The organism is Pedobacter sp. GW821-FHT01D05, assembly GCF_059422505.1.
The window spans coordinates 320,785-378,455 of sequence record NZ_JBWKXA010000002.1 but is presented as its reverse complement, the minus strand read 5'-3'; the positions used below and the strand labels follow the sequence as shown (position 1 = coordinate 378,455).

The following is a 57,671-nucleotide window of genomic DNA, read 5'->3' as shown; positions in this document are numbered from 1 at the left end:
AAAAATCCCCTATCAAATACTTGCCGAGTGCAAAGGAAGTGAGTTGGTTGGAATTAGATATGAACAACTATTAACTTATGCATTGCCATACCAAAATCCTGAAAATGCATTTAGAGTAATCTCTGGAGATTTCGTAACTACAGAAGATGGTACCGGTATTGTTCATACTGCCCCTACTTTTGGTGCGGATGATGCTAAAGTAGCTAAAGAAGCCATTCCGGAAGTACCACCAATGTTGGTATTAGACGAGAATGATACCCCCGTTCCATTAGTAGATTTACAGGGAAAATTCACCAAACATGTTGGCCCTTTTGCAGGCAAATATGTAAAGAACGAATATTACAATGCTGGCGAAGCACCTGAAAAATCGGTTGATGTAGAAATTGCTATTTTATTAAAAGAAGAGAACAAAGCTTTTAAAGTAGAAAAATATGTTCACAGTTACCCACACAGCTGGAGAACTGATGAGCCACTTTTATATTATCCTCTAGATTCATGGTTTATTAAAGTTACAGATGTTAAAGACAGAATGTTCGACCTTAATGAAACCATTAACTGGAAACCAAAATCGACTGGCGAGGGTCGTTTTGGAAACTGGCTAAAAAACGCTAACGACTGGAATTTGTCACGCTCGAGATATTGGGGAATTCCTTTGCCCATCTGGAGAACTGAAGATAAAAAAGAAGAAGTATTAATTGGCTCTGTTGAAGAACTTTACAATGCCATCGAAAAATCGATAGCGGCCGGGTTACAGAAAGAAAATCCTTTTAAGGGATTCGAAATCGGAAACATGTCTGAAGAGAACTATGATTTGATCGACTTACATAAAAATGTGGTCGACAAAATTATTTTGGTATCTCCATCAGGCAAACCAATGAGCCGCGAAAGTGATTTAATTGATGTTTGGTTCGACTCTGGTGCTATGCCTTATGCGCAGTGGCACTACCCTTTTGAAAACAAAGAAACAATTGATGGAAATGAAGATTTCCCTGCAGATTTTATTGCCGAAGGTGTAGACCAAACGCGTGGCTGGTTTTATACACTACATGCGATCTCTACGTTGGTTTTCGATAAAGTAGCGTACAAGAATGTGGTTTCCAATGGACTTGTACTAGACAAAAACGGACAAAAAATGTCTAAACGTTTGGGCAATGCCGCTGATCCATTCCAAACCATTAACGAGTATGGTGCTGATGCAACGCGTTGGTACATGATTTCTAATGCAAATCCTTGGGATAACCTAAAATTTGACATTGACGGAATTGCTGAAGTGCGCCGTAAATTCTTCGGAACGCTTTACAATACCTATGCTTTTTTTGCCCTGTATGCCAATATCGATAAATTCGAGATCGACAAAAACAACCTGAGCAAAGTTGAAGACAGAACGGAATTAGACCGTTGGATTTTATCGTTATTGCAAACCTTAATTAACGAAGTTGATGAAAGTTACAACACTTACGAACCAACGAAAGCTACCCGCGCTATTCAGGCTTTTGTTGATGAACATTTGAGTAACTGGTACATCAGATTAAGTCGCCGCCGTTTCTGGAAAGGCGAAATGACCGATGATAAACGTGCGGCTTACGAAACATTATATACCTGTTTAGAAACCTTGGCACAGTTGATGAGTCCTGTTGCGCCTTTCTTTGCCGATTGGTTATACAGAAACTTAACTGTAACTGATGCCCATGCAGAGCAGTCGGTACATTTAACTTTATGGAAAGAAGCTGATCAAAGTTTGATTGATACCGATTTGAACGAGCGTATGGTTTATGCCCAGGATATTTCATCGATGGTTTTATCATTGCGTAAAAAATCGGGCATTAATGTGCGTCAACCACTTGAGAAAATCTTAATTCCATCTTTAAGTGGCGATTTCGAACAAAAAATATCAAAGGTTGCAGATTATATCCTTTCTGAAACGAATGTAAAACATATCGAATTCATTACCGATACACATGGTATCGTGAAGAAAAAGCTGAAACCGAACTTCAAATCGTTAGGTAAAAAAGTTGGAAAAGATATGAGCCTGGTTAAAGAGGCTTTAGAAAATTCGAATCAAGATGATATCCAACGTTTAGAAAACGATGGTTTCATTATCGTAGTTGGAAGCAACGGAGAAGAATTTACCATCAATTTAAATGATGATGTGGAAGTTTTTGCAGAAGATATTCCGGGATGGCAGGTAACCAACCTGGGCAGTTTAACTGTGGCTTTGGACGTTACCATCTCAGAAGAGCTGAAACAAGAAGGTATTTCGCGCGAGCTGGTTAACCGTATCCAGAATTTGCGAAAAGAATTAAACTTTGAAGTAACAGATAGGATTAAAGTTTCGTTACAAAATGATAACTTGGTAGCCAGCGCAGTTGCTAAAAACAAGGATTACATTTGCGCAGAAATATTGGCCGATGAATTTGAATTAACAGGTACTGTAAATAATGCAAACAAAATCGTTATCGACGATGTTGAGTTAAGCATTTCAGTAACTAAAATATAAATCCATATATTAGAAAATTAGAAAAAGAACATGGAAAACAGCAACAAAACACGCTACTCAGACAGTGAATTACAAGAATTTAAAGAATTAATTCAAGATAAATTACGCATGGCGAAAGAGGAACTTAACTCTTTAACCACTTCTTTGAGTAATCCAAACGCAAACGGAACAGAAGATACTTCAGGTGCATACAAAACATTAGAAGACGGTTCTGCAACAATGGAAAAAGAGCAGATCAATCAATTGGCTGCCCGTCAGAAAAAATTTATAGACAACCTGGAGAATGCATTAGTGCGTATCGAGAACAAAACTTATGGTATTTGCCGTGAAACCGGAAAATTAATCCAAAAAGAACGTTTACGCGCCGTTCCTCATGCAACTTTAAGCATGGAAGCTAAATTAAAGCAGAGTTAATGAAAGGCTATACAAAACCTTTAATTGTTATCTTTTTAGTTTTACTGGCCGATCAGCTGGTGAAAACGTGGGTTAAAACACACATGTACCTTGGCCAGGAATTCCATATTATTGGCAAATGGTTTATCATCCATTTTACCGAAAATAATGGGATGGCCTTTGGGATGGAGTTTGGCGGTGAATTTGGCAAATTAGCCTTATCACTTTTCCGTATTGCCGCTGTTGCTGGAATTGGTTATGGCTTACATTACCTAATTAAACATAAATATCACCGCGGTTTAATTCTAAATGTTGCGCTGATTTTTTCAGGTGCACTGGGAAACATTATTGATTCTGTATTTTACGGAAAGATTTATGGCTACGAAAGCTGGTTTCACGGTCGCGTGGTAGATATGTTCTACTTCCCGATTGCAGAAGGCCACTTCCCTAGCTGGGTACCAATTTGGGGAGGCGAAGAGTTTGTTTTCTTTAGACCTGTTTTTAACCTTGCTGACGCTGCCATTTCAGTTGGCGTGATACTGATCCTCATCTTCCAGAAAAACTACTTTAAAGAAGATGTAAAGGACGATGTGAGCATTAACAGTGAGATTGTAGAAGATTAAATTTTGCGTCTCGTCATGCTGAACTTGATTCAGCATCTTAAACGTTTGAAATATACAAGCCCATTTCTTAATTGAAATGGGCTTTTTTTATAGAATCTTCATTGCGAGGAGGCTTTTTCAGCCGACGAAGCAATCTTTATTGCAGGACTCACAAATGCCAACAGCAATAAGGTTTTGGAAAGCAGGTACAGAAGCAGATATTTAAATTCGTTCCCGCTATCCTTTCTGCCAATGCAGCTTGTGCTTTGCTTCAGTTTCTTCATAAAAAATGAGGGCAGAATTATAACACATTGGCATTCATGCTATCGGGTTTAGTAACTTTGGGCACTTCAAGAAACAAAGGTTAAAACTTATAGCCCACAACAAGTGATCAACTTCCTCAATATATCTTATCTCCAATCTGGCAATGAAAAACAAGTAAAAGCTTATCATACTTTAACAGATAATCGAGTCCTAGAAAAGCTTACCCCTTACCATCCAATACTTGTTGGTACCATCCCAATCAATATCGATATCGAAAACAGCGATTTGGATATTATCTGCGAAGTTGCTGATAAAAATGAATTTATCGACAAATTAAATGCACTGTTTGGATCTGAAAAAGACTTCGCAATTCATGAAAACCCTACATTCGAAGCGATTAAAGCTAATTTTATCATCGATGGTTTCGAAATAGAAATATTCGGCCAAAATACGCCTACCACACAACAAAATGCATATCGGCATATGCTGATTGAACACAGATTACTCTTAGCCAGGGGCGAAAAATTTAGGCAAGACATTATTGATCTCAAAAAACAAGGTTATAAAACTGAACCTGCCTTCGCAAAATTATTAAAACTTAAAGGAGATGCTTACCAAGAATTATTGAAATTGCAATCATAGAACAACGCGAAGGACATTAATAGAAAAGTCGTCATCTCGACTGAAGCACAGCGAAATGGAGAGATCTATAGTTCCCATTTAAGAAAGATCCTTCATTTCATTTAGGATGACAACCATCACTACAGTATTCCAATTTTTTAAAATATATTTGGTATACAAAAACCAAATATATCATGAAACTTTACTATGCCATTTTACTACTAGTTATTATCAGCAGTTCAACATTTGCGCAAAAAAGCCTCTTTAACGGAAAAAGTCTAAACGGTTGGCATGTAGATGTACCCGCCATGGACAAAAAGCCAGATACTGTTAATCCATTTATTGTACGCAACGGAATGCTGGTAAGTTTAGGTACACCGGGCGGGCATTTAATAACCGATAAAATTTATAAAAATTACCAGTTAACCGTACAATACCGCTTTGCCGGTAAGCCAGGCAATTGTGGCGTTTTAGTTCACGCATCAACACCAAGGGCACTGTATGGTATGTTTCCGAAGTCGCTGGAAGTGCAGATGCAACATAAAGATGCTGGCGATTTCTGGTGTATTGAAGAAGATATAACAGTGCCTGATATGGTTACCAGACGTGGCCCTCAAGAAAACTGGGGTGTAAATGGAAATAAACTCCGCCGGATTAAAAATTTAACAGACGGCAGTGAAAAACCGCTTGGCGAATGGAATACCATGGTGATTCAATGTTTGAATAACGAAGTTAAAGTTTGGGTAAATGGCACACTGATAAATTATGGCACAAATTGCACAGCAAGTAGCGGGCAGATTGCCTTGCAGGCAGAAGGGAGTGAAGTAGAATTTAAACAATTGGATTTAAAACCAATTAAAGCGCTTTCAAAATAAGAAAAGTACTTTAGCTCAATCCTTAAAGTACAAACAGATCAAATAGCCTACAAAATAAGCGAGCAGATCGTAAACACTAAAAGAAGTGCCCAATACAGTACTCATTAATTTGTTGTTTTCCCAACCAAACCAGGTAATATAATTTGCCTTTTGGAGGAACTCGATTACGAAAGAAAAAATTAAGACACCTAATGCTAACTGCTTATTATTGGTTTTAAGGAAAATCCTAAAGAATGCGTAAATCAGGATAATAACCAATACATCTCCACCAAAAGGCCTGATAAAAGCATCATGAAGGTATTTGCCAATTAAGATTTCTACGATGAGAATCGCGAGAAAAATAAAGAGAAATTTTAAGCTGAACGTTAATTTCATTTTTCAGGCATAAAAAAGAAGTCAAGTTTTTATAGCACATTGCCATTAAAACTTGACCTCTTTATCTTGATTTTTTATAAATATTTAAGTCCCTTTAGGGGATTTAGGGCTTAGATACCTAATAATAATCTAGCCGGATCTTCTAACAATTGTTTCACACGAACCAAGAAACCAACCGACTCACGTCCATCAATAATTCTGTGATCGTAAGATAAAGCAACATACATCATCGGACGGATTACCACTTCACCTTTTTCTGCTACCGGACGCTCAACAATGTTGTGCATACCTAAAATAGCCGATTGTGGCGCATTGATAATTGGGGTCGACATCATTGAACCAAATACACCACCGTTAGTAATGGTGAATGTTCCACCAGTCATTTCTTCGATGGTTAATTTGCTATCACGTGCTTTTAAAGCCAATTCTAATACCGATTTTTCAATCTGAGCTAAAGTCATGCTCTCTGCATTACGGATTACCGGAACCACTAAACCTTTTGGTGCAGAAACGGCAATCGAAATATCAGCAAAATCATTGTAAACCAATTCTTCACCTTCAATACGGCCATTAACTGCAGGGAAATCTTTTAAAGCTTCGGTAACAGCTTTAGTAAAAAAGCTCATGAAACCTAAACCAACGCCAAATTTTTCTTTAAACTGATCTTTATATTTTCCGCGTAAATCCATAATTGGCTTCATATTAACCTCGTTAAAAGTGGTTAACATTGCGGTTTCATTTTTAACAGCAACTAAACGTTTTGCAACGGTTCTACGTAGTGGAGACATTTTCTCACGACGTTCGCCACGGCTACCTGCAGGAGCAGCAGCTACAACCGGAGCACTTGCTTTTGGTGCTTCTGCTTTTTTACCCGCCTCAGCTTTAACAGCATCGTCTTTAGTAATACGACCATCTACACCGGTACCTTTTACAGCAGCAGCATCGATTCCTTTTTCTGCAAGAATTTTACCGGCAGCAGGAGAAGGAGTTCCTGTAGCATAACTTTCGCCTGATTTTTCGGCAACTGGAGCCGCAGTTTTATCTTCAGCAACAACAGCCTTTTCTTCAGCTTTCGGTGCATCAGCTTTCGCTGGAGCTGCACCACCATCTTCAATTTTACAAACTACTGCACCAATGGCTAAAGTATCGCCTTCGGCCGCTATGGTTTTTAAAGTTCCAGCTTGTTCTGCAGTTAATTCGAATGTTGCTTTATCCGATTCTAATTCGGCAATAACTTCATCCATTTCAACAACATCGCCATCGTTTTTTATCCAACGTGATAAAACAACTTCGGTTATCGACTCACCAACAGGTGGAACTTTTATCTCTAAACTCATTTTTGTAATGTTATGTTTTCTATTGTTAAAGGTTCAATGTTGTAAAGCTGAAATGTTCAGGCTGCTTAACCTTATACCTCAAACCTTACGCCTTAAACCTCATTTAATCTATCTGAACTAATTTTTTTGTTGCTTTTTTAGCGATATTCTTTACATCATCCGTTACCGAAATCTCTAAAGCTTTTGCTAAAATATAAGCCTGTTGATTAGCATGTTGTTTTGCAAAACCTGTTGCGGTACTGCTGCTTTCTCTTCTCGAAATTACATCAATGCCTTTTAAAGCTGTTTTGTATAACCTGCGGAACAAATATGGCCATGCGCCCATGTTCTCTGGTTCTTCTTGTACCCAGAAAACTTCTTTAGCATTTTTATATTTCTTCTGGATGGCTTCCATCTGATCAACCGGAGTTGGATACAGTTGCTCTACACGAACCAAGGCTACATGTTTCAATTTATCAGCCTGTTGTTTCTCCAATAACTCGTAGTAAATTTTACCGCTACAGAAAACAATACGTGTTACATCTGCAACTTTAACATTTACATCGTCTATTACTTCTTTAAAACCACCTTCGGTAAATTCTTCTAATTTAGAAACACAAGCAGGGTGGCGCAATAAACTTTTAGGTGTAAATACAACTAAAGGTTTACGGAAATCGCGTTTAAACTGACGGCGTAAAACGTGGAAGAAGTTTGCCGGAGTAGTACAGTTGGTTACCTGCATGTTATAGTCGGCACAAAGCTCCATAAAACGCTCTATACGTGCTGATGAGTGCTCTGGTCCCTGACCTTCGTAACCATGGGGCAATAACATTACTAAACCATTTTCGCGTTGCCATTTGGTTTCGGCACTTGCAATATACTGATCGACAACAATTTGTGCACCGTTAAAGAAATCGCCAAATTGTGCTTCCCAAATGGTTAAAGCATTCGGATTTGCCATGGCATAACCATATTCGAAACCTAAAACGCCATATTCTGATAAGTGTGAATTGTAAATATCGAAAGCCGCTTGTTGGTCTGAAATATTCGCCAATGGTACATATTCTTCCTCACTATCTTCAAGCGTTAATACCGCATGACGGTGAGAGAACGTTCCTCTTTCTACATCCTGACCGCTTAAACGAACGCGTTTACCTTCTGACAACAAAGTACCATAAGCCAACTGCTCACCCATTGCCCAGTCGAAAACATTGGTTTCGTTAACCATTTTGCCACGTTCAGCAAATAGTTTTTCGATTTTTTTGAAGAACTTTTTATTAGATGGCAAAGCCGTAATGCGCTTACCAATTTCCAATAAAGTAGATTTTTTAACTGCAGTAACCGGAGAAGATTCGAAATCTTTAGGTGTAGCCATACGCAAATCTGCCCATGCACCACCAAATTTAACTTCGGCATTGCCTGCAACAAATTCTTTAGCTTCGTTTAAGCGTTCCTGCAAAATGCCACGGAAATCTTTTTCCATTTCTTTTGCCAAACCTGCTTCTAACTTACCCTCTTTGGTTAACTGATCAATATAAATTTCCCTTGGATTAGGGTGTTTTTCGATTGTTTTGTACAATAATGGCTGGGTGAATTTAGGCTCATCAGATTCATTGTGTCCAAAACGACGGTAGCAAAGAATATCAATAAAAACATCGTTTTTATATTTTTGACGATATTCCATTGCGAGGTTGATTGCATAAACCAAAGCCTCAGGATCATCACCATTTACATGAAAAACCGGAGATAAAGTTACTTTAGCAATATCGGTACAATAGGTACTGGTACGGGCATCTTTATAATTAGTGGTAAAACCAATCTGGTTATTAATTACCAGGTGAATGGTTCCGCCAGTTTTATAACCTTCAAGGCCTGCCATCTGAATTACTTCGTAAACAATCCCCTGGCCCGCAACTGATGCATCACCATGAATCAAAATTGGTGCTAAACGGCTGTTATCGCCACCATATTTGAAATCGATTTTCGAGCGGCTCATGCCTTCTACCACACCATCAACGGTTTCTAAGTGTGATGGGTTAGGACATAAACTTAAGTGAACACTTTTGCCCGAAACGGTAGCTACATCTGTAGAATAACCTAAGTGGTATTTTACGTCACCGCCAAATGGCGTATCTGGATTGTAGCTTTTACCTTCAAACTCAGCAAAAATATCTTTATATGTTTTTTGCATGATATTGGCCAACACGTTTAAACGACCGCGGTGGGCCATACCAATTACAAATTCTTCAATACCTAATTCAGCACCTTTTTCGATTACTGAATCTAAAGCGGGGATTAAAGCTTCTGCGCCTTCTAACGAGAAACGTTTTTGGCCCAAAAATTTTGTACCCAAGAAATTTTCGAAACTTACCGCTTCGTTTAATTTCCGGAGAATGCGTTTTTTCTCATCGATTGAGAAATTAGGGGTATTACGTGCACTTTCCATTTTTTGCTGAATCCAGTTCAACACTTCAGGTGTACGTAAAAACTTAAATTCGGCTCCGATAGAACCTGCGTATGTTTGTTTTAAAAAAGCTACAATGTCTTTCAATTTTGCCGCACCAATGCCAATCTCAACACCCGAGTTGAAAACGGTTTCTAAATCAGCATCCGATAATCCAAAATTTGCAAGATCTAATGTTGGTAAATGTTTACGCCTTTCGCGAACCGGATTGGTGTGCGTAAATAAGTGACCGCGGCTACGATAGCCATCAATCAGATTTAAAACATTAACCTCTTTTAAAAATTGTTCAGGAGTCTCTGCTGTTACTGCAGGCGCTTCCGATCCTCTTCCAAAATCGAAACCTTCAAAAAATTTCTGCCAACCAAATTCAACAGACTCAGGATCTTGTTGATAGGATTGATATAAAGACTCTATATATTCGGCGTTTGCGCCATTAAGATAAGATAATTTATCCATTATTAACTATTTACTATAAGCATTACAAAATTAGAATTTTACCTTATATAAATGGCAAAAATCTCGATTAAAATGAGAATTATTGAATGAGAAAATTATTGAATGAGCGAATGACAAAAATACCGCCTGTATTAATCGATAAAATTTCAATTCCATCATTCAATACCCAATCATTCAGTCGTTACAACTATGATGCCCAAGTTAAGGAGTAATTGCCTTTTGGGTCGAGGTTTTTGATATTTTTATCAAGATCGAAAACACTTTTTGATTTCTGATCGTTACCTACACCAGCTACATTGGCCCAGTTCCCCCAGTTGCTTGCAGGGTTATAATCAATCAGTTTTTCTTCAAAATAGGCTGCGCCAAAAATCCAGCTTACTTCTAAATTATTGATCAGATATAAGGCAGCGGTTTGTCTGGCGATATTCGAGATGAAACCGGTTTGATTTAACTCCGTCATCACCGCATCTACCACGGCAAAACCTGTTTGTGCATTCTTCCATTTACTAAAATTGTCTTGCTCATTCACAATATCAACCAACCCCTGACTGCCAAATCCATCCGGACTAAAAAAAGTATTGCCATATTTTTTGAACATGAAACGGAAATAATCTCTCCAAAGCAGGCCTAATAAAATATGGTTGAACATGGCTTTTGTATTGGGCACACCCTCCATCTTTTTAATTTCCCAGTATACTTTTCGTGGCGATAAACTACCCATGGCCAGCCATGCCGATAGTTTCGATGCCAGAATTAAATTCTTGGTTGTTGCAGCTTGCTGCATAGCCACAATCACTTTTTGAAGATGAGTTAAACCCTCAGCCTCGCCACCAACAAATTCAAAATCAGAACGTTGGTCTTTTTGCTGTGGCAACAGATTAAGCTCTTCTAATGAAGATAATGTTCCCCAGTCAATCACTTCGGCTACATTGATCCGATCGGGTGCCGAAAAACAGGGCTTGATAATCGAATCGCGTTCAATTTTCTTTTTAAACTGATTAAAAGCGTCGGGAATATCTTTAATGGGAAAAGGCAAATCTTCCTTATTATATAAGGTATGGCCGATAAAATGTTTGAGGTTGATGCGTAATTTCCAAAGTGCATTTTCTACCAAAGTTGAAACATGCGTTTCTTCGCGTGCCACTTCACGGTGATGGTAAACTTCAGTAATCTCATATTCCTGAACGAGTTGAGGAATAATATCTTCAGGGTTGCCTTCGGCGATAAGCAAGTTACCGCCAATCTGTTTTAAAGAATTGCGTAATCCTAAAACACTTTCTAAAATAAATTGCGCTCTAATATTACCTGTTTTTAACGTACCGTATTTTGTTTCGCCAAAAGAACGGCGATCGAGAATGTAAACAGGCAAAATCGAATCAGACTTAGCAATCGCCTCGACCAGCATTTCATTGTCATGCAAGCGAAGATCATTTCTAAACCAGACTAAAATTTTTTTGGACATCTTTTATCGAAAAGGGTGTAAGAACGCGTTTACAAATTTATCTTATTTTTCCTCTTCATCAAACCCCTAAATAATTCTTTACAAATAGGTAACAAAAGAATTAAAACTGAATTAATATCGTTTTAAATGAAGCCATAAAAACCCTTTTGTATCTTTAGTGTTTTAAAAATATGGCAAAAAAGATTCTGATTACCGGAGCGACAGGACTTGTGGGTACTGAGCTGAAAAAACATTTGCTAAGTAAAGGTTACGGGGTGAATACACTTTCGCGAAAGAAAGACAATGATCCGAATAATTTTGTGTGGGATGTTTACAAAGGAACTATTGATGCTGATTGTATGAATGGTGTAGATGCCATTATTCATTTAGCGGGAGAACCCGTGGCCGATAAAAAATGGACCGATGAACGCAAAAAACAGATCATCGATAGCCGCGTAAAATCAACAGAATTACTTTTTAAAACCATTAAATCGAAACCCGACAACCAGCTAAAATCGTTTATTTCTGCATCGGCAGTTGGTTTTTATGGCGATTGTGGTGATGAAATTTTAACAGAAGAAAGCCCAAACGGTTATGGATTTTTAGCTGAATGCTGTAAACTTTGGGAAGATGCCGTAGACCAAGGCAAAAAGCTAAGCCTTAGGATTGTAAAACTCCGTACCGGAATCGTTTTAAGTAACCATGGCGGCGCCTTACCACAACTCGATAAACCAGTTAAGTTGTTTGCCGCAGCAGCATTAGGAACAGGTAAACAATGGACTCCCTGGCTGCATATTGATGATATGGTAGAAATGTACATCGAAGCCATCGAAAATCTTAAAATGGAGAATTGTTATAATGCCTGTGCTCCTTTTCCAGTCACGAATAAAGCGCTAACCAAAGCCATTGCTAAACAGCTGCATCGTCCTGTTTGGCCGATCAAGGTTCCGAAAAAGGCATTAGAATTGTTATTGGGCGAGCGTGTTGAAGCTGTTTTAATGAGCAATAATACCTCGGCACAAAAAATTTTAGATGCAGGATTCAAATTTAAATTCACCCATTTGGAGGATGCTTTGAAGGATCTGTACAAATAGGTTTAACCGATTAACTGGCCCGTCACCCTGAACCGAGCCTTAGCGAGCTCACCGAAGGTAATTTATTTCAGGGTCTTTCCAGGATAGATGCTGAAACAAGTTCAGCATGACGTAATTAATTAATTTCTAATTCCCATCAATGACTTCAATATCAATCATTTGGTTTCGCCGCGATTTACGTTTAACAGATAATGCTGCTTTATACCACGCTTTAAAAAGCGATTACCCCGTGTTGCCACTTTTTATTTTCGACAAAAATATACTGGATAAACTACCAAAGGATGATGCCCGCTTAACTTTTATTTATCAATCCATTGAAGATTTAAAGAAAGAACTTCAGCAATATGGATCAGATTTACTGGTAAAATATGGTAGTCCCGAAAAAATATGGCCTGAAATTTTAAAGGAATATGATGTTAAGAGCGTATATACCAATCATGACTATGAACCTTATGCCCGCGAACGTGATGATAACATGGCCGAATTTTTAACCAGCGAAAAAATAGCCTTCAAAACATATAAGGATCAGGTTATTTTTGAAAAAAACGAAATCCTAAAAGCGGATAAAACACCTTACACAGTTTTTACCCCTTTTTACAAACAATGGCATGCAAAGCTGAACGATTTTTATGTAAAAGCTTATCCCATTAAAAAATACTTCAAAAACTTATTGCAAAGCAAACATCTGCCCTGTCCAGGTTTAAATGATATGGGCTTTGAAAAGAGTAAGCTGGATTTTCCGAAAATCAGTTATAAAAGCAAACTCGACGATTATGCAAAAGAACGCGATTTCCCTGCGCTTGATGGCACCACACATATCGGTCTGCATTTACGTTTCGGAACCTTAAGCATTCGGAAAGCAGTTAAAGATGCTTTGGAAGCAAAATCGGACGTCTGGCTTTCAGAATTGGCCTGGCGAGAATTTTATATGACTATCCTTTGGCATTTCCCCTACTCGGCCTCCGATTCGTTTAAAAAACAATACGATAAAATTAAATGGCGCAACAACGAAGATGAATTTAAAGCCTGGTGCGAAGGCAATACCGGCTATCCTATTGTAGATGCCGGTATGAGACAGCTTAACCAAACTGGCTGGATGCACAACCGCGTGCGCATGGTTGTAGCAAGTTTTTTAACCAAACATTTACTCATCGACTGGCGCTGGGGAGAAACGTATTTTGCCGAAAAATTATTGGATTATGAAATGGCAAGCAATGTGGGCGGCTGGCAATGGGCCGCTGGATCAGGAAATGATGCGGCGCCTTACTTCAGGGTATTTAATCCAGAACTACAGACTAAAAAATTCGACCCTAAACTTGAATACATTAAAAAGTGGGTACCAGAATTTGGGACAAAAAAATATGCCCAACCAATAGTTGAGCATACATTTGCAAGAGAAAGGGTTTTAAAAGTTTTTAAAGAGGCTTTATCTAATTCGTAACCTTTACAATTTCAATATCAAAATCTAAAGGAGATACCCCATTAGCTAAATCAGCAGGAATAATCAAACGAAGCTTTCCGCCAGCTGTTACTTTTCCCGGTAATATTAATTGCCAGCCTTTATATAAATTACTTAAAACATCAGAAAAAGTTCCATCGGTACTCGTTTGCAAAACTGTTCCATCTAAATAGCGAACCGTGTAGTTAGCAACTATTGTAGAGTTCACATTAATTACATCAGTTCCTGTTCCAGGGGTAGTAATACTATAGCGTGCTCTAGAAGGATCTTTAATCAGTGTTAAATTATTGTTGGCAATAAATTTATTGATCTCAAATTCGTCTATTTCATGTCTTTTCGCTCCAGCATATATCCCTAAATCAACAAGGATATTTTCATTTGATCCAATATTTAAAAAACTTACGCCGTTCCTACCAAAAGCCATGCTAGAAGGCATAATTAATGTTGCTTTGCCTCCTCTTTTTAATTTGGTTAACACTTCTCTAATTGGTGTAAATACATATGATACACTATTGATCGTAAATCGGTCTGTATAACCCAAAAAGGTACCTGGAATCATTAAATCAGATGTTTGATTTAGCACCTGCCCAGATAAGGTTTTAAAGATATATGAATAATAAACCGAATCTTGGTTTTTAACAACATCACCAGTACCAGGTGTAGTAACTTTATAATAATAGCCTTTTGTATCCTTATCGAAGCTAAGATTATTCTTTTTAAGATAAGCCTGGATAGCGGCATCATCTACACTTTCAATAGACTCATATTCCTTTTTACATGAGCTGAAGATTGTAGTAGCCAGTAAAAGTGCGAATAGGCTAAGTTTAGTAAATTTGTTCATTTATTATTGTACGTCTGTAAGTGTTATAGTAAAATCGAGTATTGAATTTGCCGGAACCAAAGCTGAAGGTGATTGTGTCCCATAAGCGTAATAAGAAGGTATTATCAATCTGATCTTACCACCTTTTTGTATTTTTTGAATCCCAAATTGCCATCCTACAATAACGTTTCCAAGTAGAAACGAAATTGGGGTTCCTTTGGTACTGTCGAAAATAGTTCCGTTTAGTAACTTTCCTTCATAATCAGAAGTGATTTTTGTAGATGCCGTATACACTATACTTCCTGTTCCAGGTGCTAAGATCTGATAAAATATTCCACTGGCATCTTTCGTGGCCGAGATATTATTAGTCTTAACAAAAGCGCTTATTGCAGCAGTATCGGCCTTAAACTGTGGTGTAGGATCGTAATCATCAACCGGCACATTTTTCTTACAAGCTGCCAGGCACCCTGCAAGGCAGATCATGAGTATAAAATATCTAAACTTAACCATCATCCGCAAAAATAAGCTTTTAATACGGATGCTACAATTTTTAACCTATTTTAACAATTTTAAGGCACTTAAAGATAAAAGCAGAAAGGCTAAAGAAGCATAATCGAAAATTGTAATAACAATCTGCTTTAAATTTATTCCCTCGACTTTAGTCTTTGCTCTTTCAGCTTTACTTGTTACAGTTATTGCGTATTAGACAGCTGTATGGTAAAATCTAATACAGAATTACCAGGGATAGGACCTACCGAACTGCTTCCATAGCCCAAACCCGGGGGAACGATTAACCTGATTTCTCCACCTTTTTGTATTTTGGGGATGCCGATTCTCCAACCTGAAATTAGCTCGGCAAGATTGAAGATCTGCTCTTTGCCATCGCCATTATCAAATACAGTTCCGTCTAACAACCTGCCTTCATATTTAATGGTTATTTTGGTGTTATTTGGATAAGTGAACGAACCCGAGCCAGGTTTAATGATCTGATAGTATAAACCAGAATCGTCTCTAACTGCATTAATATTATTTTGCTTGATGAAATCGGTCATCTGTTTTTCAGGGTCTTCATCCTTTTTACAAGATGAAACTGCAGCCATACATAAAAAGAGTATGGCAAGGAATCTAAATTTAATCATGCGCGAAAATAGGATTTTAATAGCATAAAGCTAATGGGTTATTTTTTTTTCAACTTCTGTCATGCTGAGGTACGAAGTATCTGCAGCCGATGAAAGAGATGCTTCGTGCCTCAGCATGACAGCATATTATGAACTCCTCCTAGAAAAGAATACGTTTTAATTAAGCCTAAAAATTATCAGATTCAATAAAACAAAAAAAGGGTTTAAGGTTAGGTTATGCACCCAATCCTTAAACCCTCCGCCTTTCAGCCTTCTACCTTAAAAAATATATTTATTTGCTTCAATAAGCTGTTGCGCAACTCTTTGACGGGCATCTTTAACATTAAACGGTTCCACTTTTGTAAAACGGCGTAAACCAACCAACATCATACGTTGCTCATCACCTTCAGCAAAAGCCCAAAGTGCTTCTTTACCTGCCTTGGCAATACCATCCACTGCTTCTACCAAATAAATGCGTAGTAAATCCAATTGGCCTGCTGATGCTTCTTCACCACGGGTATTAACCAATTTTTCTGTACGCAATAAAGCCGATTCAAGCACATAAACATAACTGGCCATGTCGGCAATGTTCATTAAAATTTCCTGTTCTTTGCTTAAGGTCATCATCAATTTTTGAACCGCAGCACCAGCCACCATTAAAGTTGCTTTTTTCAAATTCGACAAGACCTTTTTCTCTGCAGCAAATAAAGTGGTGTCCTCTTCGCCAAAATCAGGGATGCTCATCAATTCAGCGGCAACTGCTGTAGCTGGCGTCATTAAATCCAATTCGCCTTTCATGGCGCGTTTTAGCATCATATCAACAGTCAACAAGCGGTTAATTTCGTTTGTACCTTCAAAAATCCGGTTGATACGTGCATCACGGTAAGCCCTATCCATTGGTGCATCGGCACTAAAGCCCATTCCACCATAAATCTGTACACCTTCATCTACGGTATAATCTAGTGCCTCTGAGCCCCATACTTTTAAAATGGCACACTCTACCGCAAATTGCTCAACAGATTTCAGTCTGGCTTTGCCAGATTCCATTCCACCTGCAACCAGTTGATCGTAAGTATCATCAATATTCTGTCCGGCACGATAATTTGCTGAATCAACAGCATAAAGTTTGGCAGCAATTTCTGCAATTTTAAAACGGATTGCACCATATTTAGAAATCGGGCGACCAAACTGGATCCGTTCGTTCGAATAATTAATCGCTGTATTTAAAGTTGCTTTTGAAGCTCCGATAGCTGCAGCCGATAATTTGATACGGCCAATATTTAAAATGTTAACCGCGATTTTGAAACCGTTTTCTCTATCGCTCAACATATTCTCAACCGGTACCGGGCAATCGTTAAAGAAAACCTGACGGGTTGAAGAACCTTTAATACCCATTTTATGCTCTTCGGGATTCATAGTGATGCCACCGAATTCCTTCTCCACAATAAATGCAGTTAAGTTTTTATCATCGTCAATTTTAGCGAAAACAATAAAAATATCGGCAAAACCACCATTGGTAATCCACATTTTCTGCCCGGTAATGATATAATGTTTACCATCGGCACTCAGTGTAGCCTTAGTTTTACCAGAGTTTGCATCCGAACCTGAGTTTGGCTCAGTTAAACAATAAGCGGCTTTCCATTCGCCCGAGCCAAGCTTAGGAATATACTTTGCCTTTTGCGCATCGTTACCATAATATAAAATCGGTAATGTACCAATTCCGGTATGTGCAGAAAGTGCAACAGCGAAAGAGTGTCCTGCACCTACCACATCTGCAACCAGCATAGAAGTGTTAAAGTTTTTACCAAAACCTCCGTATTCTTCCGGTACCGAAACGCCAAGAATCCCCAGTTCGCCTGCCTTGGTTAAAAGTGTTGGCATCAATTCAGGATCTTCCTGTTTATCAATTTTATCTAAATTGGGATAAACCTCAGCCGCCAGAAAATCGCGACAGGTCTGTGCAATCATCTGCTGCTCTTCATCAAATTCTTCAGGGATAAATATTTCCTGATAAGTGGTATCCTTAATTAAGAATTCACCGCCTTTAATTGTCTTTTTTTCAGTTGTTTCCATTTTAATAGTATCTAGTAATGAGTATCTAGTATCAAGACAAAGCTTAACACTAGATATCACTAAATTTTAATATTGGGCAGCTATTATCAGGTATCAAAACTGTGCTTAGAAACTTGATATCGCTTATTATTTTTTTCTATTATTTCTTTTATTCAATCTGGACACTTTATACTCAAACCTTAATGCTTACACTTTGATACTTCTATCCAAAGCATAAACCATTTTTTGAATCTCAGTAATTTTCTCAATCAAATCTGTTGATAATTCATTATCTAGTAATTCAAGTCGGTTTGAAATAATCAATTGTGTTTCTAGCTCAAAAGCTGAACCTTGGCTTATGTTCAAAAAATATTTGAATTGAGCACCACTTCCTCTACCAGAACCCTCAGCTATATTTGAAGGAATTGATACCGAACATCTTTTCATTTGTGAAATCAAGCCAAATCTTTCTTCATTCGGCAAGAGTGATGTCGCTTTATAAATTTCAACTGCGAGTTCTATAGATTTCTGCCAAACCTTTAATTCTTTAAAATTATGCATATGTTTTAGTATTAAATTATGAATACAAATATGTTTGGGATGATTTTATAAACTGGTATACACCTATTATTCAATCTCGATACTTGATACTCATATCTTGATACTATATTCCTACAACATCTCAAATATCCCTGCTGCACCTTGTCCGGTTCCTACGCACATGGTTACCATTCCATATTTCTTGTTTTGTCTTTTTAGTTCATTCATAATCTGTACGGTAAGTTTTGCTCCGGTACAGCCCAGCGGATGCCCTAATGCAATTGCACCACCATTTACGTTAATTACGTCGGGATTTAAATCCAATGTTCTGATTACGGCTAATGATTGTGAGGCAAAAGCTTCGTTCAGTTCGATTAAATCGATACCCTCCTTTTTCAAACCTGCCTGTTTCAACGCTTTTGGAATAGCTTCAATTGGACCAATCCCCATAATGCGCGGCGGAACTCCCGCGATACCGTAGCTTACCAATCTGGCAATCGGTTCCGCATTTAATTCTTTCATTTTCTTTTCAGAAACCACCAAAACAAAAGCTGCTCCATCAGATGTTTGCGATGAATTACCCGCGGTTACACTTCCAACAGCGTCGAATACCGGTTTCAGTTTCGCCAGCTTATCTAAGGTAGTATCTGCACGTGGCCCCTCATCGGTATCAACCACGTAAGAACGGGTTTTCTTTTTAAGGTTGGCATCGAGGTAATTTTCGTTTACTGTGATTGGCAGAATACCGTCTTTTAAATGGCCGTTTTTTATAGCGTGAATGGCTTTTTCATGAGATTTTAACGAAAAAGCATCCTGATCTTCACGGCTCACATTGTATTCTTTAGCTACTGCTTCGGCTGTTAAGCCCATACCCCAATACCAGTCTGGATTGTTTTTTGCAACTTCTGCATTGGGTACAAGCTTCCACCCTCCAAAAGGCATTCCGCTCATCACCTCTACACCACCTGCAATAATACAATCGGCCATGCCGGCTTTAATTTTAGCAACTGCTGTGGCAATGGTATCTAAACCCGATGCACAATAGCGGTTCACCGTAACACCAGGAACTTTATCGGTATCCAGGCCCATCAGCGAAATCATACGACCGATATTTAAGCCTTGCTCTGCCTCTGGTGTAGCATTACCTACTATTACATCATCAATCTGTTCGTTATCTAAATTCGGAACCGATGCCACTAAAGCCCTGATTACTTCTGCGGCTAAATCATCAGCTCTTGTAAAACGGAATACGCCACGGGGTGCTTTGCCCACTGCTGTACGATATCCGGCTATAATATATGCTTCCATTTTTTAGTATCTAGTAGCCAGAATCAAGTATCAAGACTTAATCCTCGCATTATTTTATTTATTAATTAATGTAAGTAAAACTGTATTCGTCATTCGTATCTTGATACTTGATACTTGATACTCATAACTAAATATTTAACTCACTAATTCCTCAACGGTTTCCCCTTAGTAATAATACTCTGAATCCGCTCTAGCGATTTCCTTTCACCTGCAAGTGATAAAAATGCTTCTCTTTCCAGATCCAATAAATATTGCTCGGTTACTTCTGTTGGAGCCGATAAATCACCACCGCACATTACATAACCTAATTTTTCAGATATTTTTTTATCGTGCTCGGAAATGAAATGACCTGCATACATGCTATTGGCACCAGCATAAACAATTCCTAAACCTTGTTTGCCTAAAACTTTGATATCGTTCCGTTGTACGGGTTTAGTATATCCAGCATCAGCCAATTCTATTGCTTTAGCTTTTGCATCGGCCAATAAGCGGTTTCGGTTCATCGAGATCGAAAATTTATCTTTTTGCAGATAACCCAATTCGTAAGCCTCGTAACCCGAAGTAGAAACTTTTGCCATTCCGATAGTTAAGAAACGGTCTTTCAAGGCATTCTGCACAATCTGATCATCTTTATACTCATCAGAAGCACGCAAAGCAAATTCTTTTGTTCCGCCACCCCCAGGGATTACGCCAACACCAAACTCAACCAAACCCATATAAGTTTCGGCTGAAAGCTGGACGTGATCGGCATGTAAACTAAACTCACAACCACCGCCAAGAGTTAGATTATGCGGGGCAACCACAACCGGAATAGAAGAATAACGGATGCGCATCGAAGTATTCTGGAACATTCTGATCGCCATGTTCAATTCATCCCACTCCTGCTCTACCGCCATCATAAAAATCATCCCCACATTTGCACCAGCGGAGAAATTTGCACCATCATTGCCGATTACCAAACCACGGTAATCTTTTTCGGCCATATCAATCGCTTTGTTAATACCTGAAATCACATCACCGCCAATGGTATTCATTTTGGTGCGGAATTCTACATTCAGAATGCCATCGCCCAGATCAATAATCGAAACACCTGAGTTTTTCCAAAGGGTTTTATTTTCGCGAAGGTTATCCAAGATGATGAACTCATCGGTTCCCGGTAAGGCTTTATAACTTTTAGAAGGAATATCGTAATATTTTTTAACGCCGTTTTCTACTTTATAGAACGAAGTATTTCCGGCATCGAGCATTTCATGCACCCAAGCCGCAGCTTTATTGCCATATTGCTCCATTCCTTCGATGGCTTCTTTTACACCAACGGCATCCCAAAGTTCGAAGGGGCCAAGTTCCCAACCGAAACCTGCACGCATGGCATCATCGATACGGTAGAGTTCGTCAGAAATTTCTGGAATCCGATCTGATACATATTCAAATAAACCAAATGAAGAATGGCGGAACAACTCGCCTGCCTTATCTTTTCCTTTGGCAAAAATCTTCATGCGCTCACGAAGATTTTCAACCGGCTTGGTCATTTCTAAGGTAGCCGATTTTACTTTTTGCTGCGGTTTATATTCTAGGTTTTTTAAATCCAATGCAAGGATTTCGGTTTTACCCTCAACAGTTTTTGTCTTTTTATAGAAACCCTGTTGGGTTTTATCGCCAAGCCATTTGTTCTCTTCCATTTTTTGCACATATGCAGGAAGTTTAAACAAATCGTGTGCTTTATCATCCGGACAGTTATCGTAAAGCCCTTTCGCCACTTTGATCATGGTATCTAAACCAACCACATCCGATGTACGGAAAGTAGCCGATTTTGGTCTACCCAATGCTGGTCCGGTAAATTTGTCAACCTCTTCTACAGTCAGATCAAGTTTTTCAACTAAATGCAAAAGTGCCATGATGGAATAAACACCAACACGATTGGCAATAAAAGCTGGCGTATCCTTACATAAAACAGTTGTTTTTCCTAAAAATTTATCGCCATAATGCATCAGAAAATCAACAATTTCAGGTAGCGTGTGTGGCGTAGGAATAACCTCCAATAATTTTAAATAGCGGGGCGGATTAAAGAAGTGTGTGCCGCAGAAATGTGATTTAAAATCATCGCTTCTTCCCTCAGCCATTAAATGGATCGGAATACCTGAAGTATTCGAGGTAATCAATGTACCTGGCTTGCGGAACTGCTCTACCTGTTCGAAAACTTTTTTCTTGATATCAAGATTTTCGACTACAACTTCAATTACCCAATCGTAACCGGCAATTTTCGGCATATCATCGTCGAAATTCCCAGTTTTGATCTTATTTAATGCTTTTTTGCTATAAACTGGAGATGGGTTTGTTTTTACGGCCGTTTGCAAAGCTGTATTAACAATCCGGTTTTTTACAACTGGGTTATCGGGTGTTAACCCTTTTGCCTGTTCTTCTGGATTTAGCTCTTTAGGGGCAATATCTAACAACAAAACCTCTACACCAATGTTGGCGAAGTGGCATGCAATACGCGATCCCATAATACCCGAACCCAAAACTGCAACTTTATTAATGCTTCGTTTCATTATCTATTTGCTTTTCATTAGTCTGATAGGCGCTATTTATGTACAACCTACCAAACAGATTTGATTGTTATATTTGTTAATCAACAGTATAGGCCACTGTGATATCATTTAGTTTTATCAATAGATTAATAAAGGTCTCCTTCTCCTTTTTAGAGAAATGCTCATCGAGATATTCATTAAATTTGCGAACAACACCTTTGGCCAATTGTTTTTTCTCTTTACCGAAATCAGTTAGAAAAACCTTTACTGATCGTTTATCGCCTGCAGATGTTTCACGGTAAATGAGGCTGGCCTCTTCCATATTATTTAACATACGGGATAAACTGGTTGCTTTAACCCCAAGTAAGCCAGCTAAATTTGAAACCGCAGTTCCCTCGGCGTCATCTATATTAATAAGCATGTAACCAATGGCCTGGGTAATCCCAAAACTAGATGCCATTTGATTGTACTTATTAAACATATTTTGCCAGGCAAACTTAACATGGTAATCTATGGTTTGTTGTTGTTTCATTTTTGCTAATTTATTATGCTTGCATAACAAAGCTAATGAATGTATTTTGTTAATGCAATAGAGATTTGGTTTTTTTTTGCGTTTTTATTTGTAGATTAGATTAACACTAATGCACACAAAATGATGACCAGAATAAAAATTGCACTGATAATTTCGGCAATAGCATGTACTATAAATATCACAAAAGCGCAGGTATCTTGTTTCGCACAATCTTACTTGAATGATAATGATTTTCGAAAATTCAAAGGCACTACAACCCTCTTTACTTTAAGATATGACGATTATCAAAATATTGAGAAATATCGCGAGGCGATCGAAAAATCATGGACCATAACTCCATTCTTGATTATAAAACCAAACGAATTAGCTCAATATCAAAACAACTCTGCATATTCTTTTTTTTATTTTGACAGTTACACCGATCAACCAGATTCTCTTAACTCTGTAAATGTAGTGTATGCCCTTAAGCTCGGCGCTGAAAAAAGGACTAGAAAAAATATGTCAATTATAGCAACTGTAAATCTATATCCGGATTTATTTACGCTTAAATATTTAGAAGATATAGGCTATAGCTTTACGTCTGCGTCCGATAAACGTAAGCTTTTTATTAATAATCTTTATAAGCATGCTATATTTTATAACTGGTCGCCGGGTATGTTAACCACCTATTTAAAGTTATTGAATAGTGCATTACTATCAAGAAATGAATTTGATATTGAATTTGAAACCGCTGATAAATTAAATCTCAGCAAACTAAAAAATGAGCCACTTTATATTCCTGATTATGTTAAAGATAGTTTCAACCAGGAGTTCAATCAGAATTCAATCTTAAATGAAGTAGGTGAAAGCAACAACGAGAAATACCAGTATCTAGTTAAGTTTGTTCCTACAAAGCAGCTTGATGAGTTAATACTAAAAAAAGATTCAGATATAAAATATCTTGTTTACACGCAAAATTCCTTTGATAAAATCATTACCATTTATGATAGCAAGAACAATAAGGTTATTTATCAAAAATACACTCCAAAATCTTATGGTTTCAGAAACAGTGATTTAAGCAGTATACAAAAAAATATAAACTAAAAAGTCCCGATTTTCATCGGGACTTTTTAAATGTTATTAAAAACAGACTAGTAAAGGGTAAACTCTACACGACGGTTTTGTTGACGACCTGCCGCTGTTTTGTTTGTAGCAATTGGCTGACCCATGCCATAACCTGTAGCTTCAATACGTGATGCATTTGCACCTTGAGAAACTAAATAAGCTTTTACAGATTCTGCTCTGTCTTTCGATAAACGCAAGTTTAATTCTTTTGAACCTGTATTATCTGTGTGACCAGCTAATTTTAAGCTAAAGTTTTTCTGAATCAACAATGCAGCAACTCTGTTTAAAGAAGTATAAGATTTAGAACGGATAGTTGCTTTACCTAAATCGAACTCTAAGTTTTTAATCGCTTCGTTAACAACTTTACGATCTTCTTCTGTTACGATTACTTTTTCTACAACTTTTTCAGGAGTTTTTAATGGACAACCAGAACCATCAACAACAGTACCTGCTGGTGTATCTGGGCATTTATCTAATTTATCTGCAACACCATCACCATCTGTATCTTTCAAGATGTCGTTCATTTCTGAACGTAGTTTTGCATTTTCAGCTTTTTGAGCATTTAAATCAGATTTCAAACCTTCTGCAGTTTGTTTTGCTTTTAAAGCTTCATCGTACGTTAAAGCTACCGGATTGTGGAAAGCCAATTGTTTTCCAGTACCTAAAGCAAACTCTAAACCAGCATAAGCATAGTTATATTTATCATTTCCGTTTTTGTAGTAACCATCTAAGTTATCGCCATCAACAAAGTTGATAGTCCAACCTAAATCTAAATTAACCGCATCAGAAATTTTAAATTTCGCACCTAATCCTACAGGAATAATTAACTCATTGATGTTATCGCCACCACCGAATTCTGAAGTTCCTGCTGCAGTAGTAATAGTAGGTTTGTAAGCTGCAATACCAGCACCGGCAGAAGCATAAAGCTGTAAGGTATTCTCTTTTTTAAACATATCGATATTGAACATGTTTACCACAGCATTTAAACTTCCCGAATAAGATAACTCGGTATCGAATGCTCTTACCGGAGAGTTATTTACCAAACCGCTTTCATAAGGTTCGGTATTATCGCCCTTTAATTTACCACGAACTCCATCTAAACGAAGAGAGAAATAAGGTGTAAATTGTTTTTTAATATAAAGGCCATAACCTAAACTTGATTTGTTGTTACTGAAATCGTTTTTCCCACCTAATGGTGATAATGGAGTAAGCACACCAGCGTTTACACCGATAGACCATGTTCTGAATGTTGTTGTTGAAGTTGCAGGACTTTCCTGGGCTGAAGCAGCCGAGCCGATAAGTAAACCAGCGAGTGCTACCGGGAGTGTTTTAAATAGTTGTAGTTTCATAAATTTTCTATTAACGTTGAATAAGCGTTGTCCTAGCAATACAATAGCCATACCAAAAATACAAGCATGTAAAAATACTTATCAACTTTTCAACACTAATAAACGGTTACGTACTCTGGATAAAACTAAAAAATACGTTATAAATAGTAAGCGCAGCGTTTAAACGCTATAGTTCTTCCAAAATCCAAATCTTTAGATTCAGGACTCAATAGCCCTATTTCCTATGAATATTTTACGAATGGCAGGGATCGGCAGCACCCGTCTTGTTAAATTAAATCAATGCCAATTTATCAGGTTAGATAAGTCGCTCTTGCGAATCATGGATAAATATTTTATCAATCTCTTTGTCTGATCATCTGTTACTTTATGTTATCTACACCTTCGTCAAAATTGTACTATTTAATATCGCCGGCAAATTTCCATTGGGTACTGAAATTTTCGGGTAATTGCTGGCTGGTTAACAAGGCCCTTACCATTTCTACAGGCATGTTATTTTCGTGCAATACACGACTGTGAAATTGAATATTGGTCATTTTACCACTTTGTACCAGCTCTTTGTGTAATGCCCTGAACTGTAATCCGCCTAACATGTACCCAATTTGATATAAGGGCCCATAACCTCCGGTAAACGACCTACGTACCTCTGCTGCTGCGTTAGCACGCTCAAAGCCAACACGATCTACCAAAAAGTCTATACACTGCTGAGGTGTCCATTTACCTAAATGATAATTCATCGAAAAAATAATACGCGCACAACGGTGCATGCGCCAAAAAAGCATTCCAATTTTATCTTCCGGAGATTTTGCAAAATTCTGGTCCCACAACAGCATCTCCCAGTACAACGACCAGCCTTCTGTCCAGAAAGGTGTACCAAATACCTTGCGGTAAGGTTTGTAGCGGCTTTGCATAAAATACTGAAGGTTATGCCCGGGAATAAGCTCATGAAAAACTACAGCTCTGGAAAAATGCCTGTTGTTGCCACGCAAGGTCATCATTTTGGCATCCTCGGTCATATCTTCTGTTGGATAAGCAATTAATACGGATTCGCCACCCAGAAAAAACGGTGCAAACAATTGTTCCTTCGGACTTAACATACGCATGCGCCAGCCTTCTTTGGCCAGGGCTGGAATAGCGATGAGTTTATTTTTCTCTACAAAGTTTATGGCTTCATTGGCCAGTTCATAAACCAGTTCGGGCTGTTTTCCCAATTCAGGATAATCTGTTTTTACTTTTTCCAGCGCTTTTTTCCAATCGTTACCAAAGCCCATTTGTTGCGACGCTTTGAGCATTTCGGCATCACACCAGGCAAATTCTCTCATGGCAATAGCCTCAATCTGCTCAGGGGTATAGGCAATCATCTCATCTTTTAAACTGCTTAATAAAGCTGTTCTTCCTATCGGATTGCCAATAATGCCACTTCCATCGTCTTTGGCATTTGACGGTTTAGCTATTTTACCCAGTGCAGCAGCATAATCTTTCACGGCATCTACCACTTCGGGATAAACAGCTTTGGTGGCTTTGGTAAATTGCGGATCGTACCCATCATAAAATTTATAGGCTTCGGTAAATACAGCCAGGTATTGATTAACGGTTTCCTGTGCCCACGATGCCTGTACCGGCGTAACAGCCAGGTCTTTGTTTTCTACTGCCTTTGTGGTTTTCTGAATATCCGTTTTCAGTTGTTCGAATTGATCTTTGGTAATTTTACCATCTTGTTGCTGACCAATCCTTCGCTTTGCTTCAAAATCCAATAATATTTTAGCAAAAGGCAAAGTAAAAATACTGCTTCTGAATTCGGCGTAGTTCTGCTGTAAACTTGCCGAATCTGATCGGATATCGCGTTTAAGCAAAATATAATCTACCCTTTCATTTACAGTTAGCTTGTTAAAAGGCAATGCCTTTAATTGTTTTTGCCATTCAGTATAAAAGCGTTCCATCCGCTTAAAGTATTCTTCCGATCGCTTGAGCGTATATTTACGGTTAAGCATGGTCTCGTCTGATTGGTATTGATTAATCAGCGGACTCACCAGGCTGGCCTCATTGGTTTGAGCGTGTAATTGTAGGGTAACTGTTAGAAATAAAAACAGCGAAAATAGTTTACGCATAGCGATTGGGGCATGTTTGATTAGCTGACGCAATATAGCTAAACCGCTAAGTATTTGCAGCAGGGTGCCCGTGTAACTTATTGAAGATATTAGACTAAAGGTAGCTCAATTAAATGTTTAAAAAATAGTTAAGCGTAGTGCCTTTAACCCACTTAACCCCTGTAAATCTTCCAAATCAAGATCTTCGGTTTCGGGTTTCAATACACCGGTTTCCTGCAGGTATTTTACAAATGGCAGGTAATCGTCAATATCTCTTTTATTGAAATAGATCAATGCCAGTTTATCGGGCTGCGTAAGGCGCTCCTGCGAATTGCGAATGAGTATTTTATCGATCCTTTTTTTGATCATCTGATACCTGATATTGTAAGCGCCTTCTACATCGAACTTCCGCTCGTCGATCCTAAAACTAATGTCTATTGGATGGTTATGGATAAAGATAAGTTGTGTGGTGGCCAACTTAACGGCCAATTTTGGCTGAAGCTGCTGAACCATTTTGGCAATCTCAGCCATTGATGATAGCTGCCATAACCGTAGATTTTTGAGATGAAAGTGATTAAAAACCCGATCAGGTGCAATAGACTGTCCGATATAGATGTCGTATTCAACACCATCTGTCCTGAATTTTTCGAAGTAACAGGGGTAAGAATCTTGCAGTTTTTCGCGTTCACTTTCAAAATAATTGTTAATGGCTGTATTGATCAGCTGCATAGATGTTTCCAAAGCCTGACGGCGTTTATACACTTCGCCATGAGGTACCGAAATGCGGTCGAGGTATTTACTGATTACTTTTTGGGTATTAGGATGCGATTGGGAAATGAGCTTTAGGTAATCGCTGGTTTCTTCTTTAAGAAAAATATTGAGGCTGTTTTCATCAGTTGTATTCAACTCATCGCCCTGCAAAATATCACTCCATTTATTGCAATTAAAGATAATTTCTACCAGCAAGGCATCACTATAAGTTTTGCTCAGTTCTTCCAGCGTTTCACGAAACAGGCTCAGGTGCAGGCTCAGATCGGCCTTGCTGGCCACATTACGTTCAGTGGTAGAATTTCTAATATCAATAGCGCCATAAAAAGGGTAAACGTCTGCAAAACTAATATCCTCATTGCGCTGCGGTAAATTCTTTTTCTTATTGTAAAGGTGATGCCAGGCAGCTTCATTAAACTTCCACTGTACAGCAGGTTGGATAGAGGTGTATTTTTCTTTTATAATGTTTTCGATCTCAAGGTTAAACTCGTCTATATAGACCTGTAGGAGTTGAGCAATAGGCGCTAAAACTGGTTCCAACAAAGTAATTTTCTTTTCGTCGAAAGTTTCGCCAAGCCAGGTGTGCATACCCAGTACACCTACCAAAATCTGGTTATGAAATACAGGTATGAGCGCCATCGATTTTACATTTAATTCCCTAAACCTGTCTAACCAGGGAAACATCTCTTTGCTTTCAGCCCAGATATCGGGCGAGTAAAAAGAATTCGGATTTGCAGCATAACCTTCAGCAATCTGCCGGAAAGCTTCAGGGCTTAAAGTTTCTTCACCCCACACTGAAAATAACAGTCCACTTCCTCCTTTTACATACCCATAAACCATTTTGTTGTTTACCCTTACGAAAGGAAAAAGATCGAATTGGATATTGGCATTTTGCACCAGCACTTTTAGCGATTGTATCACTTCTCCATAAGCGACCCCCTCGCTGCCTGGCACACGGCTCAATCTTACACTTTTAATATTTTCTACGGCATGTTTAGCGGTAACATCGGTAATGGTAAGCACCGAAATACCTCTAAGCTCAAAAAGTTTTAGCGGCAACACCTGCTGTAGTTTATTCAATCCAGATTCTTCGCTCAAATATTGCTGTAATTCACGGTAACTAAGCTCGGGCAATGGCTGCTTAGCCTTAACTTCGATGAAGCTGGCGTTTACACCTATGTGGAAATAACCAGGCAAACCAGTATCGGCATTGATGCCTGAATGGTATTTCTCTTTTAAGGGGTAGTGGAATGCGTATAATTCGTTAAGGATGAAAGCGTAGATAAAGTGCAGGTGATCATGCTGATGTTGCTCAAGCGTTTTTGAACCGACAAAACTATTTTGATCTTTTTCTTCATGCTCGAGCAACTCGTACATCAGCTCGGTTCCATAAAAAGTAATGGGCTGCATTGGTGCACAAAGCCCCCAAGCCTGGTGGTCTTCTGTTAAAAGTGCAGGCGAAAGACAGGCATACATATGTTCCAGCAGTAGTTCGTGCTGATAAATATCTTCGATAGCGATAACCTGTTCATCAATTCCCTGTTTTTTAAATTCTTTTAAGGCATTGCTATAAAGAATAGATTTTACGGTCCGTTCTTCTTTAATTTTTCGTTGCAGGTATTTGATAAAAGGACCAAAAGAGATAGCCGAATCTACCTGAGGTAAATCTGGGTAATTTCGGGCATGATTAAATAAACGCTTCTTCATCTCTTTAAACTTTAAACCATACAATTAATTGAATTGCAAAAGATTGGCCAGTACTAAGATAAAAAATAGATGTGAGAAATTGCTACCAGCCAATGGCCTTATCGTCTCCCCTTGGGTCGGCACCGCCCTGATAATTTCCCCATTTAGTTTTTAAGATGGCATCAACCCTGCCGATTGCCCCTCTGGGTACAATTTTATAGCCTTTTGCTTTTAATTTTTCTGTTGATAAGCTATCGATGGCATCTTTTTCTACATACACCTCATCTGGTAACCATTGGTGATGAAACTTTTTAGCAGCTACTGCCGACTGCATAGACATATCAAAATCGATTACATTTATAATGGTTTGAAATACGGATGTTATAATGGTTGATCCACCTGGAGTACCCACCACCATAAATAATTTTCCATCTTTCTCTACAATACTTGGTGTCATAGAGCTTAACATTCGTTTATTGGGTGCAATTGCATTGGCTTCGCCACCAACTAAACCGTACATATTGGGTGCGCCAGGTTTAACGGAAAAGTCGTCCATTTCGTTATTTAAGAGAAATCCGGCTCCTTTTACGGCAACTAACGATCCGTAAGAACCATTTAAGGTAGTGGTAATCGAAACGGCATTTCCATCGCGGTCTACAATAGAGAAATGTGTGGTCTCTTCATGTTCTGCTCCTTTTATTTCGCCGGCCAAAACAGCGCTGCTTGGGGTTGCTGCTGCCCAGTTAAAGTTTGACATGCGTTTTTTATTGTAACCGGCACTCAACATTTGTTGTTGTGGAACAGCATAAAAATCAGGGTCGCCTAAATGTGTTGCCCGATCGGCATACACTCTTCTTTCGGCTTCTACAATTACCTGAACTGTAGAATCTGCATTATGCCCCCACTTTTTTAAGGGGAAATTTTCTACACTTTGTAGCAATTGGATCAAGGCAATACCTCCACTCGAAGTAGGTGGCATGGTAATCACCTTATAGCCTCTATAGTTGCCCGTTATGGGTGTACGCCAGGTAGCGTGATAATTTTTTAAATCTTCTTTTGTAATAAGTCCTTTGCCCCGTTGCATTTCGGCCACAAGCGAATCGGCCACAGCGCCTTCATAAAAACCGGCCCTGCCTTTTTTCTGGATCAGTTTTAATGTATTTCCAAGTTCTTTTTGAACCAAAAGGTCATTTTCCTGCCAGGTACTTTCCAAATTTACGAAGGCCGTTCCATCAGGATTAAAATCCATAAACTTTCTATGCAGACCATTCAATTCGCTTGCCTGCCGCTTGGTGATTTTGAAACCATCTTGCGCCAAATTTATTGCCGGCTGCAACACCTGTGCCCAGGAAAGTTTTCCATATTTTTTGTGTGCCTCTACCATACCATCTACTGATCCTGGTACGCCAGCGGCTAAATGGCCATATAAACTTTTATCTACAATTGGATTACCGGCCGAATCGAGATACATATCTCTGCTGGCTGCCGCAGCTGCTTTTTCTCTAAAATCTAACGCATTTATCTCGCCGTTTGCACCGCGGTACACCATAAAACCGCCCCCACCAATATTCCCCGCGTTTGGATAAACCACAGCAAGTGCAAACTGAACCGCAACAGCTGCATCAACCGCATTCCCACCTTTTTTTAAAATATCTATACCTACTTGCGATGCTTCTGGATGGGCAGAAACCACCATCCCATTTTTATATTCACCGCTGTTGTTTTTACCCAGTTGTCCGGTTACACAACCAGCCAATACCAACACCACACTTAGGTATATTAATGATTTTTTAATGTTATTGAGGGATGTTATCGTTTTCTGCATGTTTATATTTTTTTTCAATTACCTCATTGTTTTTCCCGGTAATTACTTTTCTTTTTTAAGCTTAGTTTTCAGATAGAAAATATTTGTTTCTAAGGGTTATAAATATTTACTAATCTGCGCATATAATTTTTCTTTATCACTTGGCCTTAAAGCAACAGCAACAACTAATTTACCATTTTTAATAATTAAATAACGCGGTATTCCAAAACTCCCGCTTTTCCCCAGTTTATCACTCAAATCTTTTCTCAAGGCTTGATTAGTCCGAACATGATTGCCAGAAAGTTTATAATATTTTATCATCTCTTTCCATTGCTGTGCTGCATCATCTTTATCTATAGAGATAAAAAGCATGTCAACCTGTTTGGCTTTGAGAAATTTCTCCAGGTCTTTACTATATTCAAATTCTTGTTTACATGGCCCACACCAGGTTGCCCAAATATCAACAAATACAGTTTTGTCTTTAAATTGGCCAATTAAACTATCCAGGCTATTAAATTTATCGTAGTTGGCCAATATTTTTTGTTCAGGTTCAAAATCGTTTTTCACCTTATTATGGTAGGTTATAATTTCATTGACCATTGGTTGCAAATATGGCGTAAAATTACTTTTAGGATAGCTTATTTTAAATGAATTGAACAAATCGACCAATACTTTCTGATACCTGGTCTGTAACATTTCTTCATATAGAAAAGTAGCCTGCAAAAATTCTTTCATTTTGCCTGTATAATTATCTTCGAAGGTTTTATATATACTTTTAAGCCAAATGTCCTCATCTCTTTTAGGTAATTGAGTTCCGTTTTTTAGCGGGATGTAATAATTGAGGTAAGTACTTACGTAATATTTGGCATGGTAGTAAAAATCCGGGTAAAAAGCATCCTGAAGATTGTTCATTGAATACTTTTTATAGGCATCTGCCCACATTTTATCCAAATCTTTATTTATTTTTTGCTTTGTACTTAAAACTATCATTGGGATAGCAGCTTGCAAAATTATCTGTTCGGTTGAAAAATACCTTTTTATTTCGTTATAAAAGTTTACCGAAATCTCTTGTTTCGAAAATAGCTCGGCATAAGGTTTTAGGGCTTCATTCTTATCATTTTCGAGCAATTGATACAAACCAGCTGCAGTACTATCTTTTTTATAATAATCTCTGGCCCTGTATTGATAAAACTCAGAATTTCTTTTGTTAAAAAGCAACATTCCTTCTTTATTTTTATCGCTCTGCACCAAAAGACCATTATCGAAAACTAAATGCGTAGTGCCGGGTTCTATTAATATGGTATTATTGTTAATTCTTAACCACGCAAGTTTATTAATCTTTAAAGAATAGTTTACCGTACTATCATCGCCAAATTTAATTTCTTTTTTGGCTGGATAAAACCATGTATCATCTACAGGAATTTGGATAGTTACTGTATTATTTTTAGCATGTAAACTTTTGATATTAAGTTTTGCTTCTTGTGCAAAAGAATTTATTGCCGATGTAAACAATAAAATGAAGAGGATTATTTTATTCATAGTGTTTTAAGCTGAAACACAAATATTTAAGATATTTTAGGAACTGTTTAAAAATGAATTATTTTTTTACTAATTGAAAAAGGCGGGTGAAGACACCCGCCTCTGATTAATATTAGTTAGTATGCCACCAACAAAGATGTAGCGCATTTAAAATCAGATAATTTAATCCGCTTCTTATTGCTTATAACCCTCTGCATCTTTATATATTTTTTCGATTACCTCATTGTTTTTTTCGGTAATTACTTTTCTTTTCAAACTTAATTTTGGGGTAAGCTCACCACCATCTATGCTCCACTCTTTAGGTAACAGTGCAAATCTTTTTACCTGCTCCCATTTACCAAAACCTACATTTGCCGCTTCGATAACCTCATTATATTTAGTGAGCACCTGTTCGTTTTTAATAATCTCTTCGTTCGAGGTAAAAGTAATGCCTTTTCTTCCCGCCCAGGTTTTTAAGGTTTCGAAATTTGGAACAATCAGCGCAGAAGGGAATTTTCTATTTTCACCCAAAACCATAATCTGTTCGATAAAAATTGATTCTTTATATTTATTCTCCAGCATTTGTGGGGCAACGTACTTACCGCCTGCTGTTTTAAACATTTCTTTTTTACGGTCGGTAATTTTTAAAAAGCGACCATCAACCAGTTCTCCAATATCTCCGGTATGGAACCATCCCTCTTTATCCACCGCCTCATCAGTTAAATCAGGTCGGTTGTAATACCCTTTCATTACCTGGTGCCCTCTGGTTAAAACTTCGCCATCCTGCGCTATTTTAACTTCCACACCTTTAATTACTTCACCAACAGTGCCGAACATGGTTCCGCCGAAATGATTAACCGTAATTACAGGTGAAGTTTCGGTTAATCCATATCCTTCAAAAACAGGCATACCAGCGGCCCAGAAAATTCTGGCCAAACGCGGATTTAGTGCCGCTCCGCCCGATACAATTACTACAATTTCACCGCCCAGTGCTTCCTGCCACTTTTTAAAAACCAGTTTACGGGCTATCCCCAATTTGAAATTATACCAGGCACCTGCATTAATTGTATATTTTTCGGCTAAAGCTACCGACCAGAAGAAAATGCCTTTTTTAACCCCGGTTAATGCTTTCCCTTTCTCCATAATCTTATCGTACACTTTTTCGAGAAGCCTTGGAACGGTAGAGAACACATTGGGTTTTACATGCTGAATATCGGCAACAATGGTTTCCATGCTCTCCGCATAATAAACTCCTGTATAATTAAACAGATATAAATAAATGATCATCCGCTCAAAAATGTGCGAAAGTGGCAAAAAGCTTAACCCTTTTTTAACGCCTTCGGGTATCACCACAGCCGAGTTAACAAAATTTGCTACCAAGTTATGATGCGTTAGCATCACACCTTTTGGTGTACCCGTAGTGCCAGATGTATAAATTAGGGTCAATACATCTTCGGGGGCAACATTAGCGCGATATTCCTCCAAATCAATATCTGTACTTGCTTTGCCCAATTCAATTAATGTACTCCAGTTTTCGGCTTCAGTAATTTCGTTAAAACTATAAATCTTAATGGCTGGGTTTATGGCATCGGCACAGGGTTTAATTTTTTTATACAAATCTTCGTCGGCTACAAAAATAATGGCAATTTCTGCATCTTTTAGGATAAACTGGATATCGTGCTCGGCCAGGGTTGGATATAAGGGAATCTGGTAGGCGCCAATCTGGTTGGCTGCAAAATCGGCGATATTCCACTCAGGTCGGTTATGCGACATCACAGCAACCCTGCCTCCTTTGCTTATACCTTGTTTAATTAATCCGCGGCTTAGGTTATCTACGGCAGTACAAAAATCGGCTGTACTATAATTTATCCATTTTCCGTTAATTTTTCCGCTGATGAATTCTTGCTTAGGATTTTCGAGGCTATATTTCAAAAGATCAAAAACCCGTTTAATTTCTGCCGCCATATGAATTGTATATTATTTGGTTAAGTTAAAAAATCAAACATAAAGATTAACATCTATATGCCTTTTTAATGAAAATAATACCTCGTAGCTAATAAAACGCTGTATTTACTTTTCGTAAAAAAATTTAAATAAACTTAGTGATTACAAAATTACTATGCAAGCATTGTTTTTTATCCCTGTGGATTTTTACCAAAAAAACAGAAACGGCATTAAAGTTGTTAGGCTGATAATTATTTACAAAACATTTAAATTATGAAAAAGTTATTTACAATTTTAGGATGCATTGCATTGTTTGCCCTTACTACAACAAACGTTAAAGCCCAAAACTATAAAACCGGACTTGGTTTAGGCATCGACTTTGGTGATGGTGCTACATTGGTTGGTCCTTCAGTTAGGCATCACTTTAGCCCTAAAGCTGCACTTCAAGGTGAAGTTTTATTCGGTGGAAACTCTACTATTATCCAAGGTTTCCTTCAATACAATTCATCTATCCCTGGTGCAAAAGGTTTAGACTGGTATTTAGGTGGTGGTCCGTCTATTCAATTGTATGACGGTGGTTCTAGTTTTTACTTAGTTCCGATGGTTGGTTTAGATTATAAATTCTCTGGAGCGCCATTGGCATTAGCTTTAGACTGGAGACCAAGACTTTACATTGGTGATAACGATAGCGATTTTAACGCTGGCAGATTCGGTTTAGGCTTTAGATATACTTTCTAGGCAAGCGCATGGCGCTGGGCGCTAAGCGTAAATTAAATTCCACAAAAAAATCCCGTAAGAAATTAATCTTATGGGATTTTTTTTTTATAAACAGGCTATAATTATAATTTAATATTTTAATTCGTATAACAAAAGGTAATCCGTGTTCGATAGCTCATTACGACTTTTTTATGGTTACACTTTGCGGGTTTCCAATTCGGACAGGCCTGTAATAATTTTATCATGTTACGATCCAATTGTGTATAATCTTTAGGTAGCTTCTGGTAAATGCCTATGCTTTTGACGTGGCCAGAGGTATCAATTATAAAAGTTGGAAAAACATCTGATTGCAAGGGCTCTTTATCTGTTCCTTTTAGTGGTACGTTAGAGATAAACTTATAAAATTTAGCAATTCCCCCAGGAAATTCGGGCATTTCATCAACTTCTGTATATACGTATAGGTGCAGTTCTTTATCGTAATAACCCTTACAAGAAGTTTGCTGTACAAAACCTTGCTTATCGTTTAAAAAAGAAAAGCTTAAAAGACAAAATATAAATCCTAAATGTTTTATCATATGCTGGTTTGTATTGAACAAATATCTGAAATAAAAAAATCCCGTAAGAAATTAATCTTACGGGATTTTTTTATGGAATTTAAAATTAACTGTAAATTGAAAACTTTCAACTGCAAACTGCCTATACGCCTGTCCATTTTTTTAACACTGCTTTTTGTGCTGGTGTTGCATTTTCGTTAACGGTTGCTTTTAAACGTACGTTCGGGTTTTCTTTTAAGGTTAAAGAAATTTCTTTTTCCAGACCATCGCGTTTAACTTTTAATTTCAATACATCGCCGATATTCTTTTTGCCTACCAAAGGAATTACATCCAAAGAAATCATCGGGCTTTTTAACCTTACGGTTGATAATGCATCGCTCAATGATGTATCGTCCAAACTCAAGATGATATCGTTCACATTTAACCCATTGATCCAGGCTGCAGAATTTCTTGTTGTCGAAGTAATCGCTAAACCATCATTGGTTAACTGTCCGGAAGCACCAGTAACCGGTTTAGGCGTTGCATTTTCTGTAGATACATCAACACCTGCATACGCGAAATATTTTACATAATCTACATCATCTACACCATTAACATATTTTGCCCAGAAATTGGTAAAATTTATTCCTGATATTTTTTCAACCATTGCTTTAAACTCTGCATCGGTATAACCACGTTTTAAGGTTTTGCACTGCAAATACATGGCTTTCATTACATCATCTAAACTTTTGGCACCTTTGGTGGCGTTGATAATTTCGAGATCCATTAAAATGCCAATTACTTCTCCTTTATTATAATAAGAAATGGAATTGTTTTTTGAATTCTCATTCGGACGGTAGCCAATAATCCATGCATCATAGCTAGATGAAGCAGCTGACTGGTATTTAGCACCAGGGGTATTTAACACCGTAGCCACACCGCCAGCCAGATCTTTCAAAAATTCATTTATATCAGTAAAGCCGGCCCTATGCAAATATTTATTTTCGTAATACGAAGTAAATCCTTCAGCTACCCAAAGGTTGGTGGTGTAGTTTTCATTGTCGTAATCGAAAGGGCCTAATGCTACCGGGCGTAAACGTTTAACATTCCAAAGGTGGTGATACTCGTGAGCAACCAGACCTAAAAAGCCTTTATAACCTTCTGCAGTATTGTAAGCATTTCTTGTAGCGCCTAACGTTGTAGAGTTTAAATGCTCTAAACCACCGCCACCTTTTAAGAAATTATGAACAATGAAAAGGTAATATTTATTAGGATTTTCGCCATAAACTGCAGTTTCTTTTTCTACAATTTTAGCCATATCTACTTTAAGTTTTTCTTTATCGTAATTACCACCACCGTACATGGCTACTTCGTGACGAACACCAGCAGCTGTAAATTCGAAAATATCCTGGTTACCCACTTCAATGGGGCTATCGTAAAGAATATCAAAATCGGCAGCTTTATAGGTAAATTGCGCTCCAGCAATAGGCGTTAAACCAGTAGAAACTTTGCTCCAGGTATTAAAAGGAATAATTTTTACAGTACTTGGCGACTTGATCATGCCATCAGGATGCATAAAAATCCCCGTTGGAGACAAGAAAGCATGTGACTCGTCGATAAATGGTGTACGCACCGAGATTTCGAATGCATAAACGCGGTAATTGATCTGGATATTGGAAGCCTTTGCTGAAAAAATTCTCCAGGTGTTTTTTCTTACTTTTTCAACTTTTACGGCTTTACCCGCTGCAGTAGCCTTAAATTCTTCTACACTTTTTTCAAACTCACGAACCAAATAAGAACCTGGTGTCCAAACAGGCATTTTTACATCTACATAATCTTTTGCCAAGCCAGAAATATTCATCTGGACTTCAGCATAGTGTGCCTGGGGTTCTTTAAAAGAAACCTCAAAGCCTATTTTCACCTGCGCCTTCGCTGCCATAATACACGTTAGTAGTAAAACTAAACTTAAAATCGATTTTTTGTTAAACATATTGATATTGACTGTGTTTTGTTGCAAATTTAGATTTATTGACGAGGTTTTGAAAGAAAAAGCCTGCAGCGATGTAAAATAGTTGTTTCCCTCAGATCGGTTGATGGTTAATGGTTGATTGTTTTTTAGCCAATCTAACCCTAGAAATCAATTGGCTTTCTCATCTCTAACTTAGTTACGGGGATATAAAGGCCAATTATATTGTATTCTCAGCCAGATTTACTCCAAACTGAAAACTGCCAATTCCAAACTGAAAAGCTGTAACATCCTTAATACAACAAATTTAGGACTAAACTATTTGAATATTTTTACACTCTAATTCTAGAATATTAATCTTATTTTAATGTTCGGAATACGCACGACACAAAAAGAAACATGAAGAAAAGGTATATTATCTATGCTGTTTTAGCTATAGGCTTGGCTTATTTGGTCTATTACAGAATTAACGCGAATAAAAAACTAGAAGGAAAAGGCGGAGCATCTGCAGGGGCAGGAAAAGGTAAACCTGGTGGCAAAGGAGGCGCTTCTGCACCATTGGTAGTTGATGGAATTGTAGTAAAACCGGTATCGTTTGATAATGACCTGGAGGTAACTGGGGCTATTGATGCAAACGAATCTGTTGTATTAAAAAGTGAAGTATCAGGATTGGTTACCGGTATCTATTTTCAAGAAGGTACAACCGTATCGAAAGGAAGTGTACTGGTTAAAGTAAACGACAGAGATATACAGGCTCAATTACAGGATGCACTAACCAAGCAAAAACTTTCCGGAACAAACGAAAACCGGGCAAAACAGCTTTTGGCCAAAGGAGCTATTAGCCAGGAAGAATATGATACAGCGCTGGCCGATTTAAAATCTTTACAGGCGCAAGCGCAATTAATCAGGGCACAACTCGCAAAAACCACTATCCGCGCACCTTTTACCGGCAGAGTTGGCTTGCGCAGTATCTCTACAGGAACCTATTTAACACCAGCAACGGTGATTGCCAATTTGGTAAGCACTAATCCGGTTAAAGTTACTTTTTCAGTTCCGGAGAAATATGCAGGGCAGATTAAAATGAATTCAGAAATCACATTTACTACCGATGGCTCTTCGAGAGAAAATAAAGGAAAAGTTTATGCGATAGAGCCTGGGATTAACGCCGCTACCAGAACGTTACAGATTAGGGCTTTGGCACCTAATGCAGACAATGCCTTGTTACCCGGTTCTTTCGCCAAAATTAAACTAGCCTTAAATACAGTACAAAATGCCATATTAATTCCTAATGAAGCCGTAATACCTGTGTTAAAAGGTAAGATTGTTTACATCCAAAAAGACGGAAAAGCACAAGAGGTCAAAGTAGAAGCTGGTACACGTACTGATGAAAATATTGTGATTACATCAGGATTAAAAGCTGGCGATACCGTATTAACTACCGGGTCGATGGCGCTAAAAAAAGATGCTCCGGTAAAAGTTCATTTGGTTAAACAATAATTATGAGTATCTCCACCACGAGTATAAAACGGCCGGTTCTGGCTATTGTGATGAACTTACTGATTGTCTTATTCGGGATAATCGGTTATACCTTTTTGGGTGTTCGCGAGTATCCATCTATTGATCCAACCGTAGTTTCAGTAAGAACTTCTTATCCGGGGGCCAACTCCGATATTATCGAATCGCAGATTACCGAACCTTTAGAAAAATCGATCAACTCCATTGATGGGATCAGAAATATTTCTTCATCAAGTAATCAGGGAACAAGTAACATCACCATAGAGTTTAACCTCGATAAAAATATAGAAGAAGCCGCCAATGATGTACGTGATAAAGTATCGCAGGCTGCCCGTACCTTACCAAAAGATATTGACGGATTACCGGTAGTAAGTAAGGCGGATGCAAATTCTGACCCTATTTTATCGATGACCATCCAGAGCGATAAACGCAATACACTGGAGTTAAGTGATTTCGCTGAAAACGTAATTGCCGACCGTATCCAAACCATTCCGGGTGTAAGTAGCGTACAGATCCAGGGGCAAAGGAAATATGCCATGCGTATCTGGATGGATCCGAACAAACTAAGTGCTTACGGCTTAACTTCACAAGATATTGTTACCGCTTTAGATAATGAAAATGTAGAGCTTCCATCAGGAAAAATTACCGGAGCTACTACCGAGCTAACCGTTAAAACCTTAGGAAAACTGACCAACGAAAGCGAGTTTAACAACTTGATCCTGAAAACAGATAGCAACCAGGTAATCAAATTAAAAGATGTAGGTTATGCAGTTTTAGGACCAGAAAATGAAGAAACCATTTTACGCGAATCGGGCAGACCGATGGTGGCCATCGCCATCATCCCTCAGCCGGGAGCCAATTACCTCGATATCAGCAAAGAGTTTTACAAGCGTTTTGATAAGCTAAAAGCCGATATCCCTCAAGATATTAAACTAAAAGTTGCATTAGATAATACATTATTTATCAAACGATCGGTAACGGAAGTTGCCGAGACCATTGGTTTATCATTGGTGCTGGTAATTTTGATCATTTACCTTTTCTTTAGAGATTGGGCTATTGCCTTCAGACCATTAATCGATATTCCGGTATCGTTGGTTTTCACTTTCTTTATCATGTACGCCTTTGGGTTCTCAATTAATGTTTTGAGTCTGTTGGCCATCGTACTGGCAACAGGTCTGGTGGTAGATGATGGTATTGTGGTTACCGAAAATATCTTTAAAAAGGTAGAAGAAGGGATGTCGCCTTTCGAAGCAGCCATAAAAGGATCAAATGAAATCTTTTTTGCCGTAATTTCGATTTCCATTACCCTTGCAGCCGTATTCTTACCCGTAATTTTCTTACAGGGATTTGTTGGCCGCTTGTTTAGAGAGTTCGGCGTGGTAATCGGTGCAGCAGTACTGGTCTCGGCCTTTGTTTCGCTTACTTTAACACCAATGTTAAATGCCTACCTGATGAAAAAAGGTGGACATAAACCATCCAGGTTTTACAATTGGACCGAACCCTATTTCGTAAAATTAAATGATGCCTACGAATCGAACCTGAATAAATTTTTGGATAAAAGATGGCTATCCGTTCCGATCATTCTGGTTTGTATGGGTTTAATTTTCTTATTCTGGAAGATTTTACCAAAAGAAACCGCTCCTTATGATGATAGAAGTGCGATAAACATTAACGCCACTACGCCAGAAGGTGCATCATTTGCCTATACAGATCAGTTTATTATGAAACTGAACCAATTGGTCCTCGATTCTGTTCCCGAAAAAAATGTGAACATTACCATTACCTCACCAGGTTTTGGTGGCTCAGGTTCGGTAAACTCTGGTTTTGTAAGGATGGGTTTAACTGATCCTGAAGATCGTAAGCGTTCGCAAAAAGACATTGCCGATATGCTTACCCGCATCACAAAGAAATATACCGAGGGTAAAACCATTGTAAATCAACAACCAACCATCTCTGTTGGCCGCCGTGGCGGATTACCGATCAGTTATATTATCCAGGCACAAAATTTCGAAAAGCTAAGAGAGAAGATTCCATTATTTATGGATGCAGTATCGAAAGATCCAACATTTACCGTTTCGGATGTGAACCTAAAATTTAACAAGCCTGAAATTAACTTAACCATCGACAGGGATAAAGCCAAAAACTTAGGCGTTTCCATATCTGCTATTGCCCAAACCTTAAATCTAGGTTTAAGTGGTCAAAGGTTCTCGTATTTCTTCATGAATGGTAAACAATACCAGGTAATTGGTCAGTTCGATCGTGGAGATCGGAAAGACCCATTGGATTTGAGCTCGGTTTACGTACGTAATGATAAGGGCGAATTGGTTCAGCTCGACAATGTGGTTACTGCTAAAGAAGAAAGTAGTCCGCCACAGCTGTACAGGAACAACCGTTTTATCGCCGCAACTGTTTCGGCGGGCTTAGCTCCAGGAAAAAGTATTGGCGAAGGTATTGATGCCATGGATGCCATTGCTAAAAAAGTGTTAGACGAGACTTTTTCTACCGATTTAAGTGGAGAATCGCGAGATTTTAAAGAAAGTTCTTCAAATACCTTTTTCGCATTCGGTTTGGCCCTACTACTCGTTTATTTAATTCTTTCGGCGCAGTTTGAGAGCTTTAAAGATCCGATCATCATCATTTTAACCGTACCGATGGCCGTTGCCGGCGCATTTTTATCACTATGGTTATGTGGGCAAAGCTGGAATATCTTTAGCCAGATCGGTACTATTATGCTTATTGGTCTGGTAACTAAAAACGGTATTTTAATTGTTGAGTTTGCCAACCAGTTAAAAGAAAAAGGCATTCCAATTCCCGAAGCCATACGCGAGGCTGCTGTTTCGCGTTTGCGTCCGATTTTAATGACCAGTTTGGCCATTGCCATTGGTGCACTGCCTATTGCACTGGCTTTAGGAGCTGCAGCAAAAAGTAGAATGAGTATGGGAACCGTAATTGTAGGTGGTACCCTATTCTCTTTGGTTTTAACCTTATTTGTAATCCCAGCCATTTACTCTTACTGGGCTAAACCATACAAACCGAATAAAGAATTGAAAGAGGCCCATCGTTTTGAACAGGAAGCTTTACATATAGAAGAATAAGATGAGCAAGAAATTAAAAATATTTATCCTACTGCTAAGCTTATGCCTTTCGGGCTTTGCACAGGAAACGTTGAGCTTGCAGGAAGCCATTACCATTGCTTTACAGAATAATTACGACATTAAAATCAGTAAAAACCAGATCGATATAGCAAAAAACAATGCCAATATCGGCAATGCTGGTATGTTACCTAACTTAACCGGAAGTTATACCAATGGTGGAAGTATCCAGAACACCAGGCAAACCCCTGCAACTGGTCCTGACCGGGTTATTACAGGAGCAAAAAGTACCAATAACAGTTACGGCGCCGATTTAAACTGGACCATTTTTGATGGTTTTAGCATGTTTGCCAATTACGACCGCTTAAAAGAACTGCAAAAGCAGGGTGAATTAAATGCACGCCTAACCATTTTAACCACTGTAGCCGATGTAATTACAGCCTATTATGATATTGTAAGACAGCAGCAATTGGTTATAGCAGCCGATAGTGCGATGGATGTTTCGGTATTACGCACCAGTATTGCCAAAACAAAATTACAGCTTGGACGTGGTTCTAAACTGGATGTATTAACCGCGCAGGTTGATTACAATACCGATACTTCAAATTACTTACAGACCAAGAATGCCTTACAGGTAGCTAAAGTTCGGTTAAACCAATTGATGGTGCGAGATATTGGCACCTCCTTTTCAGTTGCAAATAACATTGATGTAGATAAAGGTATCCTGTTTAGTAAAATGGCCGAAATGGCCGAGCAACAGAATCCGAGTGTGCAGAATGCATTTATTAATCAACGTATTGCTTCGTTAAGTTTAAAATCTATCCGTGGGGCGCGCTATCCATCCGTTAGCCTAAACTCTGGTTATAGCAGAGCAAACAGCACCAGCCCTACTGGTTTTAACCAAAAATTTGCAGCAAATGGATTTACCTATGGGGTTACGGCGAGTATAAATTTATTTAATGGTTTTCTACAGCGTCAACAGGAACGTAATGCAAAAATAGAGATCGATAATTCGGCTTTAACCTTAAACAAAACCAAACTCGATGTAAATTCGCAATTGCTTACCGCATACCAAAACTATAGCACTTATCTCGATCTGATTAAGTTAGAACAACGGAATGTCGATATCGCAAAAGAAAACTTAGACATTACTTTAGCAAAATACCGTTTGGGCAGCATTGCCCCTTTAGAGTTAAGAGAAGCCCAACGTAATGCTATTGATGCAAAAAACCGTTTCATAGAAATGCAATATCAAGCTAAAATAGCGGAAACTACCCTGAAAGAAATCAGTGGAAATATAAATTTATCTAATTAATTTTTATATTTAGTCCCATGATACTTGTTGCAGATAGTGGCTCATCAAAAACCGATTGGATGGGCCATCACAATGGCGAAACCATTAAATTTAGCACTCCTGGAATAAACCCTTATTTCTTAAGTGAGCAAGAAATTACCAAGCTGATTTCTAAAAATGAACCCTTATTACAATATGCTGATGAGGTAAAAGAAATCTACTTTTTTGGAGCGGGTTGTTCTTCGCCAGACAAACATGAAGTAGTCTCAAATGGCCTTTCGGCCGTTTTTGGCAATGCTTTTATTTCAGTTGATCACGATCTTCTGGGCTCAGTATATGCTACCTGCGGAAATGCCGAAGGTTTAAACTGTATTTTAGGCACCGGATCGAATATCTGTTACTTCGATGGAAAGAAAATCCATGATGGGCACCATGGCTTAGGCTATGTACTTGGCGATGAAGGTTCTGGTACTTTCTTTGGAAAAAAAGTACTTTTAAGTTATATGTACAATAAAATGCCAGCCAATTTAGCGGCAGAATTTAAAAAATCTTTCCCAGCAGAAAAGGAACAGATTATTACCAACGTATATCAAAAACCTTTCCCTAATATCTATTTAGCAGGTTTTAGCCGCTTCATGGCCAGTCATAAAGACCATCCATTTATCCAGGATATTTTGAGAACTGGCTTTCAGGAATTTGTAGATACGAATGTTAAAGACTATCCTAAACACAAAAACGTTCCATGCCATTTTGTAGGCTCTATAGCTTATTATTACCAGGAAACATTAATTTCGGTGTTATTAGAAAACGGCATTGAGCCTGGGAAAATATTACAGAAACCCATCGAAGAGTTATTTAATTTTATCTTAAATAAAGAAGGCATCGTACAACAAGCGAGTTAAAATTGAGGTCTAATTTTTAGCTATTATAAATTTATTGTTAAAATATCCTTAAGATTGTAAACATAACAACATAAACTTTTGTTATATTTTCAACGGCATATAAATGCTAACACATATGAAGAGAATACTGGTAGTAGACGATGATATTGAGGTTTTAGAAACCATACAATTAATACTTGAAATCGGAGGATTTAAAGTTTCGGCACTAAATGATGGTGAAGAAATTTTCAACAGAATCGAAAAATTTAGTCCTGATTTAATCTTACTGGATATTTCTCTTGGGCATATCGATGGGCGCGTACTCTGCGAACAGCTAAAATCAATTGAAAGCACCTCTAAAATTCCCATTTTACTGATTTCTGGTTTATACGATCCGAAAGACTTTACCACCTTAAACTATGGTCAGGACGATTTTTTATCTAAACCTTTCCAAATGGATGTATTGCTTAAAAAGATTTCAAAAATTCTTTCACTGGAGGAAGATAAACCAAGTTTTCTTTTAAATTAAGTTAATCCAACAATAAAATATTTAGCCAAGAGGATTTTAAAATTTTCTTGGCTTTTTTTTTAAAATAAAATTTACCTACCTATCGAACAAATTTAATTGCCATGATACCAAGCAATGAATGGTTAAAAACCTGGAACGAGAAACGTAATTTATTAGCCTGCCCCAATAACTTGAATGATTATTTTGAGGAAACCTCAGTAGCTGGTAAAAAAATAGATCACCTAGAACTGGGAAGTGTTTCTATTCCAACAGGAGAAATTCTGGTCAGAGACCCACTTGTATATGTCCAAAAAGATGCTGAACCGTATTTAATTAAAGTGCCTAGAGGCGAATTTCCGGTAACTGCAGCCGTAGTGGTTGCCGACGGTGAAGATTGTGCCAGATATGCCGCCGTTAAAGTGCAATTTACAGCTTATGATGCAATACGCTTTGAAGAGGCGCTAATAGGCACAGAAGACCTCGTTAATTTTAACGAAGGAGAATTTTTTGGTTTTAATGTAGATGCAGGCTTAGCTTGTGTGCTGGATAAAGAAACGTTAAAACATTTCTGTGCATTTCAAGACAGGTTTAATAAAGAGAATCCAGGTAAAAATCTGTACGATGATTATTTCGCGGCACTTTTTGCAGGTAATTATGCCGAAAACCCTATTCATCAGCGTGAAGGTGGGGATTGGATCAACTGGAAAATCCCGGGGACTGATTACCATATTCCATTTTTTCAAAGTGGTTTTGGCGATGGCACCTACCCCGTTTACTATGGTTTTGATATTGAAGGTAATATTTGCGCGCTGATTATTCAGTTTATTGATATTGAACTGGCTTACGGTGAGGGGGAGTAATTTTTCAATTTGTAATAGTGAGGCTTTGCTTTGCAAATCATGATTAAACTGTAATAATAAAAGCAACTAGTGGTCTGTGAGACACAGACCGTGGCATTGGCTACTTAAAAGGTCTTCGACTCCGCTCAGACTGACAACTACTGCGTTTAACTTACAACATAGTGGAAACACAGATCATGGGATAGGCGGCATGAGCGGAAACCTTACCTACTGGCACAGCACTACCGGATCTAAACCCGATGGCACGAATGCCCCTGATTTAAGCAATATCTTTGTTGTTTATGGCGTGCTTGCTTGTTTCACAGGTTTCATCGGGGCAGAAGGTACAGCGGGACGAACATTGACTGAAATACTGGCTTTGCTTTCCGAATTATTATCTAAACTGTGTAATAATAAAATAGCTAGTGGTCTGTGGGACACATACCACGGAACCAGATACAGATCACGGAATCGGCAATGACGGGTTTATGGATGCTGTCATTTTGGCAAATAAATTCTTTTGGAACAAGCCTTGTTATGCAGGATGTAGATTAAACAATTTATTTACATATGAGCATACAGGAAAAAGGAAATATCTCGATACATACCGAGAATATCTTCCCGATAATTAAGAAGTTTTTATACTCTGATAACGAAATTTTTCTTCGTGAGTTGGTTTCTAACGCAGTAGATGCGGTTCAGAAAATTAAAAGACTAGGTTCATTAGGTCAGTTTAATGGCGAAGTTGGTCAGCCATTGGTGCAAGTTGCAGTTGATAAGGATGCAAAAACCATTACCATTAGTGATAACGGTTTGGGGATGACTGCCGAAGAGATTAAAAAATACATTAACCAGGTTGCATTTTCTGGCGCAAGTGAATTTGTAGAGAAGTTTAAAGATGCTAAAGATGCCAATGAAATCATCGGTAAATTCGGTTTAGGTTTCTACTCGGCCTTTATGGTTGCAGATTTAGTTGAGATTCAAACTTTATCATACCAGGATGGTGCTGAACCTGCACGTTGGGTTTGTGATGGCAGTACAGAATTTGAAATTACTGAAGGCACTAAAACCACTCGCGGTACCGATATTATCCTTCATGTAAACAAAGATTCGGAAGAGTTTTTAGCAGAAAGTAAACTGCAGGAAATTCTTGATAAATACGCTAAATTTTTACCAGTTCCAATTAAGTTTGGTACTAAAACAGAATCGGTTGAAGATGGCGTAGATGAAGAAGGTAAAGCGAAGTATAACGACGTTGAAGTTGATAACATTATCAACACCACCAACCCGATCTGGACAAAAGCTCCTGCAGATTTGTCAGACGAGGATTATTTAAACTTTTATCGCGAATTATATCCATTTAGTGAAGAACCATTATTCTGGATCCACTTAAATGTTGATTATCCGTTTAATTTAACAGGCGTACTGTATTTCCCTAAATTGAAAAACGATTTCGAAATGCAGCGCAACAAAATTAAATTGTACTCTCGCCAAGTATTCATTACCGATGAGGTTAAAGATATTGTTCCTGAGTTTTTGATGTTATTGCACGGTGTAATCGATTCTCCGGATATTCCGCTAAATGTATCGCGTAGTTTCTTACAGGCCGACAGCAACGTTAAAAAGATCAACAACTACATTACTAAAAAGGTTGCTGATAAATTAGGTGAGTTATTTGCTAAAGACCGTAAAGCTTACGAAGATAAATGGAAAGATATTGGTCTTTTTGTAAAATACGGAATGATCAGTGAAGAGAAGTTTTATGATAAAGCCAAAGATTTTGCTTTAGTTGGAAACACTAAAAATGAGCTTTTCACACTTCCTGAGTATAAGGAGAAGGTAACCGCATTACAAACCGATAAGAATGGCACAGTGGTTTACTTATACACCAATGATGCTGCTAAACAAGATGCATTTATCCAATCGGCCAATAAAAAAGATTACGATGTTTTAGTATTGGATTCGCCAATCGACAATCACTTTATTAATCAATTGGAGCAAAAACTAGAGAAAACATCAATCAAACGTGTTGACTCGAGTGTTGCAGATAAATTAATTGAGAAAGATGAGCAGAACGAGCATGTTTTAACAGAAGATCAGGTAAAAGAAGTAACTGCTATTTTTGAAAAAGCCATTACCAAACCAGGGATGCATATAGAAATTGTGGCTTTACACCCTGAAGAATTACCAGTTACCATTACCATGGACGAATTTATGCGCCGTATGAAAGATATGGCTGCAATGGGTGGCGGAATGGGCTTTTATGGGCAAATGCCAGACAATTATAAGGTTGCCATTAATGGAAACCATAAATTGGTAAGTAAGATTTTAAAAGCTGAAGGAGAAGAGCAAAGCAACCTGGCTAAACAAGCGGTCGATTTAGCGCTTTTAGCACAGGGTATGTTAACTGGTGCAGAATTAACAGCTTTTGTAAGCAGAAGTGTAGAATTAATTTAATTGCGAAACCCTGCCATAGTTTAAAGGGAGAAACCGAATCGGTTTCTCCCTTTTCTTTTACAAAAGGGACATAAAAAAAGTCCTGATCAGATCAAGACTTTTAGGTAAAAATTTTCGGGAACTCTTAGATTAAAATTAATATTGTTTAGCTTGCTATTGGCGCCTGCTTTTGATCTACATTGAAGTAATCTTTATGGTCTTCGATCATTTTAGCAATCGTAGCCGCTTTAGTATCAGTTATTTTAAATTCGAATAATGGTTCTTGATTTTTCTTTGATCTTACCATTTTCTCTGTGTAAAAACGGTATACCAAACCATTGGTTAATAAACCATATTTAGCTTTTGTTTTACGGAAATACTTAGATAAGCGTGAATCATGGATATCTAAATTTTCAGCATGGTGTTTACATTCCACCAAAATTGTTGGTTCGCCATCTTTCATAATGGTGTAATCAACTTTTTTACTTTTTTTAACTCCGAAGTCTAGAACAGCTTCAGATTGAACCTCAGAAGGATCAAATCCTAAAATTTGGATAAAAGGCATAACTAACGCATTCCTTGTTAAATCCTCAGATTGAACTTGTGGAAGCATTTTCTTAATTCTTACGGCAAACTGCCCGATTTCGTCTTTCAATTCCATAATGGTATCTGTTATAGGTAGTTAGTTTTTTAAATTGTATTGGTTAAATACCGAATTTGCAGTGATAATAATTTGGTCTAAACTTTGTTTATCAAAAAAATTCCTGTTCAACATATCAATCATATAAGTTAACTTATTGATATCAGTAGCACGCATGGTAAACTGAAAATTCTTCATGCCATCTTTTATTGCTTGCTGAACGTAGTTACGTACAACCAGAAAAGATTTTCTGAATGCGTATTCGCCATCTAATTGGCCCTTAACAAGGTTTTTTCCATCAAGATTGCTATATTCATTTTGCATTCTCTGGTACATATCTGCATTGATTCCTTGATTTTTTAAAATCCCCTTGTAGTAGATTTTATTAAGTAAATACTCGTATTCGTTGTGTTTCATGTGGAGGCTTGGTAGATGTAGGGGAATGTTTCTTTTGCTTTCGGTATTTTTTTGTTTTTAGTTTTTAATAAATCTTTAACCCAGTATTGTATGGCCTGTTTTTAATTTTATTATCTACAGGCTACACAAGATTGGGCAGGCAGATGTTTTTTACAATTAGGAGCTTTCACTGCTAATTATTTTGTTTTTGGCAAACAGTATAAAGATTATAAAAAGAAGGTGCCTAGATAATTTTTTTACATCAACTACCCAGAATATTACACGAAACCTATGTTTTTTTTAGACGAAACCTGGAATAAGTTTTTCGGGTGCATTTGTTAAAATTCAATTCATTTTTATTTAACTTGCGTTCAAATCAAATAAAACAAACATATTTATACTCATGAATCTAAAATGCGTTGTTATAGACGACGAGCAACACGCAATTGAAGTGTTAACTGACCACATTGCGGAAATGCCTGGTTTAACCGTTTTTAAAACTTTTACCAGCCCTGTCCAGGCACTTACTGAAATCAGTATTGAGGACGAAATTGATTTATTGTTTATGGATATTGATATGCCAGGAATCAATGGATTGGAACTGGCGAAAAATATCAGAGAAAAAGCAAAATATTTGATTTTCACTACTGCTCATCCTGATTATGCCCTGCAGGCATTTGATGTACAATCAGATCAGTACTTATTAAAACCTATTTCCTTTGCAAAATTTGCATTAGGTATTGATAGGATTTTAAAAAAGGAAGCAAATAATGCCAAGGTTAGTACGAAAGAAGCTGATCAGGTGGCGGCCCTTTATATTAAAGGCGACCATAAATATGCTTTTTCTAACATCGCCATTGATGAAATACTTTATATCAAAGCGCTACAGAATTATATACAGATTATCACTAAATCGGAAACCCACACTACCTATCTTACACTTAAGGAAATTGAAAAAGCCTTAGAAAACCACCCATTTATACGGGTTAATAAATCGAATATTGTTGCTAAAGCGGCAATTAAAAAAGTAGATGGAAATATAATCCGTTTGGTAAATAACGAGATGATCCAAATTGGCGAAGGTTATAAAGAAGCTTTCTTCGCCTATGTACAGAGCAGTTTGTTAAAATCTAATCGTAATCAGTAATTAGATAGAATCGATCCAGCTAGTTGTTACGATCGTGTGGATTTGGTTTCTATAGGAGCAGTAAGTTTGGAAACTAAAATTCCATGATGAAACTTGTCATCACAGTATGACTAATATCACCTGTTGGATTAGTTTCATAGTTGTTTTGATTTTTGATTTTTTTATAAACAAAAACAGTTTTTTTAGCAAGTTTAATAGTCTGTTGAGTTTTCATGGTATTAAATGTTAAATATGATGATATAATTTATTAAAATGAGTTCATTATGAAATTAAAATTCCATGATAAAACTTGTCATTACCGTATGGCTCATATCACCGGTTGGATTAGTTTGATAGTTGTTTTGAGCTTTAACGTTTTTATAAACAAAAACAGTTTTTTTAGCAAGTTTAGCTGAAGTATTTGTGTGTTGAGCTTTCATAATATATTGTATTTAAATTTTGTTATTTATTGTTGTTATTTATTTCTGTAAAGATGCAGCTCAAAATTACGCCCAGCCAATTTTTTACACAAACCCCTACTTTTGGGAGATAAAAACCCCATTTCAATAGATTAAAAGAAAAAAATGAACTTTTTAAACCTAAAAACATTCTACGAAAAGTATAAATTTCACTTATTAGTTTGGAGTCTTTACATCGTTTATGAGGTGTTTATTCTTGGTTTAGCCACCAACAGATTCAGAGAACCTGGAGCTTATCTGCTTGTATATATTGTTAGTATTATAACGTTCTATACTCATGGCTTTTTACTAAAAAAAATATTAAAAACGGGTTCGAATGCTATAAAAACATTAAAGATTACCCTACTAATTTTTGTAATCATTTTCGCATATGTTGTTTCTACATTTCTTCTCATTATCCTATTCGAAAAAACAAGACTAATTGCTACAAATCCGGACAGAGCTTTTGACAGGGAATTTGTTTTGGCCTGCATCTATCGTTCTATATTATATGTTGGTTATTCTACTGGTTACGTTTACATTATCAAATCATTTCAGGATCAGAAGAAAGTAGAAGCCTTAGAACGACAAAACCTGGTTACCCAGATAGAGAAACAGGCTTTAGAGAACGATCTGGTTCAATCGCAAAACAATTATCTGCGGAGCCAGATCAATCCACACTTTCTATTTAATACTTTAAACTTTATTTATAACGACGCCCGCAAAAAGGCACCGATGGCAGCCGATGCAATTATGAATCTGGCCGAAATGATGCGTTATGCACTAAAACGTCCCGAAGCATCAGAGATGGTTCCACTAAGTGAAGAAATTGAGCAAATTGAACACCTGATCAATCTTCATAAACTCCGAACGGCTAACACCATTAATCTGGAACTTGAGGTAACGGGCGATATGTTCGGATTAAGATTTCCACCGCTTATCTTATTAACTTTGGTTGAAAACATATTTAAGCACGGAAATGTTTCACACTCTACTCAACAGGCCCTTATTAAAATTGCTTATCAGAATAACACCCTCAATATCACCACCATAAACATGATTAATGATAATAAGGGCAAACAGACAGAAAGCCATCATGTGGGGATTGACAATATTGGCAAGCGCCTTAGTAATTTTTATGGCAATGATTATGTATTCAAGTACTACAAAGACCCGCTTAACCGCTATATTACAGAAATAGAGGTAACTGTTGTTAATCCCTTGGCCAGGTTAAACCGTTAAGCTTTCATTGCATTTTGACGCTGGATATCTTTTAGCAGAAAATAATACATCACCATTTCATGGGTCCGCTGATCTTTGCTGAAAAGCCTGTTTACGTGCATGTGCATCAGATCGGTTAACAGCTTTAGTGCATTTTCTCGAGCACATTGTTTAAGAATTTTGATAAACGAATCTGAAAACTTATCGAACTCCTGCTCCTGTGCTGCTGTTAACGCCGTCCATTCCGTTTTACGAAACTCCTGATAGTGACTGTTTAATTGTTTAAAATCTGCAGCATCTAATCGATGTTCCTCATTAAAGGTATCAGACATTAGGCTCACGGTCTTATTGATAGCCGGCTTATCTATAATGTTTGATCCGATGATCTTAGCCATCAAAAGGCTACACAATTTGTATTTGTTGAAATCATCAGTCTGCGTTTCTAAAAGCGATAATACAAATTCACTATCTACAGCAAAATGTTTTTCAACATCTTCGATCATGTTGCTGCCATAACGCTCTAACTCACGTTTATAGGTTTTAATCTGCACATCAGACACCAAACCTGAATTTAAAAATAATTCCAGATCATCCATAAGTTTTGATGTTAACAGCTGCCCATCCCCTGGATTGTTTAGTTGAACCCTAAACCTGATGTGGTTTCCATTTTCATTGTAGCGGATAAAAAACCACGATTTGACCTGATCGGTATGAGTGGATATGAAGGGTGCAATTACTGCTGTCAAAATCTGATCACCGCGTTGCTGGTGGCAATAAATTTCGAAATACAGCCATTCTTTACCTGGCAGGAAAAATCGCGTTACTTCAGCATTTGTTGATGTTTTAGCCAAACCACGATAAATTTGTTCGCCATGACCTATACTTAAAACAAATTGAGCTAAATAGGGTTTAGTGGCTTCATCAACCACGATACTGTTTTGAGGCAGTAACACTTCTTCGATGTAAGTACTTCCATGTTTTTGCAGGTATTGCAGAAAAGCATTTATATCGTCGTCGTTTTGTAGTGCAAAGCATAATGTTTGATCGGATATACCTGCTTTAAAGTACTCGCTAACACCTAAATTGTTCAGGTATGACCTACAATTAGCAACGGATAGTGACTTTTGACCGGCACCTAAAAGGGCTTCTTTTTTAACCCTCCATTTATTGCTGCTTAAAACTATATTTTGATATTGTAACCTTGGATAATAATCCAAATCAGGGAAAATGGTATCAAGTGGGAAGGAAAGATTTGTTTGTAAGCCTTGATGTTGCAAATCGCACAGCAACCTAAATACAGAAAGATCTGAACGGATGTAGTTGTAAGCAGAAGCCATTCTCGGTACAAGCCGTTTATTTAAATGTTTAGAGCGAAGAATAATCTCTGTGCCCCGAATTGAAATCTGTATATCATTTAAGGCAAGTGGCGATGCTGAGGTATCAAAATTCAAGATTGATAATTGATGTCCATAAATCAGTTTTCGCCTGTTTACATTATCTACATTGGCCTCTACCATGTAGGCCACATCAAAAAACAGCACTTCAGGATTTGCTTGTTGTTCTGCACCAGCAATTTCTTTAGCGTACTGCGTTACATCATTGGCTGCCATTGTAAATCTTCCGCTTAATGCATTTGAGGTAGCTCCACCTATCTGTTCGATAAAAATCAAATCGTCACGAATAGACATTACCATGCTAAATGAATTGGGTAAGGCTGCTAATTTCTGATTCGGCGTTAAGTTAAGTTTGTTCAGATAAATAGTTTTACCTTTTTCGAACTTTTGTTCCGTCAGAAAGGTTTTTAATGCCGTTTTAATATTTTCTACCTCCGCTTTTTTTGACGGCTTTGTATTGAAGCGTGTAATAAACTCGCTGTTCTGACCAGCTTGCTCCAGCTCATCGTAGCCTACACCCATTTCCGGATCCAGCGCCAATAATAGTGGTACTTCCTGATCTTCGAATTTCTTTTTAAACCTGATCTGAAACTGACTAAGGGCATCACGATCTTTTGCGGGCATTACACTATGGAGCATATTGATCAAACCTGGAATAGCCTGAAGCAAACGTTCATTAATACTGCCCGATAAAGCCGTGCGTTGCGCTATAAGATATTTTGGCAACTCAGCCGTAGCGGTGAGCCCTAAACGTTCAAAATAATCTTCCCCTATAATATTGGGATCGTAGTTGGTAAAAACAAGCTGCAAATCGTGCATATCCTGCAGCAAGCCAAACAGGTTTTCGGTTTCAGCATCATTTAGTTTTAATTTTTTTACCAGATCGTTAAGCCTAATTGGCGTTAAACAAGCATCCAATATTTGCTTTACAAAGTCATCTTGATCTAATTCAGCAAGTTCAAAAACGCCATCGGCACAGGCTATATAACGGATGCTGTTAGGTGTTAAATAATAACTGCTATTACTAAATATGAGGCAGTTCTTTCGCAGCACTTCTGCCAATGGCAATTGGATATTATTCTTATAAGGCCAATCAACCAGTTCGCGTACCTTTTGGCTTTCTTCAACTACGATTTTGCTTTCTGATGATTTAATAGCATCACTTAACAAACTAAAACAAGCAAAAGTACCATATGGTGTTGACCGGAATTTCGCACGGTTAAAATATTTCCAGATGGTAAAATAAATTTTAGGTGGAAGATCTTTAAGTTCGTTTGCCTTTACTTCTTTTATGGTTTCGTAAAATGTTGCAGAAGATATTGCTATTGCCGCTTTTAATTCCTCCCAGCAATCTACGAGTTCAGATTGATATGAAAATTTAGGTGTTCTAAAAATTACGGTTGGTTGGATATTAAGCTTCATTGAATTTAAGTGATGGGTGAAAATTACAAAGATTAATTTAGATTATCAGTTTTCCGCTGGGAGTTTTCAGTTAACAAATCAGTTTCTGGTTCTGTGTTTATCATCTAAAATCAGCGGGAATAAAAGCAAAAAGGTTCCTACAAAGGCAACCATCTAGCGAAAGTATTAAGATTTCCGCCTAAGCGGAAATGACGAACCATATAATCTTTTGCTCATTTAATGGGTTAAAAACCCGCGGTACATAGGTTCGGATTACAAATCTGGACCAACCTAATATAAACTAAAAAGCCATCTTCTTTTTAGGAAGATGGCTTACCGGGATGTTAATTGAATTTTATTTTTTGGTTACTTTAAATTCTGTTCTTCTGTTTTTTGCTCTTCCTTCCGGATTATCTTTTTTCTTGCGTTTAACTATAATTTCGTTTGGTGCAATCGGCATTGATTCTCCATAACCTTTAGAAGTCATTCTGGCAGCGGCAATTCCTTTACTTTCTAAATAATCGGTACAAGATTTTGCTCTTCTGTTCGATAGATCTAAGTTGTACTCATCGGTTCCGATATTATCCGTATGAGAACCCAACTCGATTTCCATTTCTGGATTATCTTCCATGATCGGAATCAAGAAGTCTAATACTTTTTTAGAAGGCTCGGTAAGTTCGGCACTGTTAAATTCATAATAAACGTTATCCAAAGCCATTGGGATACCCAATTTGAACGGACTTAAGCAATAATCTTTATAAATCAAGGTATCTGCTTTTGCCAATTCTTCGTAAGAATAGTTTTTAGTAATTGCGAAATAATTATCTTTCGCAAAAAGTAATTTGATTGGTCTTTTCGAATCTACTTTAAACTTATATACACCATCAGTGCCAGTTGTAATCTTCTGAGCACCTTCTGCATTGGTAAGGGTTACATTTGCGCCTGCTAGAGGCAATTTAGTTTTACAGTCAGTTAAAATACCAGCAATAGAGAAGTATTCTTTTTTCACCTCGAATACTTCTAAACAGCATGATGATTCGCGATCCGAACTGATATATCCCTTTGTTCCCTTATCATCTGTTGCAGTGAAATAAAGATCATCTTTTGATGAGTTAAATGGATAACCTACATTTTTTGGCTTGGTCCAATCTACGAGATCACCTTCTGATTCAAAGAAATCGAGACCACCAAAACCTATTCTACCATCGGTACTAAACAATAACTTTTTGGTTAATGGGTTGTAGTATGGTGCACGTTCATCATCTTCAGTATTAATGGTAGGGCCAAAGTTTACGGCCTGCCCTAAAGATCCATCTTCGCGAACGGTACAATACCAAAGATCGTACTTACCATAACCACCGCTCCTATCGGATGAGAAAAGCAGGAATTTACCATCGCTGGTTATAAATGGTTGAGTTGAATTAAAATCTTTACTGTTTACCTGTAAGCCAACCGGTAGTGGGTCTGCCCATTTATCACCTGTTTTTTTAGAAGAATAAATAGCATATTTTTCTTTATCCTTCCAAGCTGTAAAGTACACTGTATTTCCATCAGGAGTAAAAGTAGCCGCAGCAACTTCTATGTTTTTAGGGAAACTGATATCGATTTTTTTCACTGCAATATCAGCCGAAGTTAATTCGCCCTTAGCTGCATAAATATTATTAAGGAATGGATTGCTTTTAGTTGATACCTGAACTTCTCCAGCATCTGTTTTAACCATGTCTTTTTTACTGCCTACAGCAACCGGACGGGATGAAGTAAAATACAACTCGTTGTTGATTTTAACTGGAGCATAATTAGAGCCTAAACCATTTACGTTCCCAGGTACTTTTTTTACTTGCACCATGCGTGGAAAACGCATTTCTTCAATTGCAAACTTACACGACTCAATTTCCTTCTGGGCATCTTTTACCAAAGCATCACCGGGATTTTTTTGGATGAACTGCTGAAAAGCATCGATAGCCATGTTAAATTTTTTATTTGCCCTTAAGCTTTCTGCATAATAAAACAGGGCCTTTCTAAAACGTGTATTGGTAAAGTTGATCGCTATGGCATAATATTTTTCAGCCTCGTTAAATTCCCTATACAACCTACTAGATTCTGCAAGGTTATAAATCGATCCTTCATAATCGTCTATCACTTTATCATCAGTAGCTGATTTCCTTTCCATACCGTATGGTAAAATGGCCTGGGTACTGTCGCCAGTAATTTTTAAGGCTTTTTTATAAAAAGTAGATGCCGC

44 protein-coding genes (2 of these 44 only partly in view) are annotated in these 57,671 nt (G+C 37.7%); 18 read left to right on the top strand and 26 right to left on the bottom strand.

Annotated elements, in window-relative coordinates; genetic code table 11:
• The 5 genes from ileS to AC07VK_RS09695 all read left to right on the top strand — a co-directional run.
• Nucleotides 1-2,497 carry the 3' portion of an isoleucine--tRNA ligase gene (ileS, locus tag AC07VK_RS09715; protein ID WP_492954157.1) on the top strand. The gene continues 905 nt to the left of window position 1, outside the view, so only the last 2,497 of its 3,402 coding nucleotides appear in the window; its start codon lies off the left edge, out of view; the stop codon is at nucleotides 2,495-2,497.
• Nucleotides 2,498-2,527: 30 nt separating this feature from the next.
• Complete coding sequence (locus tag AC07VK_RS09710; protein ID WP_025144123.1) at nucleotides 2,528-2,911, top strand: TraR/DksA family transcriptional regulator; 384 nt, start codon at nucleotides 2,528-2,530, stop codon at nucleotides 2,909-2,911.
• On the top strand, nucleotides 2,911-3,513 hold the full coding sequence (locus AC07VK_RS09705; protein WP_426326253.1) for a lipoprotein signal peptidase: 603 nt from the start codon (nucleotides 2,911-2,913) through the stop codon (nucleotides 3,511-3,513). Before AC07VK_RS09710 ends, AC07VK_RS09705 begins: the two co-directional genes overlap by 1 nt.
• 366 nt (nucleotides 3,514-3,879) lie before the next feature.
• Nucleotides 3,880-4,398, top strand: coding sequence for a DUF4269 domain-containing protein (locus tag AC07VK_RS09700; protein WP_492960120.1), 519 nt, complete (start codon nucleotides 3,880-3,882; stop codon nucleotides 4,396-4,398).
• Nucleotides 4,399-4,571: 173 nt separating this feature from the next.
• Nucleotides 4,572-5,252 (top strand): 3-keto-disaccharide hydrolase, encoded by a 681-nt coding sequence (locus tag AC07VK_RS09695; RefSeq protein WP_492960118.1) that lies wholly within the window; start codon nucleotides 4,572-4,574, stop codon nucleotides 5,250-5,252.
• 15 nt (nucleotides 5,253-5,267) lie between these two features.
• Here the strand turns inward: AC07VK_RS09695 and AC07VK_RS09690 are convergent, their stop codons facing one another.
• The 4 genes from AC07VK_RS09690 to AC07VK_RS09675 all read right to left on the bottom strand — a co-directional run bounded on the left by AC07VK_RS09690 (nucleotide 5,268) and on the right by AC07VK_RS09675 (nucleotide 11,325).
• Nucleotides 5,268-5,627, bottom strand: coding sequence for a ribosomal maturation YjgA family protein (locus tag AC07VK_RS09690; RefSeq protein ID WP_492960116.1), 360 nt, complete (start codon nucleotides 5,625-5,627; stop codon nucleotides 5,268-5,270).
• Between the two features lie 110 nt (nucleotides 5,628-5,737).
• The gene (gene odhB / locus AC07VK_RS09685) at nucleotides 5,738-6,964 is read right to left on the bottom strand and encodes a 2-oxoglutarate dehydrogenase complex dihydrolipoyllysine-residue succinyltransferase (protein WP_492954161.1); all 1,227 of its coding nucleotides are present in this window, start codon (nucleotides 6,962-6,964) and stop codon (nucleotides 5,738-5,740) included.
• A 103-nt stretch (nucleotides 6,965-7,067) separates the two neighbouring features.
• Complete coding sequence (locus AC07VK_RS09680; RefSeq protein ID WP_492954162.1) at nucleotides 7,068-9,863, bottom strand: 2-oxoglutarate dehydrogenase E1 component; 2,796 nt, start codon at nucleotides 9,861-9,863, stop codon at nucleotides 7,068-7,070.
• 187 nt (nucleotides 9,864-10,050) lie between these two features.
• Nucleotides 10,051-11,325 (bottom strand): DASH family cryptochrome, encoded by a 1,275-nt coding sequence (locus AC07VK_RS09675; protein ID WP_492954163.1) that lies wholly within the window; start codon nucleotides 11,323-11,325, stop codon nucleotides 10,051-10,053.
• A 170-nt stretch (nucleotides 11,326-11,495) separates the two neighbouring features.
• Here AC07VK_RS09675 and AC07VK_RS09670 point away from each other — a divergent pair, with 170 nt between their 5' ends.
• On the top strand, nucleotides 11,496-12,398 hold the full coding sequence (locus tag AC07VK_RS09670; protein WP_492960114.1) for a TIGR01777 family oxidoreductase: 903 nt from the start codon (nucleotides 11,496-11,498) through the stop codon (nucleotides 12,396-12,398).
• Nucleotides 12,399-12,537: 139 nt separating this feature from the next.
• Complete coding sequence (locus tag AC07VK_RS09665; protein ID WP_492960112.1) at nucleotides 12,538-13,839, top strand: cryptochrome/photolyase family protein; 1,302 nt, start codon at nucleotides 12,538-12,540, stop codon at nucleotides 13,837-13,839.
• Here the strand turns inward: AC07VK_RS09665 and AC07VK_RS09660 are convergent.
• The 8 genes from AC07VK_RS09660 to AC07VK_RS09625 all read right to left on the bottom strand — a co-directional run bounded on the left by AC07VK_RS09660 (nucleotide 13,829) and on the right by AC07VK_RS09625 (nucleotide 22,755).
• The gene (locus tag AC07VK_RS09660; protein WP_492960110.1) at nucleotides 13,829-14,698 is read right to left on the bottom strand and encodes an FKBP-type peptidyl-prolyl cis-trans isomerase; all 870 of its coding nucleotides are present in this window, start codon (nucleotides 14,696-14,698) and stop codon (nucleotides 13,829-13,831) included. The genes AC07VK_RS09665 and AC07VK_RS09660 overlap by 11 nt on opposite strands.
• 3 nt (nucleotides 14,699-14,701) lie before the next feature.
• Nucleotides 14,702-15,190 carry an FKBP-type peptidyl-prolyl cis-trans isomerase gene (locus tag AC07VK_RS09655; RefSeq protein ID WP_492960108.1) on the bottom strand — a complete coding sequence of 163 codons (489 nt, stop codon included), beginning with the start codon at nucleotides 15,188-15,190 and terminating at the stop codon, nucleotides 14,702-14,704.
• 179 nt (nucleotides 15,191-15,369) lie between these two features.
• Nucleotides 15,370-15,816 carry an FKBP-type peptidyl-prolyl cis-trans isomerase gene (locus AC07VK_RS09650; RefSeq protein ID WP_492960106.1) on the bottom strand — a complete coding sequence of 149 codons (447 nt, stop codon included), beginning with the start codon at nucleotides 15,814-15,816 and terminating at the stop codon, nucleotides 15,370-15,372.
• A gap of 258 nt (nucleotides 15,817-16,074) precedes the next feature.
• Nucleotides 16,075-17,868 carry an acyl-CoA dehydrogenase FadE gene (locus tag AC07VK_RS09645; protein WP_492954169.1) on the bottom strand — a complete coding sequence of 598 codons (1,794 nt, stop codon included), beginning with the start codon at nucleotides 17,866-17,868 and terminating at the stop codon, nucleotides 16,075-16,077.
• Between the two features lie 186 nt (nucleotides 17,869-18,054).
• Nucleotides 18,055-18,408, bottom strand: coding sequence for a four helix bundle protein (locus AC07VK_RS09640; protein WP_492960104.1), 354 nt, complete (start codon nucleotides 18,406-18,408; stop codon nucleotides 18,055-18,057).
• A gap of 111 nt (nucleotides 18,409-18,519) precedes the next feature.
• Nucleotides 18,520-19,695, bottom strand: a complete 1,176-nt coding sequence (locus AC07VK_RS09635; RefSeq protein WP_492960102.1) for an acetyl-CoA C-acyltransferase — start codon at nucleotides 19,693-19,695, stop codon at nucleotides 18,520-18,522.
• A gap of 143 nt (nucleotides 19,696-19,838) precedes the next feature.
• Entirely contained in the window at nucleotides 19,839-22,244 is a 2,406-nt protein-coding gene (locus tag AC07VK_RS09630) for a 3-hydroxyacyl-CoA dehydrogenase/enoyl-CoA hydratase family protein (protein ID WP_492960100.1), read from the bottom strand.
• 76 nt (nucleotides 22,245-22,320) lie between these two features.
• Nucleotides 22,321-22,755 (bottom strand): MarR family winged helix-turn-helix transcriptional regulator, encoded by a 435-nt coding sequence (locus AC07VK_RS09625; RefSeq protein ID WP_492954173.1) that lies wholly within the window; start codon nucleotides 22,753-22,755, stop codon nucleotides 22,321-22,323.
• A 120-nt stretch (nucleotides 22,756-22,875) separates the two neighbouring features.
• Between AC07VK_RS09625 and AC07VK_RS09620 the strand changes: the two genes are divergently transcribed.
• On the top strand, nucleotides 22,876-23,838 hold the full coding sequence (locus AC07VK_RS09620) for a hypothetical protein (protein ID WP_492954174.1): 963 nt from the start codon (nucleotides 22,876-22,878) through the stop codon (nucleotides 23,836-23,838).
• 47 nt (nucleotides 23,839-23,885) lie between these two features.
• On the opposite strand, the gene AC07VK_RS09615 is transcribed toward AC07VK_RS09620, so the two are convergent.
• From AC07VK_RS09615 to AC07VK_RS09590, 6 genes are all read right to left on the bottom strand, one after another.
• Nucleotides 23,886-25,208: a DUF6089 family protein gene (locus AC07VK_RS09615; protein ID WP_492954175.1), complete on the bottom strand. Its 1,323-nt coding sequence runs from the start codon at nucleotides 25,206-25,208 to the stop codon at nucleotides 23,886-23,888.
• 395 nt (nucleotides 25,209-25,603) lie between these two features.
• Entirely contained in the window at nucleotides 25,604-27,313 is a 1,710-nt protein-coding gene (locus AC07VK_RS09610) for a DUF885 family protein (protein ID WP_492960098.1), read from the bottom strand.
• A 117-nt stretch (nucleotides 27,314-27,430) separates the two neighbouring features.
• Complete coding sequence (locus tag AC07VK_RS09605) at nucleotides 27,431-29,767, bottom strand: GAF domain-containing protein (RefSeq protein WP_492960096.1); 2,337 nt, start codon at nucleotides 29,765-29,767, stop codon at nucleotides 27,431-27,433.
• A gap of 82 nt (nucleotides 29,768-29,849) precedes the next feature.
• Nucleotides 29,850-31,571, bottom strand: coding sequence for a gamma-glutamyltransferase (gene ggt, locus AC07VK_RS09600; RefSeq protein ID WP_492960094.1), 1,722 nt, complete (start codon nucleotides 31,569-31,571; stop codon nucleotides 29,850-29,852).
• A gap of 96 nt (nucleotides 31,572-31,667) precedes the next feature.
• Complete coding sequence (locus AC07VK_RS09595; RefSeq protein WP_492960092.1) at nucleotides 31,668-33,089, bottom strand: TlpA family protein disulfide reductase; 1,422 nt, start codon at nucleotides 33,087-33,089, stop codon at nucleotides 31,668-31,670.
• A gap of 174 nt (nucleotides 33,090-33,263) precedes the next feature.
• Nucleotides 33,264-35,033 carry an AMP-dependent synthetase/ligase gene (locus AC07VK_RS09590; protein WP_492960090.1) on the bottom strand — a complete coding sequence of 590 codons (1,770 nt, stop codon included), beginning with the start codon at nucleotides 35,031-35,033 and terminating at the stop codon, nucleotides 33,264-33,266.
• Nucleotides 35,034-35,285: 252 nt separating this feature from the next.
• Between AC07VK_RS09590 and AC07VK_RS09585 the strand changes: the two genes are divergently transcribed.
• Nucleotides 35,286-35,750 (top strand): hypothetical protein, encoded by a 465-nt coding sequence (locus tag AC07VK_RS09585; RefSeq protein WP_057933119.1) that lies wholly within the window; start codon nucleotides 35,286-35,288, stop codon nucleotides 35,748-35,750.
• 116 nt (nucleotides 35,751-35,866) lie between these two features.
• Here AC07VK_RS09585 and AC07VK_RS09580 read toward each other — a convergent pair whose 3' ends face one another.
• The gene (locus AC07VK_RS09580; RefSeq protein WP_492960088.1) at nucleotides 35,867-36,304 is read right to left on the bottom strand and encodes a hypothetical protein; all 438 of its coding nucleotides are present in this window, start codon (nucleotides 36,302-36,304) and stop codon (nucleotides 35,867-35,869) included.
• Between the two features lie 121 nt (nucleotides 36,305-36,425).
• Complete coding sequence (locus tag AC07VK_RS09575) at nucleotides 36,426-38,252, bottom strand: M61 family metallopeptidase (RefSeq protein WP_494939798.1); 1,827 nt, start codon at nucleotides 38,250-38,252, stop codon at nucleotides 36,426-36,428.
• A 375-nt stretch (nucleotides 38,253-38,627) separates the two neighbouring features.
• On the opposite strand from AC07VK_RS09575, the gene AC07VK_RS09570 reads away from it, so the two are divergent.
• The 7 genes from AC07VK_RS09570 to htpG all read left to right on the top strand — a co-directional run bounded on the left by AC07VK_RS09570 (nucleotide 38,628) and on the right by htpG (nucleotide 48,814).
• The gene (locus AC07VK_RS09570) at nucleotides 38,628-39,725 is read left to right on the top strand and encodes an efflux RND transporter periplasmic adaptor subunit (protein WP_492960084.1); all 1,098 of its coding nucleotides are present in this window, start codon (nucleotides 38,628-38,630) and stop codon (nucleotides 39,723-39,725) included.
• Between the two features lie 2 nt (nucleotides 39,726-39,727).
• On the top strand, nucleotides 39,728-42,838 hold the full coding sequence (locus tag AC07VK_RS09565; protein ID WP_492954184.1) for an efflux RND transporter permease subunit: 3,111 nt from the start codon (nucleotides 39,728-39,730) through the stop codon (nucleotides 42,836-42,838).
• Nucleotide 42,839: 1 nt separating this feature from the next.
• The gene (locus AC07VK_RS09560) at nucleotides 42,840-44,150 is read left to right on the top strand and encodes a TolC family protein (RefSeq protein ID WP_492960082.1); all 1,311 of its coding nucleotides are present in this window, start codon (nucleotides 42,840-42,842) and stop codon (nucleotides 44,148-44,150) included.
• Between the two features lie 17 nt (nucleotides 44,151-44,167).
• Nucleotides 44,168-45,031 carry an N-acetylglucosamine kinase gene (locus tag AC07VK_RS09555; protein WP_492954186.1) on the top strand — a complete coding sequence of 288 codons (864 nt, stop codon included), beginning with the start codon at nucleotides 44,168-44,170 and terminating at the stop codon, nucleotides 45,029-45,031.
• A 115-nt stretch (nucleotides 45,032-45,146) separates the two neighbouring features.
• On the top strand, nucleotides 45,147-45,539 hold the full coding sequence (locus AC07VK_RS09550) for a response regulator (protein WP_230144492.1): 393 nt from the start codon (nucleotides 45,147-45,149) through the stop codon (nucleotides 45,537-45,539).
• A gap of 101 nt (nucleotides 45,540-45,640) precedes the next feature.
• The gene (locus AC07VK_RS09545) at nucleotides 45,641-46,378 is read left to right on the top strand and encodes a DUF4241 domain-containing protein (protein WP_492960080.1); all 738 of its coding nucleotides are present in this window, start codon (nucleotides 45,641-45,643) and stop codon (nucleotides 46,376-46,378) included.
• 549 nt (nucleotides 46,379-46,927) lie between these two features.
• Entirely contained in the window at nucleotides 46,928-48,814 is a 1,887-nt protein-coding gene (gene htpG, locus AC07VK_RS09540) for a molecular chaperone HtpG (protein ID WP_492954188.1), read from the top strand.
• A gap of 145 nt (nucleotides 48,815-48,959) precedes the next feature.
• Here the strand turns inward: htpG and AC07VK_RS09535 are convergent, their stop codons facing one another.
• Both AC07VK_RS09535 and AC07VK_RS09530 read right to left on the bottom strand, forming a co-directional pair.
• The gene (locus AC07VK_RS09535; RefSeq protein ID WP_057933126.1) at nucleotides 48,960-49,454 is read right to left on the bottom strand and encodes a type I restriction enzyme HsdR N-terminal domain-containing protein; all 495 of its coding nucleotides are present in this window, start codon (nucleotides 49,452-49,454) and stop codon (nucleotides 48,960-48,962) included.
• Between the two features lie 21 nt (nucleotides 49,455-49,475).
• A complete protein-coding gene (locus AC07VK_RS09530; RefSeq protein ID WP_492954189.1) occupies nucleotides 49,476-49,850 on the bottom strand; it encodes a hypothetical protein in 375 nt (124 codons plus the stop codon).
• Nucleotides 49,851-50,232: 382 nt separating this feature from the next.
• Between AC07VK_RS09530 and AC07VK_RS09525 the strand changes: the two genes are divergently transcribed.
• On the top strand, nucleotides 50,233-50,976 hold the full coding sequence (locus AC07VK_RS09525) for a LytR/AlgR family response regulator transcription factor (RefSeq protein ID WP_492954190.1): 744 nt from the start codon (nucleotides 50,233-50,235) through the stop codon (nucleotides 50,974-50,976).
• Between the two features lie 73 nt (nucleotides 50,977-51,049).
• Here AC07VK_RS09525 and AC07VK_RS09520 read toward each other — a convergent pair whose 3' ends face one another.
• Together AC07VK_RS09520 and AC07VK_RS09515 are read right to left on the bottom strand one after the other, a co-directional pair.
• The gene (locus AC07VK_RS09520) at nucleotides 51,050-51,190 is read right to left on the bottom strand and encodes a hypothetical protein (protein ID WP_426326290.1); all 141 of its coding nucleotides are present in this window, start codon (nucleotides 51,188-51,190) and stop codon (nucleotides 51,050-51,052) included.
• A 55-nt stretch (nucleotides 51,191-51,245) separates the two neighbouring features.
• Nucleotides 51,246-51,395 (bottom strand): hypothetical protein, encoded by a 150-nt coding sequence (locus AC07VK_RS09515; RefSeq protein ID WP_426326291.1) that lies wholly within the window; start codon nucleotides 51,393-51,395, stop codon nucleotides 51,246-51,248.
• A 144-nt stretch (nucleotides 51,396-51,539) separates the two neighbouring features.
• Between AC07VK_RS09515 and AC07VK_RS09510 the strand changes: the two genes are divergently transcribed.
• Nucleotides 51,540-52,655 carry a sensor histidine kinase gene (locus AC07VK_RS09510; RefSeq protein ID WP_492960077.1) on the top strand — a complete coding sequence of 372 codons (1,116 nt, stop codon included), beginning with the start codon at nucleotides 51,540-51,542 and terminating at the stop codon, nucleotides 52,653-52,655.
• Here AC07VK_RS09510 and AC07VK_RS09505 read toward each other — a convergent pair.
• Both AC07VK_RS09505 and AC07VK_RS09500 read right to left on the bottom strand, forming a co-directional pair.
• Nucleotides 52,652-55,450, bottom strand: a complete 2,799-nt coding sequence (locus tag AC07VK_RS09505; protein ID WP_492960075.1) for a lantibiotic dehydratase — start codon at nucleotides 55,448-55,450, stop codon at nucleotides 52,652-52,654. The two genes, AC07VK_RS09510 and AC07VK_RS09505, sit on opposite strands and share 4 nt — an antisense overlap.
• 334 nt (nucleotides 55,451-55,784) lie before the next feature.
• On the bottom strand, nucleotides 55,785-57,671 hold the 3' portion of the coding sequence (locus AC07VK_RS09500) for an OmpA family protein (RefSeq protein ID WP_492960073.1). The gene runs 114 nt beyond the window's last position; only the last 1,887 of its 2,001 coding nucleotides appear in the window; the start codon falls outside the window, past its right edge; the stop codon is at nucleotides 55,785-55,787.

What these genes read in the sequence shown, in the direction of transcription:
- AC07VK_RS09605 (WP_492960096.1), bottom strand. Translation starts at nt 29,767, where the DNA reads ATGAAGAAGCGTTTATTTAATCATGCCCGAAATTACCCAGATTTACCT.
- AC07VK_RS09515 (WP_426326291.1), bottom strand. Translation starts at nt 51,395, where the DNA reads ATGAAAGCTCAACACACAAATACTTCAGCTAAACTTGCTAAAAAAACT.
- AC07VK_RS09585 (WP_057933119.1), top strand. Translation starts at nt 35,286, where the DNA reads ATGAAAAAGTTATTTACAATTTTAGGATGCATTGCATTGTTTGCCCTT.
- AC07VK_RS09710 (WP_025144123.1), top strand. Translation starts at nt 2,528, where the DNA reads ATGGAAAACAGCAACAAAACACGCTACTCAGACAGTGAATTACAAGAA.
- AC07VK_RS09505 (WP_492960075.1), bottom strand. Translation starts at nt 55,450, where the DNA reads ATGAAGCTTAATATCCAACCAACCGTAATTTTTAGAACACCTAAATTT.
- AC07VK_RS09635 (WP_492960102.1), bottom strand. Translation starts at nt 19,695, where the DNA reads ATGGAAGCATATATTATAGCCGGATATCGTACAGCAGTGGGCAAAGCA.
- AC07VK_RS09530 (WP_492954189.1), bottom strand. Translation starts at nt 49,850, where the DNA reads ATGAAACACAACGAATACGAGTATTTACTTAATAAAATCTACTACAAG.
- AC07VK_RS09650 (WP_492960106.1), bottom strand. Translation starts at nt 15,816, where the DNA reads ATGATTAAATTTAGATTCCTTGCCATACTCTTTTTATGTATGGCTGCA.
- AC07VK_RS09695 (WP_492960118.1), top strand. Translation starts at nt 4,572, where the DNA reads ATGAAACTTTACTATGCCATTTTACTACTAGTTATTATCAGCAGTTCA.
- AC07VK_RS09555 (WP_492954186.1), top strand. Translation starts at nt 44,168, where the DNA reads ATGATACTTGTTGCAGATAGTGGCTCATCAAAAACCGATTGGATGGGC.
- AC07VK_RS09610 (WP_492960098.1), bottom strand. Translation starts at nt 27,313, where the DNA reads ATGCGTAAACTATTTTCGCTGTTTTTATTTCTAACAGTTACCCTACAA.
- AC07VK_RS09520 (WP_426326290.1), bottom strand. Translation starts at nt 51,190, where the DNA reads ATGAAAACTCAACAGACTATTAAACTTGCTAAAAAAACTGTTTTTGTT.
- AC07VK_RS09630 (WP_492960100.1), bottom strand. Translation starts at nt 22,244, where the DNA reads ATGAAACGAAGCATTAATAAAGTTGCAGTTTTGGGTTCGGGTATTATG.
- ggt (WP_492960094.1), bottom strand. Translation starts at nt 31,571, where the DNA reads ATGCAGAAAACGATAACATCCCTCAATAACATTAAAAAATCATTAATA.
- AC07VK_RS09570 (WP_492960084.1), top strand. Translation starts at nt 38,628, where the DNA reads ATGAAGAAAAGGTATATTATCTATGCTGTTTTAGCTATAGGCTTGGCT.
- AC07VK_RS09675 (WP_492954163.1), bottom strand. Translation starts at nt 11,325, where the DNA reads ATGTCCAAAAAAATTTTAGTCTGGTTTAGAAATGATCTTCGCTTGCAT.
- AC07VK_RS09560 (WP_492960082.1), top strand. Translation starts at nt 42,840, where the DNA reads ATGAGCAAGAAATTAAAAATATTTATCCTACTGCTAAGCTTATGCCTT.
- AC07VK_RS09580 (WP_492960088.1), bottom strand. Translation starts at nt 36,304, where the DNA reads ATGATAAAACATTTAGGATTTATATTTTGTCTTTTAAGCTTTTCTTTT.
- AC07VK_RS09550 (WP_230144492.1), top strand. Translation starts at nt 45,147, where the DNA reads ATGAAGAGAATACTGGTAGTAGACGATGATATTGAGGTTTTAGAAACC.
- AC07VK_RS09665 (WP_492960112.1), top strand. Translation starts at nt 12,538, where the DNA reads ATGACTTCAATATCAATCATTTGGTTTCGCCGCGATTTACGTTTAACA.
- AC07VK_RS09510 (WP_492960077.1), top strand. Translation starts at nt 51,540, where the DNA reads ATGAACTTTTTAAACCTAAAAACATTCTACGAAAAGTATAAATTTCAC.
- AC07VK_RS09575 (WP_494939798.1), bottom strand. Translation starts at nt 38,252, where the DNA reads ATGTTTAACAAAAAATCGATTTTAAGTTTAGTTTTACTACTAACGTGT.
- AC07VK_RS09565 (WP_492954184.1), top strand. Translation starts at nt 39,728, where the DNA reads ATGAGTATCTCCACCACGAGTATAAAACGGCCGGTTCTGGCTATTGTG.
- AC07VK_RS09590 (WP_492960090.1), bottom strand. Translation starts at nt 35,033, where the DNA reads ATGGCGGCAGAAATTAAACGGGTTTTTGATCTTTTGAAATATAGCCTC.
- AC07VK_RS09545 (WP_492960080.1), top strand. Translation starts at nt 45,641, where the DNA reads ATGATACCAAGCAATGAATGGTTAAAAACCTGGAACGAGAAACGTAAT.
- AC07VK_RS09595 (WP_492960092.1), bottom strand. Translation starts at nt 33,089, where the DNA reads ATGAATAAAATAATCCTCTTCATTTTATTGTTTACATCGGCAATAAAT.
- AC07VK_RS09535 (WP_057933126.1), bottom strand. Translation starts at nt 49,454, where the DNA reads ATGGAATTGAAAGACGAAATCGGGCAGTTTGCCGTAAGAATTAAGAAA.
- AC07VK_RS09640 (WP_492960104.1), bottom strand. Translation starts at nt 18,408, where the DNA reads ATGCATAATTTTAAAGAATTAAAGGTTTGGCAGAAATCTATAGAACTC.
- AC07VK_RS09645 (WP_492954169.1), bottom strand. Translation starts at nt 17,868, where the DNA reads ATGGAAACAACTGAAAAAAAGACAATTAAAGGCGGTGAATTCTTAATT.
- htpG (WP_492954188.1), top strand. Translation starts at nt 46,928, where the DNA reads ATGAGCATACAGGAAAAAGGAAATATCTCGATACATACCGAGAATATC.
- AC07VK_RS09620 (WP_492954174.1), top strand. Translation starts at nt 22,876, where the DNA reads ATGATGACCAGAATAAAAATTGCACTGATAATTTCGGCAATAGCATGT.
- AC07VK_RS09655 (WP_492960108.1), bottom strand. Translation starts at nt 15,190, where the DNA reads ATGATGGTTAAGTTTAGATATTTTATACTCATGATCTGCCTTGCAGGG.
- AC07VK_RS09525 (WP_492954190.1), top strand. Translation starts at nt 50,233, where the DNA reads ATGAATCTAAAATGCGTTGTTATAGACGACGAGCAACACGCAATTGAA.
- AC07VK_RS09670 (WP_492960114.1), top strand. Translation starts at nt 11,496, where the DNA reads ATGGCAAAAAAGATTCTGATTACCGGAGCGACAGGACTTGTGGGTACT.
- AC07VK_RS09660 (WP_492960110.1), bottom strand. Translation starts at nt 14,698, where the DNA reads ATGAACAAATTTACTAAACTTAGCCTATTCGCACTTTTACTGGCTACT.
- AC07VK_RS09690 (WP_492960116.1), bottom strand. Translation starts at nt 5,627, where the DNA reads ATGAAATTAACGTTCAGCTTAAAATTTCTCTTTATTTTTCTCGCGATT.
- odhB (WP_492954161.1), bottom strand. Translation starts at nt 6,964, where the DNA reads ATGAGTTTAGAGATAAAAGTTCCACCTGTTGGTGAGTCGATAACCGAA.
- AC07VK_RS09625 (WP_492954173.1), bottom strand. Translation starts at nt 22,755, where the DNA reads ATGAAACAACAACAAACCATAGATTACCATGTTAAGTTTGCCTGGCAA.
- AC07VK_RS09705 (WP_426326253.1), top strand. Translation starts at nt 2,911, where the DNA reads ATGAAAGGCTATACAAAACCTTTAATTGTTATCTTTTTAGTTTTACTG.
- AC07VK_RS09615 (WP_492954175.1), bottom strand. Translation starts at nt 25,208, where the DNA reads ATGAAACTACAACTATTTAAAACACTCCCGGTAGCACTCGCTGGTTTA.
- AC07VK_RS09680 (WP_492954162.1), bottom strand. Translation starts at nt 9,863, where the DNA reads ATGGATAAATTATCTTATCTTAATGGCGCAAACGCCGAATATATAGAG.